This is a genomic window from Acinetobacter sp. Tol 5 (assembly GCF_019702905.1).
Classification (GTDB): Bacteria; Pseudomonadota; Gammaproteobacteria; order Pseudomonadales; family Moraxellaceae; genus Acinetobacter; species Acinetobacter bereziniae.
In genome coordinates, this window is sequence record NZ_AP024708.1 from 3,056,396 (window position 1) to 3,114,066 (window position 57,671).

The 57,671-nt window shown below is 37.6% G+C and carries 44 protein-coding genes and 1 pseudogene (2 of these 45 running past the window's edge); 15 read left to right on the plus strand and 30 right to left on the minus strand.

Annotated features, from left to right (window positions below; all coding sequences use genetic code 11):
* The 9 genes from TOL5_RS14195 to hrpA all read right to left on the minus strand — a co-directional run.
* Positions 1-1,122, minus strand: partial view of a ShlB/FhaC/HecB family hemolysin secretion/activation protein gene (locus TOL5_RS14195; RefSeq protein ID WP_151780795.1) — the 5' portion only. It extends 564 nt beyond the left edge of the window; only the first 1,122 of its 1,686 coding nucleotides appear in the window; the start codon lies at positions 1,120-1,122; the stop codon falls past the left edge of the window.
* Positions 1,123-1,125: 3 nt separating this feature from the next.
* Positions 1,126-8,751, minus strand: coding sequence for an MBG domain-containing protein (locus TOL5_RS14200; protein WP_221260412.1), 7,626 nt, complete (start codon positions 8,749-8,751; stop codon positions 1,126-1,128).
* A 214-nt stretch (positions 8,752-8,965) separates the two neighbouring features.
* Positions 8,966-14,137, minus strand: a complete 5,172-nt coding sequence (locus TOL5_RS14205; RefSeq protein ID WP_171496486.1) for a DUF4011 domain-containing protein — start codon at positions 14,135-14,137, stop codon at positions 8,966-8,968.
* 108 nt (positions 14,138-14,245) lie between these two features.
* Entirely contained in the window at positions 14,246-16,585 is a 2,340-nt protein-coding gene (gene blp2 / locus TOL5_RS14210) for an Ig-like repeat protein Blp2 (protein ID WP_151751251.1), read from the minus strand.
* A 224-nt stretch (positions 16,586-16,809) separates the two neighbouring features.
* On the minus strand, positions 16,810-17,208 hold the full coding sequence (locus TOL5_RS14215) for a GFA family protein (RefSeq protein WP_151751252.1): 399 nt from the start codon (positions 17,206-17,208) through the stop codon (positions 16,810-16,812).
* Between the two features lie 30 nt (positions 17,209-17,238).
* Entirely contained in the window at positions 17,239-17,754 is a 516-nt protein-coding gene (locus tag TOL5_RS14220; RefSeq protein ID WP_151751253.1) for a hypothetical protein, read from the minus strand.
* 9 nt (positions 17,755-17,763) lie between these two features.
* Positions 17,764-18,567 (minus strand): lysophospholipid acyltransferase family protein, encoded by an 804-nt coding sequence (locus TOL5_RS14225; RefSeq protein ID WP_042090258.1) that lies wholly within the window; start codon positions 18,565-18,567, stop codon positions 17,764-17,766.
* A 156-nt stretch (positions 18,568-18,723) separates the two neighbouring features.
* Complete coding sequence (locus TOL5_RS14230; RefSeq protein ID WP_221260413.1) at positions 18,724-19,839, minus strand: beta-ketoacyl-ACP synthase III; 1,116 nt, start codon at positions 19,837-19,839, stop codon at positions 18,724-18,726.
* A gap of 47 nt (positions 19,840-19,886) precedes the next feature.
* Complete coding sequence (gene hrpA, locus TOL5_RS14235) at positions 19,887-23,783, minus strand: ATP-dependent RNA helicase HrpA (protein WP_199995327.1); 3,897 nt, start codon at positions 23,781-23,783, stop codon at positions 19,887-19,889.
* A gap of 469 nt (positions 23,784-24,252) precedes the next feature.
* Here hrpA and ahpC point away from each other — a divergent pair, with 469 nt between their 5' ends.
* On the plus strand, positions 24,253-24,816 hold the full coding sequence (ahpC, locus tag TOL5_RS14240) for an alkyl hydroperoxide reductase subunit C (RefSeq protein ID WP_004721823.1): 564 nt from the start codon (positions 24,253-24,255) through the stop codon (positions 24,814-24,816).
* Between the two features lie 60 nt (positions 24,817-24,876).
* Here ahpC and TOL5_RS14245 read toward each other — a convergent pair whose 3' ends face one another.
* On the minus strand, positions 24,877-25,233 hold the full coding sequence (locus TOL5_RS14245) for a VOC family protein (protein ID WP_004831496.1): 357 nt from the start codon (positions 25,231-25,233) through the stop codon (positions 24,877-24,879).
* Between the two features lie 96 nt (positions 25,234-25,329).
* Positions 25,330-25,827: an endonuclease V gene (locus TOL5_RS14250; protein WP_042090260.1), complete on the minus strand. Its 498-nt coding sequence runs from the start codon at positions 25,825-25,827 to the stop codon at positions 25,330-25,332.
* A gap of 227 nt (positions 25,828-26,054) precedes the next feature.
* Between TOL5_RS14250 and TOL5_RS14255 the strand changes: the two genes are divergently transcribed.
* Positions 26,055-26,261, plus strand: a complete 207-nt coding sequence (locus TOL5_RS14255) for a KTSC domain-containing protein (RefSeq protein ID WP_004831498.1) — start codon at positions 26,055-26,057, stop codon at positions 26,259-26,261.
* Between the two features lie 62 nt (positions 26,262-26,323).
* Here TOL5_RS14255 and TOL5_RS14260 read toward each other — a convergent pair whose 3' ends face one another.
* The 4 genes from TOL5_RS14260 to TOL5_RS14275 form a co-directional block, all read right to left on the minus strand.
* The gene (locus TOL5_RS14260) at positions 26,324-26,917 is read right to left on the minus strand and encodes an O-methyltransferase (RefSeq protein ID WP_151780799.1); all 594 of its coding nucleotides are present in this window, start codon (positions 26,915-26,917) and stop codon (positions 26,324-26,326) included.
* A 142-nt stretch (positions 26,918-27,059) separates the two neighbouring features.
* Positions 27,060-27,275: a DUF1653 domain-containing protein gene (locus TOL5_RS14265; RefSeq protein ID WP_004831501.1), complete on the minus strand. Its 216-nt coding sequence runs from the start codon at positions 27,273-27,275 to the stop codon at positions 27,060-27,062.
* Positions 27,276-27,371: 96 nt separating this feature from the next.
* The gene (locus tag TOL5_RS14270; RefSeq protein WP_004721834.1) at positions 27,372-27,728 is read right to left on the minus strand and encodes a hypothetical protein; all 357 of its coding nucleotides are present in this window, start codon (positions 27,726-27,728) and stop codon (positions 27,372-27,374) included.
* Positions 27,729-28,097: 369 nt separating this feature from the next.
* The gene (locus TOL5_RS14275; protein ID WP_009585049.1) at positions 28,098-28,508 is read right to left on the minus strand and encodes a roadblock/LC7 domain-containing protein; all 411 of its coding nucleotides are present in this window, start codon (positions 28,506-28,508) and stop codon (positions 28,098-28,100) included.
* Between the two features lie 549 nt (positions 28,509-29,057).
* On the opposite strand from TOL5_RS14275, the gene TOL5_RS14280 reads away from it, so the two are divergent.
* The 3 genes from TOL5_RS14280 to TOL5_RS14290 all read left to right on the plus strand — a co-directional run bounded on the left by TOL5_RS14280 (position 29,058) and on the right by TOL5_RS14290 (position 31,376).
* A complete protein-coding gene (locus TOL5_RS14280) occupies positions 29,058-29,402 on the plus strand; it encodes a hypothetical protein (RefSeq protein WP_004831503.1) in 345 nt (114 codons plus the stop codon).
* Between the two features lie 100 nt (positions 29,403-29,502).
* Positions 29,503-30,204 carry a VIT1/CCC1 transporter family protein gene (locus tag TOL5_RS14285; protein ID WP_004831504.1) on the plus strand — a complete coding sequence of 234 codons (702 nt, stop codon included), beginning with the start codon at positions 29,503-29,505 and terminating at the stop codon, positions 30,202-30,204.
* Positions 30,205-30,332: 128 nt separating this feature from the next.
* Positions 30,333-31,376 (plus strand): NAD(P)H-dependent flavin oxidoreductase, encoded by a 1,044-nt coding sequence (locus TOL5_RS14290; protein WP_151781050.1) that lies wholly within the window; start codon positions 30,333-30,335, stop codon positions 31,374-31,376.
* A gap of 52 nt (positions 31,377-31,428) precedes the next feature.
* On the opposite strand, the gene TOL5_RS14295 is transcribed toward TOL5_RS14290, so the two are convergent.
* Positions 31,429-31,938: a DinB family protein gene (locus tag TOL5_RS14295; protein ID WP_151781051.1), complete on the minus strand. Its 510-nt coding sequence runs from the start codon at positions 31,936-31,938 to the stop codon at positions 31,429-31,431.
* Positions 31,939-32,144: 206 nt separating this feature from the next.
* Between TOL5_RS14295 and TOL5_RS14300 the strand changes: the two are divergent.
* Positions 32,145-32,416 (plus strand): annotated as a pseudogene (locus tag TOL5_RS14300) (DUF4291 family protein).
* A gap of 326 nt (positions 32,417-32,742) precedes the next feature.
* On the opposite strand, the gene TOL5_RS14305 reads toward TOL5_RS14300, so the two are convergent.
* Positions 32,743-34,164, minus strand: coding sequence for an aspartate ammonia-lyase (locus TOL5_RS14305; RefSeq protein ID WP_121774051.1), 1,422 nt, complete (start codon positions 34,162-34,164; stop codon positions 32,743-32,745).
* A gap of 142 nt (positions 34,165-34,306) precedes the next feature.
* Between TOL5_RS14305 and TOL5_RS14310 the strand changes: the two genes are divergently transcribed.
* Positions 34,307-35,182, plus strand: a complete 876-nt coding sequence (locus tag TOL5_RS14310; RefSeq protein WP_005030042.1) for a LysR substrate-binding domain-containing protein — start codon at positions 34,307-34,309, stop codon at positions 35,180-35,182.
* Positions 35,183-35,206: 24 nt separating this feature from the next.
* Here the strand turns inward: TOL5_RS14310 and dusB are convergent, their stop codons facing one another.
* Positions 35,207-36,223 (minus strand): tRNA dihydrouridine synthase DusB, encoded by a 1,017-nt coding sequence (dusB, locus tag TOL5_RS14315; RefSeq protein ID WP_265597120.1) that lies wholly within the window; start codon positions 36,221-36,223, stop codon positions 35,207-35,209.
* 130 nt (positions 36,224-36,353) lie between these two features.
* Here dusB and TOL5_RS14320 point away from each other — a divergent pair, with 130 nt between their 5' ends.
* The 8 genes from TOL5_RS14320 to TOL5_RS14355 all read left to right on the plus strand — a co-directional run bounded on the left by TOL5_RS14320 (position 36,354) and on the right by TOL5_RS14355 (position 44,977).
* The gene (locus TOL5_RS14320; RefSeq protein WP_221260414.1) at positions 36,354-37,961 is read left to right on the plus strand and encodes a tyrosine-type recombinase/integrase; all 1,608 of its coding nucleotides are present in this window, start codon (positions 36,354-36,356) and stop codon (positions 37,959-37,961) included.
* A 75-nt stretch (positions 37,962-38,036) separates the two neighbouring features.
* Positions 38,037-39,281, plus strand: coding sequence for a putative phage abortive infection protein (locus TOL5_RS14325; RefSeq protein WP_221260415.1), 1,245 nt, complete (start codon positions 38,037-38,039; stop codon positions 39,279-39,281).
* An 11-nt stretch (positions 39,282-39,292) separates the two neighbouring features.
* Positions 39,293-39,937 carry an SOS response-associated peptidase gene (locus TOL5_RS14330; protein WP_221260416.1) on the plus strand — a complete coding sequence of 215 codons (645 nt, stop codon included), beginning with the start codon at positions 39,293-39,295 and terminating at the stop codon, positions 39,935-39,937.
* A gap of 92 nt (positions 39,938-40,029) precedes the next feature.
* Positions 40,030-40,647: a LexA family protein gene (locus TOL5_RS14335; protein ID WP_221260417.1), complete on the plus strand. Its 618-nt coding sequence runs from the start codon at positions 40,030-40,032 to the stop codon at positions 40,645-40,647.
* Positions 40,644-41,939 carry a Y-family DNA polymerase gene (locus TOL5_RS14340; RefSeq protein WP_221260418.1) on the plus strand — a complete coding sequence of 432 codons (1,296 nt, stop codon included), beginning with the start codon at positions 40,644-40,646 and terminating at the stop codon, positions 41,937-41,939. The genes TOL5_RS14335 and TOL5_RS14340 overlap by 4 nt, the downstream gene beginning before the upstream one ends.
* 75 nt (positions 41,940-42,014) lie before the next feature.
* On the plus strand, positions 42,015-42,737 hold the full coding sequence (locus TOL5_RS14345; protein WP_221260419.1) for a hypothetical protein: 723 nt from the start codon (positions 42,015-42,017) through the stop codon (positions 42,735-42,737).
* 594 nt (positions 42,738-43,331) lie between these two features.
* The gene (locus TOL5_RS14350) at positions 43,332-44,468 is read left to right on the plus strand and encodes an ImmA/IrrE family metallo-endopeptidase (protein WP_221260420.1); all 1,137 of its coding nucleotides are present in this window, start codon (positions 43,332-43,334) and stop codon (positions 44,466-44,468) included.
* Positions 44,469-44,482: 14 nt separating this feature from the next.
* Positions 44,483-44,977, plus strand: coding sequence for a hypothetical protein (locus tag TOL5_RS14355; protein ID WP_221260421.1), 495 nt, complete (start codon positions 44,483-44,485; stop codon positions 44,975-44,977).
* Between the two features lie 421 nt (positions 44,978-45,398).
* Here the strand turns inward: TOL5_RS14355 and TOL5_RS14360 are convergent, their stop codons facing one another.
* The 12 genes from TOL5_RS14360 to TOL5_RS14415 all read right to left on the minus strand — a co-directional run.
* Entirely contained in the window at positions 45,399-45,899 is a 501-nt protein-coding gene (locus TOL5_RS14360) for a hypothetical protein (protein ID WP_221260422.1), read from the minus strand.
* On the minus strand, positions 45,899-46,405 hold the full coding sequence (locus TOL5_RS14365; protein ID WP_221260423.1) for a lysozyme: 507 nt from the start codon (positions 46,403-46,405) through the stop codon (positions 45,899-45,901). Before TOL5_RS14365 ends, TOL5_RS14360 begins: the two co-directional genes overlap by 1 nt.
* On the minus strand, positions 46,389-46,646 hold the full coding sequence (locus TOL5_RS14370) for a holin (protein ID WP_180644914.1): 258 nt from the start codon (positions 46,644-46,646) through the stop codon (positions 46,389-46,391). Before TOL5_RS14370 ends, TOL5_RS14365 begins: the two co-directional genes overlap by 17 nt.
* A 61-nt stretch (positions 46,647-46,707) precedes the next feature.
* Positions 46,708-46,938, minus strand: coding sequence for a hypothetical protein (locus TOL5_RS14375; protein ID WP_221260424.1), 231 nt, complete (start codon positions 46,936-46,938; stop codon positions 46,708-46,710).
* Positions 46,931-48,982: a hypothetical protein gene (locus tag TOL5_RS14380; protein WP_221260425.1), complete on the minus strand. Its 2,052-nt coding sequence runs from the start codon at positions 48,980-48,982 to the stop codon at positions 46,931-46,933. Before TOL5_RS14380 ends, TOL5_RS14375 begins: the two co-directional genes overlap by 8 nt.
* 11 nt (positions 48,983-48,993) lie before the next feature.
* Entirely contained in the window at positions 48,994-49,386 is a 393-nt protein-coding gene (locus TOL5_RS14385; RefSeq protein WP_221260426.1) for a hypothetical protein, read from the minus strand.
* Positions 49,386-49,706, minus strand: a complete 321-nt coding sequence (locus tag TOL5_RS14390; protein WP_221260427.1) for a hypothetical protein — start codon at positions 49,704-49,706, stop codon at positions 49,386-49,388. Before TOL5_RS14390 ends, TOL5_RS14385 begins: the two co-directional genes overlap by 1 nt.
* Positions 49,707-49,709: 3 nt before the next feature.
* The gene (locus tag TOL5_RS14395; protein WP_221260428.1) at positions 49,710-50,927 is read right to left on the minus strand and encodes a hypothetical protein; all 1,218 of its coding nucleotides are present in this window, start codon (positions 50,925-50,927) and stop codon (positions 49,710-49,712) included.
* A 53-nt stretch (positions 50,928-50,980) separates the two neighbouring features.
* Complete coding sequence (locus TOL5_RS14400) at positions 50,981-52,597, minus strand: hypothetical protein (protein ID WP_221260429.1); 1,617 nt, start codon at positions 52,595-52,597, stop codon at positions 50,981-50,983.
* Entirely contained in the window at positions 52,597-54,552 is a 1,956-nt protein-coding gene (locus TOL5_RS14405; RefSeq protein WP_221260430.1) for a hypothetical protein, read from the minus strand. Before TOL5_RS14405 ends, TOL5_RS14400 begins: the two co-directional genes overlap by 1 nt.
* Positions 54,545-54,958 (minus strand): hypothetical protein, encoded by a 414-nt coding sequence (locus tag TOL5_RS14410; RefSeq protein ID WP_004824722.1) that lies wholly within the window; start codon positions 54,956-54,958, stop codon positions 54,545-54,547. The genes TOL5_RS14405 and TOL5_RS14410 overlap by 8 nt, the downstream gene beginning before the upstream one ends.
* Positions 54,959-54,961: 3 nt before the next feature.
* On the minus strand, positions 54,962-57,671 hold the 3' portion of the coding sequence (locus tag TOL5_RS14415; protein ID WP_221260431.1) for a tape measure protein. It continues 1,238 nt past the right edge of the window; 2,710 of the gene's 3,948 nt are visible here — the last part of the coding sequence; the start codon falls outside the window, past its right edge — the gene reads right to left on this strand; it ends in the stop codon at positions 54,962-54,964.

The following is a 57,671-nucleotide window of genomic DNA, read 5'->3' on the forward strand; positions in this document are numbered from 1 at the left end:
TTGGGTTAAACCTCCCCCCATGAATTGATCAAACTGAGAGCCATCCAATCGGGCAGTCACCACATCAATATTGCGATGTTTATCGTATTGGTTCAGTTGAATATCATCTTTCAGTTGTTTATGGTCATATTGTAAGCTCAGTAATACTTCTGCTGTATTGGTCAGTAAAGCAGGTTGGCTAATAAATACACTGCTTTGTGCTGCACTTCCTTCTGCCCCAATACTTTTTAAATCTTTACCCAGTTCGTAATCAAGATAGGAATAGCTTGCGCCTGCACGTGTCCCCATTCCTGTAAAGGTAAATGCGTATCCGATACGTCCGTAGTTCATCCGTTTTCCAGCAGTCATCATATCTAAGCTCAGTTCATCCCCTAAACCAGCTAAATTATTGACGGAGACGCCGGCGGTACCTCGTACTCGACTGGTGTATTTATTGCCAAAGTTATCTGCACTGATATAACCATTGATTAAGGATGCATTTTGTACTTCTACATTGAGTTGGCTACTGCCCACTGTAGTTCCTGGACTTAGGACATTGCGGGTGTTCACTCCTTTTAATCGATTGAGCAATTTAAGCTGTTGCTGCATTTGATCGCTGTTGATTCGCTCGCCTTGTTTCAAGGGTGCGACTGTTTGCTCAATAAGCCAGTTTTGAGTTCGGCTTTGATTGTCAATTTGAGTTTTATCGTAATACGCTTCAAGTACATTGATTCGTACAATACCTTGACTTAAGTTTTGTTGTGGAAGATAAGCACGACTATAACCATAACCATGTTGTTGATAGTAAGTGCTAATCTTTTGTGCAACCTGCCAAAGTTGATTTAGTGTCAGTTGCTGACCTTCGGCATCAACAACCAGTTGATGGAGTTGTTGGGTGCTAAAACGGCTATTCCCGATAATTTCAATTTTTCGTACAGGAATTTGTACATCTGTTGCCGTAGGAGCTATTGGATTTGCGGTATTTTCAATCTGCACTGCAGGTTGTGGCTCAAGAGTTTGCCCTTGTTGCTGTTGTTGTAACAGCTGTCCAGCATTCGGGGTAGGTGCTGCATGGTTTGTGTTGCTGAAGAGCATGAAACAAGCACCTACAGATGCTGCCAATATATGTTGTTGTGATTTCATTTTTTAGTGCTCCCCTGCCAAGATTTGAATGCCTGTGGTGTTCACACCACCTTGACGTACGTCAAGATTGACGGTATTTAATGCATTTTGTGTTTCAGGCAAATAGTGCGGTCGTTTGAATTGAATGGCCTGTAAGTAAGCCGTCGGTGTCAACATATAGATATCTGCTGTAGTTTTCGCGGTCGTATCTAACAATGTGTAATTTTGGGCATCTAAACCACCAAGACTTAAACCTGTAATCAATACATTTTTGCTTTGCCCTGTGGTCGCATTGTCAAATTGACCTGTTGCTGTTGCTACATTGAGATTATCCCCTGCATAGATGCCACTGAACTCGGCATGACTAAGATCTAAATCAGCAATTGTTAATCCATTATAGGTGCGATTATTTGCGCGAATGCCTGTAATATATTGAATCTTAGCTTGACTAATATCAGCTGTAGTTTGTGCAGTGTTATTCACTAACTCATAGTTATGTGCATCTGCACCACTTAGGCTAATTCCTTGAATGCTTACTTGTTTGGCATTACCCACATTTTTATCACTGAATTGTCCTGTTGCTAATAGGACTTTCAGTTCATCACCTGCGATCTGACCTGTAAATTGTGCTGCTGCTGTATTCAACGTTGCTTGTGTACTGGCATCATAAACATGATTATTTGCTGTGATTCCTGTGACTTGGTTAATTTTGGCTTTAGCAATATCCAATGCACCATCGACAAAGCTCAGATCATAGTTTTTATCGACACCATTGGCTTTGTTCGTATAACGACCTGCGTCTTTAGCCGTTACAGAGGCAGTGACACCTGTCAATACTGAACTATCTTCACCATTGACCAAACCTGTTGCACTAAAGCCTGATGCTGTTTGGTTTTTGCCGTTATAGGTGGTATTTAAGCTATCCGCTGTCACCGTCGCTTTGGCTTTGGCAATATCTAAAGCCCCATCGACAAAGGTCAAATCGTAGTTTTTATCAACGCCATTGGCTTTATTCGCATAACTACCTGCATCTTTAGCCGTTACAGATGCTGTCACACCAGTAAGTACAGATTCAGTTTCACCATTGACCAAACCTGTTGCACTAAAACCTGATGCTGTTTGATTTTGCCCATTATAAACAGTTGATACGCTATTCGCCGTTACAGTCGCTTTGGCTTTGGCAATATCCAATGCACCATCGACAAAGGTGAGATCGTAGTTTTTATCAACACCATTGGCTTTGTTCGCATAACTACCTGCATCTTTAGCCGTTACAGAGGCTGTCACACCTGTCAATACAGAACTATCTTCGCCATTGACTAACCCTGTTGCACTAAAGCCTGACACTGTTTGATTTTGTCCATTATAAACAGTTGATACGCTATTCGCCGTTACAGTCGCTTCGGCTTTGGCAATATCCAATGCACCATCGACAAAGCTCAGATCGTAGTTTTTATCAACACCATTGGCTTTGTTCGAATAACTGCCTGCATCTTTAGCGGTTACGGATGCTGTGACACCTGTCAATACAGAACTATCTTCGCCATTGACCAAACCTGTTGCACTAAAGCCTGATGTTGTTTGGTTTTTGCCGTTATAGGTCGTATTTAAACTATTCGCCATTACAGTCGCTTTGGCTTTGGCAATATCCAATGCTCCATCAACAAAGGTGAGATCGTAGTTTTTATCAACACCATTGGCTTTATTCGTATAACTACCTGCATCTTTAGCCGTTATGGATGCTGTGACACCTGTCAATACCGAACTATCTTCACCATTCACCAAACCAGTAACACTAAAGCCTGACGCTGTTTGATTCTTACCGTTATAGGTCGTATTTAAACTATTCGCCGTTACAGTCGCTTTGGCTTTGGCGATATTCAATGCACCATCGACAAAGGTCAGATCATAGTTTTTATCAACGCCATTGGCTTTATTCGAATAACTGCCTGCATCTTTAGCCGTTACGGATGCTGTGACACCTGTCAATACCGAGCTATCTTCGCCATTGACCAAACCTGTTGCACTAAAGCCAGTAGCTGTTTGATTTTGTCCATTATAAACAGATGATACGCTATTCGCCGTTACAGTCGCTTTAGCTTTGGCAATATCCAATGCACCATCAACAAAGGTCAGATCATAGTTTTTATCGACACCATTGGCTTTATTCGTATAACTGCCTGCATCTTTAGCGGTTATGGATGCTGTCACACCTGTCAATACAGAACTATCTTCGCCATTGACCAAACCTGTTGCACTAAAGCCTGACGCTGTTTGATTCTTACCGTTATAGGTCGTATTTAAACTATTCGCTTTCACCGTAGCTTTGGCTTTGGCAATATCCAATGCTCCATCAACAAAGGTGAGATCATAGTTTTTATCAACACCATTGGCTTTATTCGCATAACTACCTGCATCTTTAGCCGTTACGGATGCTGTCACACCAGAAAGTACAGATTCAGTTTCACCATTGACCAAACCTGTTGCACTAAAGCCTGATACTGTTTGATTTTTGCCGTTATAAACAGTTGATACGCTATTTGCCGTTACAGTCGCTTTGGCTTTGGCAATATCTAAAGCCCCATCGACAAAGGTCAGATCATAGTTTTTATCAACGCCATTGGCTTTGTTCGTATAACTGCCTGCGTCTTTAGCGGTTATGGATGCTGTTACACCAGATAAGACTGATTCAGTTTCATCATTCACCAAACCAGTAGCACTAAAGCCTGATGCTGTTTGGTTTTGTCCATTATAAACAGTTGATACGCTATTCGCCGTTACAGTCGCTTTGGCTTTGGCAATATCCAATGCACCATCGACAAAGGTTAGATCGTAGTTTTTATCAACACCATTGGCTTTGTTCGTATAACTGCCTGCATCTTTAGCGGTTACAGATGCTGTGACACCAGAAAGTACGGATTCAGTTTCACCATTGACCAAACCTGTTGCACTAAATCCTGATGCTGTTTGATTCTTACCGTTATAGGTCGTATTTAAACTATTCGCCGTTACAGTCGCTTTGGCTTTGGCGATATTCAATGCACCATCGACAAAGGTGAGATCATAGTTTTTATCAACGCCATTGGCTTTATTGGTATAACTACCTGCATCTTTAGCCGTTACAGAGGCTGTGACACCTGTCAATACTGAACTATCTTCGCCATTGACTAACCCTGTTGCACTAAAGCCTGACGCTGTTTGATTCTTACCGTTATAGGTCGTATTTAAACTATTCGCCGTTACAGTCGCTTTGGCTTTGGCGATATTCAATGCACCATCGACAAAGGTCAGATCATAGTTTTTATCAACGCCATTGACTTTATTCGAATAACTGCCTGCATCTTTAGCGGTAACAGATGCTGTGACACCCGTCAATACCGAACTATCTTCACTATTCACCAATCCAGTAGCGCTAAAGCCTGATGCAGTTTGATCTTTACCGTTATAGGTCGTATTTAAACTATTCGCCGTTACAGTCGCTTTAGCTTTGGCAATATCCAAAGCCCCATCGACAAAGCTCAAATCGTAGTTTTTATCAACACCACTGGCTTTGTTTGTATAACTGCCTGCGTCTTTAGCCGTTACAGAGGCTGTGACACCTGTCAATACTGAGCTATCTTCACCATTGACCAAACCTGTTGCACTAAAGCCAGTAGCTGTTTGATTTTGCCCATTATAAACAGTTGATACGCTATTCGCCGTTACAGTCGCTTTGGCTTTAGCAATATCTAAAGCCCCATCGACAAAGGTTAGATCGTAATTTTTATCAACGCCATTGGCTTTATTGGTATAACTACCTGCATCTTTAGCCGTTACAGATGCTGTCACACCTGTCAATACCGAACTATCTTCGCCATTGACCAAACCAGTAACGCTAAAGCCTGATGCTGTTTGGTTTTTGCCGTTATAGGTGGTATTTAAACTATTCGCCGTTACAGTCGCTTTGGCTTTGGCAATATCCAATGCACCATCGACAAAGGTCAGATCATAGTTTTTATCAACACCATTGGCTTTATTGGTATAACTGCCTGCGTCTTTAGCCGTTATGGATGCTGTCACACCTGACAATACCGAACTATCTTCACCATTCACCAAACCAGTAGCACTAAAGCCAGCAGCTGTTTGGTTTTGACCGTTATAGGTCGTATTTAAACTATTCGCTGTCACCGTAGCTTTGGCTTTGACAATATCCAATGCACCATCGACAAAGGTCAGATCATAGTTTTTATCAACACCATTGGCTTTATTCGCATAACTGCCTGCGTCTTTAGCGGTTACGGATGCTGTGACACCTGTCAATACCGAGCTATCTTCTCCATTGACCAAGCCAGTAGCGCTAAAGCCTGATGCTGTTTGGTTTTTACCGTTATAGGTCGTATTTAAACTATTTGCCTTTACAATGGCTTGCGCTTTGTGAATTGTGGCACTTAAACCTATAGGCTGACTAAAAATATAATTTGCAGCATCCAGACCTGTTAAGTTATAGCCTGTTACGATCACAGACCTAATTCCTGCATTCTTATCTGTAAATGTTCCTATACCACTACCACTCAATCCAACAAAATCTCCTGCAATTGGATTGATTGAAGCAGTGCCATTTATGGTTGCATTGGACAAACCATCATAGGTTTTATCTGCAATACTTATTCCATTAATGGTTAAAACTGCAGGCGTTATATTAGCTTTAAGATTTGTCGGCTGTAGCAATGTGTAATTTAAAGCATCTGTTCCCGACAACGTAAAACCTGAAACAGTGACATTTTTATCATTACCGACATTTTTGTCAGAAAATAATCCAATTCCAGTTCCAGACAACGAAATAGAATCACCCGATATTCCACCTACAATACTTGCATTTCCTGTTAATGACGCAGATTTTGATGCGTTATAAACTTTGTTTACTGCACTTAAACCACCGATATTTAAACTCTTTGTTGCTATTGTCAGTGTTCCTGATCCACCATTGTCTTTATATATAACATCATTACCAAATTGTGTTGTATTTGCCCCTGTAGGAACGCCACTGATCAAGATTGAACCATCATTTAAACTATAAACACCTGCATTTTTACCGGTTGTTTTATAATTTAGTCCTGAAGCTAGCGTTCCTGAAGCAATCACCCCATCATAAGTTTTGTTAGCAAAATTAGCGACGACTTCTGTGACCAAAGGTTTTAGGAAATGACGTAGTAAGGGAGCAGATCTACCTTCATAAATACGCCAAATTTTACCAGTGCCTCCGGCATCATCAACATCCCAATTTGCAAAAGTTGAAATTTGTTGAAGTTCTGTTGTGGTTTTTCCTACACCACCAGCACTGCTTGTTCTTCCAGAAGTACTGGTGTTCCAGAAACTATTTGTGGTTATACCATTACCGCCACCAACAAGACCACCAACATACTGATTTCCAATGACATTACCTGAAGAATAAGTCTTATCAACATTTCCTCCATTAAAACCAACTAATCCACCAACATATTGATTTCCAATCACTGTGCCTGTGGCATAAGAATTATTGACTGGTCCTGAAGTTCCTCCAACTAATCCACCAACATAATTATTTCCTGTCACTGGACCTGTTGCAAAAGAAGAACTGATTAGCCCATCGCTATAACCAACCAGACCGCCAATATAGTTATTATTTGAATATTTCCCTTTTACAGTCACATTGGCATATGAGTTTAAAATATTGCCATAATTAAAATTCCAGCCAACCAATCCACCATACTGTTCAGTATTTCCTGTGACCAGCCCTGTATTGACATAGGCATTATTAATTGTGCCCAGATTAAGCCCAACCAAACCACCAGTTTTTCCATAACCCGAAATACCAATATTAGTCAGCCCAACATTTTGTATCAATGCATCCTGATGCGTAATCGCAAACAAGCCGATCCCCTGATACATAGATTCAATACTGAGCCCATTAATCGCATGACCTAATCCATCAAAACGTCCACGAAAAGCCTGTTGTGATAGATCCATTGGGCTTAAATTTGCATTATAAAAGCCAATTGGGTCGAATCCTGTATAACCATTCCATAGCTCCGTACTGCTGGCATCTATGTCTGCACCCAACACATAATTACCACTTAGGTTGCCGTTAATACCTTGTAAATCTTGACTTGTAGTTGAACCTTGTGCACCCAAAGCCGTAATGACTTGATAGTTAATGGTGGCTGCCGTTCCTTTTTGGGTACTAAAGTTCTGCCCTGCCTTTAAGTTTATTTTTGCGCCATTGTTAATATAATAATTTGCGCTGGTATTGGCTGTATTTTGCCCATAAATCAAATTAAGTTTGCCACTATTATTGGTCGCTGTAATGTTGGCATTAATATTAATGTTATTTTGTGCATTTAAAGTCAGGCTAGTCGCACTCCCCCAAGTCACATCAGCATTAACATTGATATCACCCTTTTGATTACCCGTAGTGCTGGTTAGTAATATGACATTACTGGTTGCAAGACTGCTTGCTAAAGTGGTTGCACCAATGCCACTACTACTTGCTGATGCATTACCCGAATTAATACTGAAATCTGTAGGGTCGATTAACCAAGTTCCTGTTTTTCCACTGTCTGATCGAGTGGACACAGCCGTAGTTTGATCGATCTTAACATCAGCTGCCGAGGTTTCAATAAATCCACCATCCTGACCATTTTTTCCTTCAGCTTTCAGTACGCCACTCAAAGTGGTTGTACCAGTTTGCATATCACCCAGTAGAATAATTTCGCCTTTGGCATTTTGACTTAAACGGTTGGCTTCGATAATGCCTGAATGATTCACAACGGCTTTACTTAAACTGTCTTTGGCTTTTGCAGTTAAATAGACTGCGCCATTATCAGCAAGAATTGCTCCTCCATTATCCACCAAACCTTTAAGAACCCCTTGCTCCACTTGGTACTGGGTCAGTGAACCATCCTGTAAAGCAAGCGTGACTTGACTAGCGGATGTTAAATGCGTAGTTCCATTTGGTGTGGTAATAGAACCTGTATTTTTAACATTCGGCGCAATCAGCGCCACTGTTCCACCTTTTAAAGTTTGAATAGTGCCATAATTTTCTATACTTGCATGACTATTGGCATCGCCTTTTAAAGTGAATTGACCATTTTGAATATCATGGTCCGTAAGTGCTAACGTTGAAGCAACCAATCCCCCAACATTCACTTGAGCGGTTTTAGAGAAAACCACACCATTCGGATTGAGCAGAAACACCTGACCATTGGCATTTAAACGCCCCATGATTTGCGAAGCATTACTGTCTAATACATGGTTAATTGCGACTGAAGATGCATTATTTTGGTTAAAATTGACTGTCGCATCTTGACCAATGTTAAAGCTGTTCCAATTGGTGCTCAGTGTTTGACTGCTTTGATTAATATTCAGGGTATGCCCATTTTGAGAAATCGTTGCCGAACCAGAATTAATTTGAGCGCCTGTCGGTAACTCGATATTTGAAATCGCAGCCTGTACAGATAAAGGCAACAGTGCTAATCCAAATAAAATCAAAGCGGATACTTTTTCAACAATCCCCATTGTCTTATTTTGATCAGTGACTGTACTTTGTGAAGGACGATGATTCTTGGCAAGTTCTGAAACGGCTTGCCAACATCCAAGTTGTGCATTCCAGATGACTTTGTAAATTTTATTCATGATATGCCCAAATGTAATAGATTAAATATTAATCATCTAAACATAACTTTACATAACTAGATATACCTGAAATCAGTGATTTTTAAAGATTTTTTAATAAAAACTACATAGTTTATTTAAATAAATTTACACAAAATAAGACTTAATTTACTGTAAAATCACAATACATAAATTAAGTCTCGTTTTTATAAAAATCACAATAAAAAAATTTATTCTATGAAGTTTGCTGAGTTAAATTGACACATTCATTTAATTGATTGTGTAATTTTTCTAGATTTGCTTTTGGATCAAGCCACCATTCCACTGTCCACAATTGAATCACGGTCCAACCTAGCCCGGTTAACACAGAAGGACGCAACTGATCTCGATCTCGTGCAGTTGCGGCTTTGGCATAATCATCCCCGTCTACCAAAATACCTGTTAAATACTGACCAGCAACATAAGGGTTTTGGATAGCAATATCTATACGGCTATCTCCACTGCCTACAGCCAAGTCAACTTTCCAACCTAAATGCTCTAATTGAGCTTGTAAATACAGCATGAGTTCATCTTTAGCCTTTTCTTTTTCAAGTGTTTGCGAGTAATACGCCATTTGCCCGGTTTGTGCAAAACTCAAGAAATCTTTTAAATCTCGCACCCCTTCACTATTGGTTCGAGACAAATCAATCTGGTCTGGACGCAGTGTAGAGAAAACATGTAGTCCTTGACGTGCACGTGTAATCGCAACATTTAAACGGCGTTGTCCGCCCTGACGATTCAATGCACCAAAATTCATCAGTAATTTACCCTGTTGATCGGGCGCATAAGTGATGGAGAAGATAATAATATCTCGTTCATCACCTTGAACATTTTCCAAATTTTTCACAAATAATGGCTCAAAGCCATCTCGGCTAAGTTGCTCTAATTCAGGACGTTGCGCCAATTCGTTATCAAGCAAATCTTCAATTAGTTTTTGTTGAGTAATATTGAATGTCACCACACCAAGCGTTAGTTTAACCTCTGCGGTCAGTTGGTTCGTTAAATGTTGTAGAATAAACTGTACGATTGCCTGAGCCTCAGCTTTGTTGGTTCGTGTATCACCCTTGTCATATACACCTTCAACAGCGTGCAATTGAATTGCCTTATCTTTTGCAACAGGTGCAGGAAATGTCAGCAACTCACCTTTATAATATTTTTGATTACTAAACTGAATTAGGCTTTCATATCGACTACGATAATGCCAATTCAATACCAGTTCTGGTAATTGTGCAGCTAAACACTCATCTAAAATACTTTCCAAATCTTCGGTAACGTCTTCATCGACTTCTTCGGTATCTCCTTTTCCAAAGAAACTGGTGGGCGGCATTTGTTTATTGTCACCAACAACAATCGATTGTTCTCCTCGTGCAAGTGCACCAATGGCATCCCAAACAGGGATTTGCGAAGCTTCATCAAAAATCACCACATCAAATTTAGATTCAGGATCAAGATATTGGGCAACCGACAATGGACTCATTAACATACATGGCTTGAGTCCAGTCATCACATCTGGAATCTGTTTGATAAGTTCTCGTACTGGAATATGTCGACGCTTTTTGCCCAACTCTTTGTTGAGTAATGCCCATTGCTTTTTAAACTCATCAGGGTTCTCAAAAATTTTATGCCAACGTCGGGTAATTTCCTCACTGGCAAATTGTTGATGTTCACGATCCTGTTGGGAAAATTTAAGAATTTTTTGTTGATGTAACTCACCATTAAATTGGTTGAGTTCAGGATGTTTACTAAACTGTTGAACAATCCATTGACGTGCAAGATTGATATCCACCAATAACGCCACATGATCTTGGACTAGTTTTGCATCAAAAGACGAAGAAGTTTGAGCTAAGCAATGTTGTTGTAAGTATGCGCTAAAACGAGCCAAACCTTGTTGTTGAAGTTGTGTTTTTAAACCTTGCCAATTTAACCAATGACGCCATTCATTGATCAAATGTTGCAAGTTTTGTTGACGTAACAGTAATTCTGTAAATGCAATTTGAGGATATGCGTTTAAATTTTCTGTCTGAATTTGCTGATCTGGCAATAACAGTGCATAGCATTGCTGTAATTCTTCAATATGTTGTTCAGCTTCAAAGTGCTTCTGTTGACTTGCGAAATCCAATGCTTGTAATAATACCACTGGACTTGAAATACGATCTGCAAGTTGGTTTTTTAATTGTGTCCAAGCCTGTACCATATTTTCAAACTGTGCCCAATCTGTTTTTTCACCTTGCCAATATGTCTGCAGTTTTGCACCTAAACTATTTTCAAGCGCTTTAAACTGTTGCTGATGATTTTGAATATTGATTAACAGTGGCAAATCATTTTCTACCACCATAGCAGAAGGACGCTGTTTATCAGTGTGATAACTACGCATCAAGTTTCTTAACTGATACTTACCAAACCAAGACCATGGCCAAAACTTAGCAGAAGCTTCTCGCCATTTAAAATCTATCTGTTTTAATTCAGCTTGGTAAATCGATAAATCATATTTAAAAATTAAGCGTGTCTGGCTTTGTACGATTTCTGTTGTTACCGCTTTGGCTTCAGAAATTTGACGTATGTCTAAACCATCAATAATTTTCAGCAGTTTCAAATCATATTGTTGACTGAACGCAAATATTTTTTGGTAGATCTCTACATCAGCTTGAAGCTGCTGTAAATTTTCTGCTTGTTTGAATTGGCAAGCATCTTGCCAAACTTGTAACGAACGATGTATTTGAGGAATTAATTCTGCTATACGTTGTTGGTTGTGCTGATACTGATCTTGCCACAACAGATTCCAGAAATTCGGAGAACTTCCTTCAGCAAATCCATTCAGAGTATCTCGTGCGTTGCTCGAAATTTGCTGATACTGCAACCATGCTTTGACAGCCAAATCTTTCAAGTGTGAACGTGCTTGATGGGTCAATTGTTGAATATTGAGATCAAAACGCAATGTTTCGATCTCTCTATGTAACAACTCTTCACTCATGGCATCAAATAAACTCCATCCTATTGAATGTTGTTGATGCAAGATCTGTACATGCTGATTGAGCACATCACGGCTTTCGACCAAATGTTGTGAAAGTACCTGCCACTCTTGTTGGGTTTCTTTTTGGGCGATTGCGTAGGGATTATTGTTATTTTCTGCACGTTCACGAAGCTGATCAAGCACTTCTATTTTTTGTGCTTTGGCAGAATGAAGCTGTAAACACAGATGTCCTAATCCAATTTGATTCAGTCGTCGATACACCACATCCAATGCTGCCATCTTTTCAGAGACAAATAGTACGGATTTACCATCTGCCAAGCATTGCGCTACCATATTGGTAATGGTTTGTGACTTTCCTGTTCCTGGCGGTCCAGAAAGTACAAATGTTCGCCCTAAAGCCGCAGACATTACGGCTGCAAGCTGTGAAGAATCCGATGACAATGGTGTAAATAGCTGCTTGGGTTGATATTTTTGATCAAGTTCAGCTGGATGTGGAAAAGCATCTTGTTTTTTAAATGGCTCGCGTGGCGTTTCAATCAAATGATGAACCACAGCTTGTTCTTTTAACTGCTGTATACGTAAAGAAAGATCTCGCCACATTAAGTATTTTGAAAATGAAAACTGACCAATCGCGGCTTCAGCAGTCACCTCCCAGCCTCGCATATTGACCACAGCTCGGCGAACAATTTGCAAGACGGCATTAACATCTACCCCTGATCCATCTGTCGGTAGCGGGTCCAATCCACTGATTTCAATTTCAAAGTCCTGTCTTAACAATTGCAACAGGGTTGAATTAAAACGCGGCTCATCATCATACATCCATAAACGATAACCAGACTTTGCCGACTCTCGTGTCATCCTTACGGGAATTAACAAAAGTGGTGCTTTAAACGTTTTCTGAGCTTTCTCTGACTCTTTCCACTCTAGAAAACCAACTGCCAAGAATAAAGTATTTGCCCCACCTTCTTCCAAAGCTGTGCGTGAAGCGCGATATACTTCCACCAAACGCTTATTTAATGTGTCGCTGTCTAAACCACTAAATAACAATTGGCGATGTAGGTTTTCATCAATATAGTTTTGGACGTGTTGGGCTTCATTTTCACGAGTGACTTCTTTAAGAGAAATATAATCCACACTTTGAAAGAAAAACCCTTTATTCTCAGCCAAAGCATCTTCTAAAGAAGCTAAAGTTTTCTCAGAACACTGTAAGGGAATACTTAAACGGTTATCTTTAAAATTTAATAACTTATTTCTTAAACTTAAATCCAGTAAACGTCTTAACCATCGCTGAACACGCGTTGCAACATTTTCATTTGCATCCATAACCGCATATTCAGGTAAAGAAGCTGCTGTCCATGTCATCTCATCCTGATCTAAATTTTGCACGACATCTAGCTGTGTTGAAATAGGACGTACACCACGTAAACGACTTTGGCGAATATCCACAGCAACATAAAACTGTTCGATTTTTTCAGCATCATGTAAATATTGTTGTGCTGAAGTTATGGCTTGTTTCAAACTTGCTTGTGATGTTAATAAGGTGGTTTCAATAAAAGTAATTGCACCAAGCTCCATATACTTACGCAAGTTTTGAAGATCATCAATTAAAACATCAACAACAGGGGTTTCATGTAACCATACCCCGATAAAACTGTGACCTTGGACAATCATCACGATGGGATCAAGCCCAATTTGCTCAATTAAAGAGCTCATCAACATGGTGCTATCCAAACAACATGCCATTTTTTCATCTAAAATTTGTTTGGCAAAACGAATACGCTGTCCATGTTGGATATAACTCGCAGGATTCACAATATAATGTAAATTCTGTTCATTTAATGCCTGCCAGATTGCATTCAGCTGATTTAAAACTTGTTCAGGGCTTTTATCCGAGTAACCATTTAGACTGCCTAAATTCTTTTGCACTAAGTATTCGCTAGCACGTTTAAGAATAGGCGCTAAAGAAGCTGCATTTGGTTGTGAGAAACAGGCTAAAAGTTCAAGTGGCTGTTTTTCTCCACCCCATGTATCAACTGTAAGCACTTCAATATCTTGCTGTTTCACTGCTAACAGCTGATCATCTGAATCCAACCATTTTAAATTTAGATAACCTTTTATATTTTCATTCAGATGTAGTAAAAAATTGAGATCAAAATTAAGTTTAGGATTACTGAGGTAGATGTTTTGATCTTTATCACTTTTACCGATTCGAATCTCAGTGGGTTGAAAAAATGCAGGATGAGATTCAATAATAAGCTTACTTTCAGAAAGCTGCTTACTTCCAGTTAAAGAAATATGACGAATTAAAGGAATTGCGTTTTGCTGAAAAGTAAAATTTAAGCTTGAAGTCGCATCGAGAGAAATTTGAAATTGATCGTATTCCACAACATCTGACATGAAAATTGTAATCCTAGAATTTTTTTGATTATGAACTTAGTGCCTTACTCTATACTAAATCTATCTCAATAAAAAAGCACCCGTAGGTGCTTGTTGCGTATATTTCAATTAAAACAAAACTTGCTGTGAATTTAATAACTCAGCAATCGCATCTATAGGGAATATGGTCGTATTTGGTAAATTATTCATGTATTGATCAACAGTTTCCGAGGTTGAATTCATTATATTTTCACTTGTCGTAGCACTGTGCTTCATTGCACTTTCAATCACATCCTCAATCTGTTGCTCTTTAGGCTCTAAAACAGAAGCATCCAAAAATAAATCATTTACAGAGGTCCTATGATCAGTGTCTGAATGAGTTTGAATAGAACCATCAGTTTCAGAAGCTGTTTGCAAAAGCTTTGCAATATGCTCACTAGTCAAAGCAGTGCTATTCGTTTCTACATGCGCAGTATTCTGCGGCACTCTGTCATTATTCGCATTGGAATTAAGCTCGGAGTTGACCATCTTACTGCTCAAGGTTGAATCGACGTCTGTCAATGGTTGATCATTTACAAACATTTCTTCTGCCAGCGCTACCTTCACGCCCACTTCAACTACCGTAAATGAGCGCGCATCACTCATCAAACTGGTATTTCCAGCCTTATCCGTTTGTACGCTGGTAATGCTATGTACTCCCAGACTTAAATCATAATCGAAACTGAATGACCATTTACTGTCTGCGCCAACCGTAACTTTTCCAACAGCTTTGTTATTGTCATAAATAATCAATGTTGCACCTGCTTCACCCGTCCCCGAAATCACTGGGCGTTTATCATCGGTGTTGCCATTGTCAGCAATTGAACCTTTGCTTTCACCAACATCGTCTTCTACTTTTGTGATTAAAGGTTTTGCTGGTGGCGTGACATCTTTAGTTCCTGTTACAGATGTAACTGCTGATTGATTTCCAGCTGCATCTGTTGCATAAACACTCCCTACTTTTGCCTCAGTCAAAGCGCTTGAAAGCGTGACCGTATAATTTCCATTGGCATCTGTCGTTGCCGTACCCAGCAGTTTATTCGCACTGTCATAGACGGTAATTTTAGAATTCGCTTCTGCTGTTCCTGTAATGATAGTGCCTTCAGCATTTAAACTGGCTACAGGTTTTTCAGGGGCTAAGAGGTCTTGCCCAGGTTTAATTTCAATGGCTTTAGATTGATTTCCGGCTGCATCCTCAATGATAATTTTACCTGTTTGGTTGGTTCCCAAAGCAGGCGAAATTGTGATATTGAATTTCCCCTGTGCATTGACTGTACCTGTTGCAATTACAACACCTGTTGAATCTTGAATGATGACTTTGGCATTGGCTTCTGCAGTACCGAGTATGCTCGTTCCCTCTTTATTGAGTTCATATTTCGGTTGATCTGGCGCAATCGTATCTTTGCCCAATTCTATTTTGTGCTGTTCGGATTTATTCCCTGCTGCATCAACCGCTTCAACAGATCCTATTTGACCTGCGGTTAAAGCAGGTGAAATTGCAACTGAAAACACGCCTTCAGTATTGGCTTTTGCTGTTCCAATCAGTTTACCTGATGCATCATAAACATTGATGATTGCATTGGCCTCAGACTTACCTGTGACAATGTTTCCTTGATCATTTAATTGCGCCTGAGGTTCTACAGGTGCAATGGTGTCCTTTGTTCCAGTGACTTGCGTATAGCCCGATGAATTTCCAGCATCATCTTTGGCTTTAACGTAGTAACTATTATTATTGACCAATGCTTCTGGCAATGTTACTGAATACTGACCATCTTTATCCACTTTGACCGTGACAATAACTTTTTCATTTTTGTCTACCACATAAATTGTGGCGCCCGCTTCAGCTGTACCACTGATTTTCGTCCCCTCTGCATTGATTGTTGCAGTTGGTGTTTTCGGCGCAGTGATGTCTGGTGGTGAACTCGATTTTTTATCCCCATTGTCAATCAGTGCCAAGCCTAATCCGATTGCAGAAAGGACCCCTAAACCTGCTTTAGCAGCACTTGAGGAAAAAAGTTCAGAGATTGAAAAATCTGAAGATGATACGGAAGTTGACTCATAAGCACTCAGTTGTTGCGCAGGAACAGTATTTGCACCTTCGTATAATAGTGAATCTAATTTTTGCAGACCCGTGTAATGAGTGAATTTTCCCGTCTCATCAAATTGTGCAAGGCTAAAAGTTCCATCCGCCTTTGGAAATGCCAAAGAGTGCACTGTGGTTGTATGGGTCTGGAAAAAACCCTCTAAAACAATCTGTTCACCATTTTTCAATGTCACAATGAGCTTATCACCAGATTGTTCTAGCGTTTTAACATCTTGTTGTGTTACCCCAATTTGAATAATTGAGGGTCGATCTAAAATTACCGATTTGGATTGAGTGTCTTGCAATAAAGTTTGATCTTGTTTCGCGGCAACGACTATTCTTGTCATTTATATCCTCAATTCATTTAAAGTTTATTTTTTTGAAATTATACAGAAACCCTATATAGACACCAATGCATTTTAATCACTACTCAACCATTTATAGTGCTCTGATAAATAAATGATAAGTAGATAGAATTCATTTGCTTAAAAAATAAATTTTAACGTTCAATAAAATAACTTGATATTAAATCCAGTGGATGATTATTTTTTAATAAAATGTCAAACTGAACTTAACATACAGCTTGTGCAAATTGGGGTGCATCATCCAAAATTTCATACCATGCTGCTTTATTCTCAGTAAATGCATGTGACATAATTTTTGCCTTAACAGCTTCATTAATGATTCCAACACGTAATCGAACCACATCGGGTAAATCTAAACGCGCACTGAATAAGGGCGAAGCACAGTGTTTACAGAAAACTCTTTTTTTATTAGTCGTTGCATAATACTCCCCCAATAATTCTTTGCCTTGAACAATGTCCAAGTCCTTACTGTAAATTGGAGTAATTGCAACAAATGCAGAGCCTTGTGCTTTCTGACATTGTTGACAATGACAAACAAATATTTCGGCAATTTCACTACGGATTTTAAATTGAATGCCGCCACATAAACATGAAGCTGTATACATATTTTTTTCCTTGATGAATGTTTGTATTATTTATTGGTAATTAAATGGATAGTTTGAAAAAAGTGCACTATCTATTTGCTTAACTGATTGCTCAAATTGAGCAAATTCATTATCAGTGATTGATCTATCGATATATTCTTCACATTCTTGCAACAACAAAGCAAATTGTAAAAATTGAAAAAAATTAATCTGCATTGACTGAAGTGAATGGAAATTTAAAGCATCCGTAAAGCCTAAATCATGATCATAAAAGAGTATCTCAAAACTTTGCCGATCCATAAACCATTCATCACCTTGTCCAGTTCTTCCAATCATCCATACTTGTCTTGAAAGTATTGGAAAATTTTGTGCTAAGTATTGATTTTCCTTGAGTGCTTTTTCATATCCAAACAGATGAATATCCGCTGTGATTTCAGTATCAGCACATGTTTTTAGAAATTCGACATAGTTTAGATCTTGAGGAAAAGAACTGACCTCTGAAATTATTTGCCGACAAGGGTTCAAGTGTTTAAAAATATCATCTAAATTATTTTGAAGTTCAAACATAGGGCAAACTCAACCTGAATATTTAGAGTTTGTATCTTTCAAGCTGGCATCTTGTGCCCGATACGACTTTAATGCTTCGATTTCTGTATAAATAAGCTGTTGTAATTGATCTCTAAATAGAATCATATCATCCATGGTTTCAATCTGATCAATCGCTAAACGTGGCATAAATTTAAAATAAAAAGGAATGCGTTTCGGGATAATATGTTTTGGAATTGAAGGAATTACTTCACCATGTCGAAGAAAACGGTCAATTTTGGGATTGGATAATATTTTGTTAAACCATTTCTGTTGAAGTAAGACATTGACATCAAATGCTAAATCAAAAACCTCATCTCCGCCTAAAGCCACAAAAGGTGCAATTTCATAGTCAAACTCTTGTGCCAACTTTAAAAAACCGAAACGCTGTTTCCAAATCAATTGATAAGCTTCACCTTTGCGTTTAATGACCTCTCGCCCACCGCCTGGAAAAACCAGAATTGAATAGCCCTGACGCATTGCTGCTTTAGCATATTCTTGAACACCATCGATGCCCCCAACACGCTTTACCACCTCTTTCCAAACTGGGATATGAAAGTGCATATGATCAGCTAGACTCACCACAGCAATCTTATGTTCAGTAAATAAATAGTCGATCAAAATCGGAGAATCAAGTACGCCATAAATAGTGTGATTCCCAACATACATGGCTGGTTTATGGGGTACAAGGTTTTCTGTGCCTAAAAATGTTGGACGAAAATAAAAGCGTTGTAAACTACTGATCAATCGGATCAGTTTAGCATTGTGTCGTATTTTTAAAGTTTTATCGGTCATGTTGTATCTCTACAAACTGATTTTCAACATTTTTAATCTGCCCATTATTCAATTTAGAAGCTTTTTATGGAAGATTAACAATAAATTGCTTTAGACTTCAGGCAATCACTCCCCCTTTATTAAAGACGGAGTGAACAGCTATTTTACGAGGTTGATTTAAGCAACATGCTTTTGTACAAGGATTGAACCAACAGAATAGCCAGCCCCAAATGAACAAAGTACGCCATACTCACCATCATTGACCTGATCAGCAGTACGATGCAATGCGATAATCACACCCGCAGAAGAGGTATTGGCAAACTCGTCCAAAATAATGGGTACTAATTCTGGATCAGCTTCTGCAACCTCACGCCCGACAATCAGTTTTAGAATTAATTCATTCATATTGGCATTGGCTTGATGCAACCAGAAACGTTTAACGTTTTCAGGTTGAATACTGTTTTTTTCCAATTGCGTAGAAATGATTTTTGCAACCAATGGGCAAACTTCTTTAAAAACTTTACGACCATCCTGACGAAATTGTTTATCGTCGCGAGACGTTAATTCAGAGCCATTTAAAAATCCAAAGTTATTACGAATATTATTCGAGAACTGGGTAAATAAATGGATATCTACGATTTCAAAACCTGTTTTGGTTTCAGTTTCTTCGATAATCGAAGCTGTAGCCACATCACCAAAAATAAAATGACAGTCACGTGAACGGTAATCCGTGTGCCCAGAGGTAATTTCAACATTGACCAATAACACACGGCGAGCACCCGTTTTCACAGCATCATAAGCTTGTTTTAAACCGAAAGTCGCCGCTGAACATGCTACATTCATATCATAGGCATAGCCTTGAATACCAAGTGCAGTTTGAATTTCAATCGCAACAGCAGGGTAAGCACGCTGTAAATTTGAACAAGCAAGAATCACAACATCAATATCTTCTGCTGTAACACCAGCATTTTCCATCGCTTGTTTTGCTGCGATTACGCCCCACTCTGCCTGAATAGAAAGCTCTTCATCAGAACGCTCTTCAAGACGTGGTCTTAAACGGTTAATGTCCAATACACCTGATTTCTCAATCACATAGCGGCGCTTCACACCTGATGCTTTTTCAATAAAATCTGCACTTGAACCACGACGCGCAACAACTTCACCAGCTTCAATTTTTTCAGCATTTTCAGTGTTAAATTGTTCCACATAAGCATTTAAACAGTCCACCAACTCTTCATTGGTAATCACTTCTTCAGGATGGTACAAACCTGTACCAGTAATACGGATGCCCATGTAAAACTCCTTTTCTCAATTCACAAATATTTCAAATTATTTCTATTCTAACCGATTCCTAGCTTTTCCCATACCTTTTGTATTCGAGTCGAAGATATCGGCATTTTGGTTTTCATCGGTTGTGAGAATAATGAGATCCGTAGTTCCTCAACCATGAAATACACTTCTTTTACACGAACATCGGATTTAAACTTAAACAGTTTATCCATCCAAGGATCAACTTCTTTTATTGCAGCATCATCTCGATTTAGATTATTCGGCAAACGATCTAAACGCAATAACAATGCTTTTAAATAACGTGGATATTCCTGCCAAATATCGGAAGATTTTGAATAAACAAAATTGGAAAGATTCATTAAATCCAGTTGGTCTTCAATATCATCTATATTTTTTCCAAATACATCTTGATCCAACATCAGTAAATTTTGACGAATTTCTTGCCATTGAATATAGATTTCACTGATCAGTTTTAATGCTTCCTGACCATGCATTAAAAAGCTTTTCTTGACCTCGGCAGTTAATTGAGCAAACTCCTCAGCATTGATCGGTAAGTCTTGAATTGCGATTTGCAAAGTTGCATAAACCAACATTTGTTCCAGCTGAGCTTTATCTCCCAATGGTGAATAAGCCAAAGCTAATGGTTTTGAAATTTGCTTTTTCAGTTGGCGGATTGAGTCACCTAACTGCATATGAATCAACCGAATTACACCTTCACGATGCTGCTTAATGGCTTCATTTTGGTCATTAAAGGTCTGGATCACAATTCCAGATTCATCTTTGGTGTCTAATTGGGCAAAGTCTTTCGTCGGCACCAAGGCTTGATATTGTTTAACAACAACACCTGTGACTTTTTGCGATGCCTCAAAAACAAAATTTTCAGGGAAAACCGTAAATTCACCTTTTAACTGTTTCACAGGACTATGTGTTTCGGTACGACAACGTGCTTTGAGTTCAGCAAGATCTCGCCCTTGTTCCAACACACGACCTTTTTCATCCATAACCTTAATAAATGGAATCAGATAAGGTTCAACACGTTCAAAAGAAAAATCTTTCGCGCTAATTTGTTCGCCTCTTAACTGAAATGCCAAGAAATCGAATATATGTCCATGCAAATGTTGGGCATCCACAGCTTTCATCAACTTTTGCGCTGTGTCAGGAATCGGTACCAAATTACGACGTTTATCTTTGGGTAGTGCTTTAAGTAATGCTTCAATCAACTCTAAGCGCCAGCCAGGGATTCCCCACGACCACATATTTTCATCGACTTGCGCTAAAGCCTGCACTGGAATTTTAACGGTAGCACCATCTTGATCATGGCTTGGATCAAAGCGATAACTCGCCGCCAATCGCAATTGCCCATTGTGTAAATAATCTGGGAATTGCTGAGTGGTTGGACGATCTGTCATCCATAAATCATCGTCATCTACAAATAGATAACGTGGGTTTTTAGGCTCTACAGTTGCTCGCCAATCTTCGAAACTACGGCGACTTGCAATTTCAGCAGGGACTTTGGCTGCATAAAACTGATAAATTGTTTCTTCGTCCACCACCAAATCACGACGACGCAACTTATCTTCAACTCGTTCAACTTCCTCAAGTTTTAATAGGTTGTGTTTTAAAAATGGTGGCGTAATCCCCAAGTTTCCTGTTGTCAGTGCATCTCTCAAAAAGATTTCATGCGCAGCAGGCTGATCCACCTTTTCGTAATTGGTTGCACGCTTCGGTTCGATGATCAAACCAAATAATGAAATCTGATCATAGGCATTGACCACACCTGGTTTTTTCGCCCAATGTGGCTCGAAATAATGATGTTTTAATAAATTTGGCGCTGCCAAAAGAATCCATTCAGGCTCAATTTTTGCCAAAGTTCGCAGATAAACTTGAGAGGTTTCCACCATTTCAAATGCCATCACCCAAGGTGTATTGGTTTTATGCAATGTCGATGCAGGAAAAATTCGAGCTTTTTGCTGACGTACTGCCATGAATGTATTGCGCTCATCTGTTTTATTGGCAATAAAGGACAATAAACCTGTTAATAGCGCACGGTGCAAATTCTCATAACTGGCTTTTTTCTCATTAAAAGACAGCTTTAAGCCTTGCGCCAAATCGAGCAATTGTTCATGGGTTTTTTTCCACTCACGCAAACGCAACCAACTGAGAAAATGCTGCTTGGCAAAATTACGACGTTTGTTCTCGCTTAAAGTCTCACGATTTTCACTCAAGGTATTCCATAATTTCAGATAAAATAAAAAGTCTGAATCAGCTTCTTTAAACAATGCATGCTTTTGATCGGCTTGCATCTGTTTATCCGCAGGACGTTCACGAGGGTCTTGTACAGCAAGAGCTGCAACGATGATTAACACTTCACGAAGTACACCAAAGTGAGCCCCACCCAAAATCATTCTCGCCAAACGTGGATCAATCGGCATTTTCGCCATTTGCAGACCAATTTTGGTCAGCTCACTGCGAGCAGAATTACCAGCTTGCTTCGCGCTCATTGATGAATTTTGCTGTTCTTGAATAGCACCTAATTCAATCAATAGCTTTCGACCATCATTGACCAAACGATGATCGGGTGGCTCAATAAAATCAAAATCTTCAACAGCCCCCAAGCCCAAACTTTGCATCTGCAAAATAACCGAGGCTAAATTTGTTCGCTTGATCTCAGGTTCTGTAAATTCAGGGCGACTTTGAAAATCATCTTCACTATAAAGACGAATACACACACCGGGCGCGATACGACCACAACGCCCTTTTCGCTGATTTGCAGCTGCTTGTGAAATCGCTTCAATCGGTAAGCGTTGTACCCGAGAACGATAGTTATACCGTGAAATACGTGCAAAACCACTATCAATCACATAACGGATATTTGGAACCGTCAAAGCCGTTTCCGCCACATTGGTCGCAATAATAATTCTTCGTCCGCCACCCGATGGATTATAGATTTTCTGCTGTTCGGCTAAAGCGAGTCGAGCATATAACGGTAAAATTTGCGTATGTTTTGGACCAAACTTTTGCAAGGTTTCCTGTAGTTCACGAATCTCTTGTTCAGTACTGGAAAAAATCAGAATATCAGCATGTTCTGGATGCCCTTTAGCTTCAGCATCTTTTAAACACTCTTCAACAGCTTGTACAACCGCACGTGGTAAGTTTTCTTCGAAATCATCAAAATCATCGTCATCACTACCGCCAATCGTCATTTCTGAAATCGGACGATAACGTAATTCTACAGGGAAGCTACGCCCTTCTACTTCAAAGATAGGCGCGCCATTGAAGTAGTCACTAAATCGATTAACGTCTAAAGTTGCCGAAGTAATGATGATTTTTAAATCAGGGCGCTTTTTCACCAACTGTTTTAAATAACCCATGATGAAATCAATATTCAATGAACGCTCGTGCGCTTCATCGATAATGATCGTGTCATATTTATTTAAGTAACGATCATTTGACAGTTCAGCCAGCAAAATACCATCCGTCATCAAACGAACAATGGAATCATTGGAACCTTGTTCATTAAAACGGACTTTAAAGCTGATGGACTCACCCAGTTTTTCGCCGACTTCTTCTGCAATACGTTGAGATACACTTCGTGCTGCAAGACGTCGAGGCTGGGTATGACCAATCATCCCTGTTAAACCACGACCTGCAAGCATTGCTATTTGTGGTAACTGAGTAGTCTTACCAGAACCCGTTTCCCCCGCAACAATAATCACCTGATGTTTTTGAATCGCATCTATCAATTGATCAGCATATTGAGTGACAGGTAAGTCTTGATTAAGTTTAATCGTGGGTAGACTGGCAAATCTTTTTTTTACTTGCTGATTCGATTTTTCAAAAAGTTCTTTAAATTTTTCTGGATCGGCATCTTTTCCTTTTTTCAGTCGGCTTAAACGATGGCGATCGCGTACCATAACCCATTGATCGACATTTAACTGATTTGGCACAGATGCTTTATCCTAATATTTAAAATTGAACAAAATATTTTACGCTGTAAAGCGCAACAGAGATAGTGTCTTGAAAATGAAATCATAATTGTCTGATCTAAATCAGACTGAAAATAAAAAATATTGAATTAAAAATGTGACGTATTTAAGCTTCAAAGGATATTAGCAGAACAATTTCTATACATTGAAATATTTTTTATATCTTTTTTAAAAATTCACCCTTGAAATATAAGCTCAGAAGCATCATGTTTGTTACAGATTTAAAAAGGATGGTTTTGTCATTCAAACATCATCTTTATTTGCTTTAGTTGATGCAACAATGACGGACACTTGCCTTTGGTGAAAAGTATCTGGAGCTTGCTAATTTGATTTTCCGATCTTAGCTATAAAAAAATACTATTTCACCAATAACCTAAAATTCATTATTCTAGTTATATATTAGATAAACACCTCAATCATGGAGATAATGATGAGCTTAATTAATACTGAAGTTAAACCTTTTAAAGCACAAGCTTTCCAAAACGGTCAATTCATCGAAGTTACAGAAGCTGATCTTAAAGGTAAATGGTCTGTAGTTTTCTTCTATCCAGCTGACTTCACTTTTGTTTGCCCAACTGAACTTGGTGATCTTGCTGATAACTATGCTGAATTCAAAAAATTAGGTGTTGAAATCTATTCTGTGTCTACAGACACTCACTTCACACACAAAGCTTGGCACGATTCTTCTGAAGAAATCAAAAAAATTGAATATGTAATGGTTGGCGACCCAACTTGGGTACTTGCTAAAAACTTTGAAGTTTTAATCGAATCTGCTGGTCTTGCTGACCGTGGTACTTTCGTTATCGATCCTGAAGGTAAAATCCAAATCATCGAAATCAATGCGGGTGGTATTGGTCGTGATGCTTCTGAACTTCTTCGTAAAGTTAAAGCAGCTCAATATGTTCACGGTCATCCTGGCGAAGTTTGCCCTGCTAAATGGAAAGAAGGTGATGCAACACTTGCTCCTTCTATCGACTTAGTGGGTAAAATCTAATATCAAATTAGATTAGATTTTAAAAACCACGCTTTATTAGCGTGGTTTTTTATTTATTTTCTAATGCGACCATATGGCGAGTTCATAGCCATCTAAATCTCTAAAGTGAAAACGGCGCCCGCCTGGAAAACTAAAAATCTCTTGTACGATGGTCGCACCTGCATCTGTTACACGCTGCAAACTCTGTTCAAGATTATCACTGTACAAAATAATCAACGCGCCACCTGCACTTTGAACGTGGTCAGCTTGGGCAAAACCACCTTTAATCAAGCCAGAATCAAATTCACAATAAGCTGGACCAAAGTCAGTAAAAGTCCAACCCAAATGTTGATAAAATGCTTTGGATTGCTGAATATCCTTGACATTAAATTCAATATAATTAATTGCAATTTTTTGCTCACCTGATGGCTGGTTCATTTTTATTTCTCCTGTTTTTTCATCATACTACATCTAACTTTATGTCAAAATTCTACAAATAAAGCTGTAATGATTTATAAAATAATTCAATTATTGCTACGGCATTTTGCTTAAACGATCAACATCTTTTAACAACTTAGGGATTCGATATTTCCCATACATTCTTTTCACATATTGCTTGGCAAGCTCAAGCTCAATACCGACCGCAGAAATATAAAGCGGTTGGAGGCTTTGTCCTCGCAAAATTTCGCAATCTTTTGGTGTGCCTGTAAACTGATTTTTCGCCACCCCAATCACAGGAACTTTAAGCATTAACGCTTCATACAAATACTGTCCCAAACCCGCTTTCTGCTCATTCCCAAGATGCACATAGCCATCGATAATAATCATATCGATATGTTCTGTAATTTGTGCCAATAAAGCCTGAATACAAGGCAATTCACGCTTATAAAATTGCCCAGATTCATAGTCCATGATGTGATCTAGAGAAATCCTGTATTGCTTGAATAAATCAGTTGCTTCCCACGCATCAAATATGCCTCCAGCAACTTGCGCACTCGTCCCACTATAGGCAACATCTATCGCAAGTATCATTGCATCCCCTTTGTTTCCAAGATAAAACAAACATTCTTTTTGAGTCTTTTATTCATGATATTTGCTCTGTTTTAAAATTTTAGATTTTCATATGTGGTATAAGCTTATCAGAAAAATCCTCAGCATTTTTACAAAACCACAATACTTTTCTAAAGATGAATGGACTAATTTCAAATCATACAGAACACTTTTTTCTGTAGAACAATCAGAAGTTTAAGGGGTTGCTTATGGGATCAATGATTACCGTGACTTCTTGGAAGTACAATGCTTCTTCACGGTATTTAAAAATTTTTTATAACAATGGTTCTGGAGAACTTTATCATCCTGTACCAGAATTTATATATGATAATTTATTGCGATGTAGTGATAAAACGGCTTTTGTGCACAAGTATTTAGAATATGACGTACATTTTAAACGACTTTCAATTTTATAATTTACAAAACTTCCTTCTCAGCACAAAGTCAGGGAGAAATCTCCCTGATACAACACTGAAAATTAATTTTTGAATGTCACAATAAAAAGCCCAGCGCCCACAGATAGTGTCGTTGTCATAAATCGAGTATCTCGCTTGACTTCATCAGTAAAACTTTTAACCTCAGCAGCATGCGAAATCACATTATCAACCACCAATACCCCCCCTTGATTCTCAATCATATTTTGTAAGAAAACCCAGTAATTCAAATAGGCATCACGCTCTGCATCAAGTAATATAAAATCGTATTTTTCATGACATTTTTCTAAATAATGTTGTGCATCACCTACCCAAAAATCAATAACATGATCCAGTTGCAACTCTTTGGCATAATGCTTTGCTTGTAGTGTTCGCTGTTCATCAATCTCAAGTGTTGTAACCCGCGCACCGGTGACTTGGGCGGCATCAGCCAGCCATAAAGTGGAATAGCCCGTAGAGGTTCCAATTTCCAAAATCGTTTTTGCCTGCTGAATTCTTACTTGCATAGCCAGAAATAATGCGGATTCAGGTTCGATGTTACGATATCGTTTGATTCGATCACATTGTGTCGCATCAAACTTGATAAAAGACTGATATAGTTCATTCAATCGTTGCAAAAATGGGTGACTTAAACTCATATTCAGCACTTCCTCTTTACTATCATTGTTATTATTTCAATTATTTACGTCATTCCAATGACAATCTATCAGCTTTGTAGCACAAATTCTTATCATACAAATCATGTTTAGCCATACACTGTAAATCAATGAGTAGGCTAAATTAGATGGTGTGTAAAAACTCAAATCTTGCTCGTGATTGACCATCTTCCAAACTGACATGTTCTATAAACATTTCATATGGGCGAACCCAAATTGAATAATCACCATATAAACATTGATAGACCACCAATTTTTCTCGTGTTTCACTATGCGTTGCAATATGTAAAACTTGATACAAATTACCTTTATAATGTTTATAAATTCCGACTTTCAACATAAGTATAAAACCACCAATACGATTATTATGTTATACATGATCTTAATGTAAAAAACTCGTCCGAAGACGAGCTTTTATTTACTTTTCAATGATAAATCAAGAAAAGTCTAAACCTTTTTCAAATGCTTTTAACTCGTGACGAGCCATAGCCAAGTTTGATTTAGAGCGATCTAAAACAAGATAAAGGAATAAATTTTCATTTGAATCTAATGGACGGATCAAATGATATTGCTTACCTAAAGTAATCAAAATATCTTCAATTACATCATCAAGTTTTAATGCTTTGGCAACTTTACGCTTAGCACGAACAACTTCAGTATTACCTGCTGCTGCCAATTCCAAGTCCAAACCTGCGCCTGCTGTCGCTAATGAAAGACCGCTTTCGCTGTCTACTAAAGCAGCGCAGACGAAACCATCGATATCTGTTAATTGATCTAGTGTGATACGAGCCATGAGCATCCCCGTTTCTATTTGACATTGTTGTTTGCTTTAGTAATTCAATTTTTATTTTGCTTTACTAAAACACTTTACTATTTAACTAAAGATTAATACCCCTAGCTAACATGGATAAAATTAGTATTCTTCTTGAATACCTATTTTAATTTTATTCGATAATCAATTTTAATTAATTATTTCCTATGCTTATTTTAATAGCATAAAAAATATTAATTATTCAAGCGTAATTTAAAAAATAAATTAGGCTTTTAATCATTTAAAACTTGCTACAACTTTCAACAATTATCAATAGATTATTTCAGTTATTGATAAACATCTCGTTTTATATAAAAAATATAAGCCGCTTAACAATTTTCATGAGCGACCTTAGATATTTTTCATCAGCAATTCTGTAGTCGACTTTAGCTCATATAGCATTTGACCTAACAAAATATCTTTATTGGTCATGGCAACCAAAACTAAAGGATGCGTCGGATGCGGAATTGCTGTAAGCAATGCCTTTCCATTCTCTGCATCTAAAGTAATTGTTTGACATCCAACAAGATTAATCTCTGATACAAAAGCAGTCACCATCGCTAAAATTGAGCTACTTACAGCAGCAATTTTTCCTGAATTATTAATGTTTTTCTTATTGACCAGCGCAATTTCAAAACCATCTGAAGTACATAACATCACAAACTCAACACCACTCACAGCGTTCAGTAAATGCCTTATTTGTTTTTCAGCATATTCCACAAAATCATCTGGCACTTTTCGAGATTTGTTTAAATCCAACATATTTAAGAAAACCCCATAAATTTCCATTTTACCCGCGTTTAAAGCACCATTTTGGGGCTTTTTGGGGCGAGTGAATTATTTGATATATTTCACACTTTCTTCTTAATTCTATCTTTTTTTATTTGCTTGTAAATATGTTTTTTTACTTTAACTCAGTTTTATTTTAAGAACTGTTTAAATAGTATTCTAAACATATAAATGTCAGATTTCCCTCAATAATGTCATTCTTGCTCATATATGGTGCATCGGCACAAAATACCCATTTTGCACATTACATTTTACTTTACATCTCCACTATGTTGTTGCACGACTATATTTTCTTGTTGCTTATAATTTTTGAATAAAAAAAGACCACACATATACTATTTTATGAATAATATATTAAGATTTGATGAAAATAATTTTGTTTGAAGGATTCGAGTTGTTAATTCAAAGCATAAGGCTTATAAAAACGTTACATTTTATTTTTTGATTTGGTTTTTTTTTGTGTTTATATTTATTTCATCCAGCTGCTGGATGCCAAATATTAATTTAAAAAAGGTATACAAGATGAATAAAATTTTACTCGCTTTGGGTCTGATTGCTACGATTGCACTCGTAGGCTGTAATAAGGATAAAGCACCTGAGACAGGAGCGACTACGGGTGAACATGTTGAAAATGCTGTTGATCAAGCTAAACATGATGTAGAAAATGCCACTAAAGATGCTGCGAGTGCAACAGCACAAGCAGCTGATCATGCTGCCAATGCAACGGCTACAGCTGTAGATCATGCCGCTGATGCAACCGCTCATGCCGCTGACGCAACTGTAGATGCGGCTAAAAATGCAACCGCAACTGCAGCGGGCGCCGTTGAAAAAGGTGCAGCCGATGTCAAAGAAAAAGCTCAACAATAATTTGAATTGAAATAAAAGCTCCTGACATAGGAGCTTTTTTATATTTGTCATATACTTAAATTATAAGTGATTTAACTTTCCTGAATATGGAGTCACCTTTATGTCTCATTCACATCACCCAGAACAACATTTTATACAACGTACAGGCTGGTTAAGAGCAGCTGTTCTGGGTGCCAATGACGGTATTATTTCAGTGACCAGTTTAGTGATGGGGATGGCAGCAAGTGGAGCATCGAGTCACACACTACTTATTACCTGTATTGCTGGCTTAATTTCAGGTGCAACTTCAATGGCAGCAGGTGAATATATTTCTGTCAAATCACAATCGGATATAGAAGAGGCGGATTTAAAAGTTGAAGCACGCGAATTAGAAAAAAATCCGCATTTAGAACTTAAAGAACTAACACATATTTATATACAGCGTGGACTAGACCCTGAGCTAGCCCATCAGGTTGCTATTCAACTGACTGAAAAAGATGCATTGGAAGCCCATGCCCGTGATGAAATTGGAATCAATGACATAACTGCTGCCAAACCGATTCAAGCTGCTGGTTCTTCTGCGTTATCTTTCTCGATCGGGGCGTTATTGCCTACGCTATCAATTCTATTCAGCCCTGAAATTTATTTAGAAAAAGTGGTTTTGGTGGTCGGTATTTTATCTTTGGTCATTTTAGGTGCGTTATCAAGCTATTTTGCCGGAACCTCTATGCTTAAAGGCAGCCTTCGAGTTGCCATTTGGGGCATTATCGCGATGGCTTTCTCCAGTTGGATTGGCTCTCTTTTCCATGTCGCTCCGATTTAATATCAACATGTTTCACCTCAGCTCCACATAAACATGTATTTAAATTATATTTTTAAAATAAATACTGAACATAATTTGCTTATTGCCCTCAGCTTGGGCAAAGTAAATGAAAATTGAGGAGCTAGGAAATGTCTTTATTAGAACAGTTAGGAATAAAACTTCCAATATTGCTTGCACCTATGGCAGGAGTTTCAACTCCCCTATTAGCAGCTGAAGTATCTAATCAAGGTGCTCTTGGGTCATTGGGGCTTGGGGCAAATACTGTTGAAACTGCACGTCAACAAATCAAAGAAACGCAAAACTTAACACCATATCCTTTTCAACTTAACTTTTTTTGTCATGAATCATCAAGCACAAATATAGATTCCAATACGCTTTGGATAGCACATTTAGCCACTGAATTTGAAAAATTTGGTGCAGTTCCACCCACTGAATTAAAATGTATTTATCCAAGCTTTAAAGACAACGATGATTTTTTAGATCTATGCTTAGAAACACAGCCCAAAGCGGTGAGTTTTCACTTTGGTATTCCACATGAATATCAAATCCAAAAACTAAAAGATGCTGGTATTTTAACGCTTGTTTCAGCAACCAATCTGACTGAAGCCCTTGCGATCGAAGCAGCAGGGATTGATATTATCATTGCTCAAGGAATTGAAGCAGGTGGACATCGTGGTATTTTTAATGCACAGATCGATGGTGCAATTAAAACCTCCGACCTTGTTCAACTGATCAAAAAACACTGTTCACTCCCTGTGGTTGCAGCTGGAGGAATTATGAATGGTCAACAGGCAAAAGCCATGCTCAATCTCGGTGCAGATGCAGTGCAAATGGGAACCGCCTTTGTACAATGTAAATCGTCAAATGCCAATACTGCTTACCGCAAAGCTTTATTTGATCATCCTTTGACCCAAATTACCTCAAGTATTTCAGGTCGCCCAGCACGTGGCATCATCAATCATTGGCAAACTCGAATTGATCAAGCTGATCGTCCAGATGTTGCAGCCTATCCATACGCATATGATTTGGCAAAACAGCTCAATGCAGTGGCAATACAAAATGGCGATGTTGGCTTTGGTGCATTTTGGGCAGGTAGTAATGTTGCTCAAATTCGTGAACTCGAGGCTCAAGATCTACTGAATCAATTGGTTGTAGAAATGAATCACGCTTGATTTAAAAGCAATTACAGAAGTGACGATGTGTCATTTCTGTAATTTATTCTGGTCAATCTTGTAAATTTTCTTCAACCAACATATATACCCAATCAAGCTCAGGGCATTGATAACCCAATATCGTCATAGCAGCAGTTACTTGCCCTCGATGATGTGTACCATGATTAAAAACGTGAATCAGCGTATCTGCATAAGGCAAGCTTTGCGCTTCCCCATTCGATCTAAAATAGTTCAAATTTCCCGTTAAAAGTATTTCATCTAAATCATCAATAAAGCTCAACCAATTTAGGCTCTTATGGCTTAATTCATTCAAAAGCTGAGTTTTATCCTGATGAATGATGGTGTTTAATGCCATAGTTGGAGAGTGATTTTCTTTAAAACGTGAATACCAGAGATAATGTTCGCCCAGCAGTAAATGGTTAAGCGTTCCTGCAATACTCTTAAAATACAGTCCAATATCTTGATTAAAATCTGCATCAGATACGGCTTTTAAACATTCACAAAGATGTTGTGTCGCCCAAATATTATATTGAGCAAATCGTCTTAAATTATCCTTATTCATTTACTCAACGACCTATGCATAGCGTGTACAGTGATCAACTTAATCAGCTTAATAAAAATTCTATTTTGAATAAAATGACAACAAAATCAATATAAATTGCTTTTATCATGATCAATCACTTTGTTGCCAATCGGTCGATCATTTTCCACTTGTTTAGATAAGTTTTCTTTTCTTTTACTTATTCAAAAATACAAGTGAGATTTATCATGCATGCATATCACCAAATCCATGCTGTATATGACCGTGACAGCATTACGGTTTATAAAGCTTATAACCCACATATTGCACAGCTCGCTATACAACATCAAAAGTTTGTCTCCCCTTCTCTTTTCAAAGAATGACATGGATCAAACCGTCTTTTTTATGGTTGATGGGGCGTAGTCATTGGGCAAGCAAACCCAATCAAAATCATATTTTAGCGATCTGTATACAGCGTGATTTTTTGGGAATATTGATTGCAATAAAGCACTCATACTGACCCAACACTTGCTACTCATCAAAATGCCACAATTTTGATGCTCAGGAGAGTATAAATATGCTGAAAAATTATTTTCGAAAAGAGCGGATCTACCCTTGAAATGATCTGCTAAAACAACATTTGCGGATTGCCTAATTGAATGGGTGTTTTAATTTTTTAAGGTTCGATTACGCTTAGAACTTAATGAGTGATGTCTCAAATAACCCAAACCTAGAAATAATCTAACTATCTACAAATAACACAGCCTCCATTTGGAGGCTGTGTTATTTTAATCAGAAAAGAAACGGAACGTATTTCCCTGAGAATCAACTAAATTTACAAGGCAATTAAGCTGCATCTTTCTGCTTTGGGTGAACCATATTTTGCACAGCAAGCACAGAAGCTAAAACTTCATCAGAAAGCAATTGTTCTGCTCGAATCAACTCTAAAATACTTGCCCCAGTTTCATTGGCTTGCTTAGCGATACGCGTTGTCGTTTCATAACCTAAGTAAGGATTCAACACCGTAATAATACCAATCGAGTTGTCTACCAAAGCTTGGCAATGTTCTGCATTTGCACGAATATTTTGAATACATTTCTGCTCAAACATACGCATTGCTCTGCCTAACAAATCAATTGATTCAAACAATTTGAAAGCAATCAAAGGTTCCATCGCATTGAGCTGCAATTGACCTGCTTCAGCAGCGAGTGTAATTGCCAAATCATTTGCCATAATTTGATAACAAGCAAGATTCATTGCTTCTGGTATTACAGGGTTCACTTTACCTGGCATAATTGAACTGCCCGGTTGACGTGGCTCTAAATGAATTTCATTTAAACCAGCACGTGGACCACTCGACAACAAACGCAAATCATTTGAGATTTTTGAAAGTTTCGTAGCGGTACGTTTTAATAAGCTTGATAACAGAACAAAATCGCCCATATCCGAAGTCGCTTCAATTAAATCAGGCGCACTTGAAATGGTTTTATTGGTAATTTTAGATAAAGCTTGAATAGCAAGAATACGGTACTCAACTTCAGTATTAATACCAGTACCAATCGCAGTTCCGCCAAGATTCACCACACTTAAAGCGTCTGGCATAATTTGATTGATTTTTTTCAAATCATTTTGCAAAGTATGCGCAAATGCTGCAAATTCTTGACCTAAAGTCATCGGTACTGCATCTTGTAACTGAGTACGTCCCATTTTTAAAATATGAGAAAACTCATTTGATTTATTTTCAAAGCATTGAATTAAACTTTGGAAAGGCAGATTAAGTTGGTCTAAAGCAAACAATAAACCGATTTTTATTGCACTAGGGTAAACATCATTGGTTGATTGAGACATATTTACATCATTATTTGGATGCAAATATTGATATTCCCCTTTTGCATGCCCTAAATACTCTAATCCAATGTTCGCGACCACTTCATTGACATTCATATTGGTTGATGTACCCGCACCGCCTTGAATCATATCAATCGGAAACTGTTCATGATACAGGTCATTGTTCAGTTGCTGGCAAGCATGCTGAATTGCATTATATTTATTTTCTTCGAGCTTATTGAGTTTGAAATTGGCATCTGCACACGCAGCCTTAACCATTGCAAGTGCTTTAATAAAAACAGGAAAGTGACTTAATTTAGTTGAACTTAAGTTAAAGTTTTCTAATGCTCTTAGGGTTTGTACGCCATAATAACAATGAAATGGCACTTCTTTAAGTCCTAATAAATCCTTCTCAACTCGCGTTTTAATTTCAATGTTCATGTGCATTACAGCTCAATATAAGAATAAATTTATCTTAGGAAATGCTTTGAAAATTGGCTAATGTAAAAAAATATTTATGTATGCATTTTTTGCATATCACTTGTTATAATGCTGAGAGTGCAATGTAGAACGGCTAATCAATATGACCCTAGAAATTCGATGGATAGAAGATCTTTTGGCTTTAGATCAAGAAAAATCAATCTCTAAAGCTGCTGCGCTACGTCATGTTACCCAATCCGCTTTCACACGCAGAATACAGAATATTGAAGAAGCGCTTGGCTTTCAGATTTTAAAACGCTATAGCAAAAGCATTGATTTCACCGATGCAGGGCAAGTTTTACTCTCAACATCTAAAAACATTAAAAATCAAATGAATACCACCATCAACTATTTAGAAAAAAATATTAAAGACAATGAGTTATCGATTAAGTTTGCAGTATCCCACTCACTCATTACTCAATTTTTCCCTAAGTTTATTCAAAAACTATATAGCAATTATGATGATTTAAAATTAGAAATTATCGCCTCCAATTTACAGCAAGGGCTTTATTTATTAAAAGAAGGCTCTTGTGACTTTTTAATTTGTTATTGTGATCAAATCACTTTACAACAGTTGGACCCCAGTATTTTTAAATATCATAAAATTGTCAAAATGGAAGTCTTACCTGTCACAGCAACAATCAATCACCAACCCAAGTATTCATTTAGCCAAAACTTCCCTCTTTTGGCTTACAGCAAAAAAGCCTATTTGGGTAAATGTGTCGATAAAGTGATCGAAGGTAAATTAAATTACCGTACCTTGTATGAAACAGACAACGCCAGTGACTTAAAAGCTTTGGCTTTACAAGGCTTAGGTGTCGCATGGCTGCCAAGATTATTGATTGAAGAAGAGTTGAATGACAATAAGTTAAAGGTTTTGGAGGGTTATAGCTTCTTTCAGGATGTGTATATCGTCCGTAGCCATTTGATTTACTCAGAAAAAGTAAATTTTGTTTGGAATGCCTTGGTCTTAAATTAAGGCTTTTATTGTAAAGCCGTTAACTTATACATCCAATAAATTAACGGACTCCACTTGTACATCACTCATCAGGTTGCCTTGATCCAATAAGTGGTCAAAATACTGTTCTACAACTTTGGCTTGCTCAAGTGTACTTTCCACCTTATACATATTTTGACGAAACTCATTGCTTGAATGTAAGCCTTTGGTGTACCAAGCAATATGTTTTCGTGCGATACGGCAACCTGAATATTCCCCATAAAACTGATAAAGCTCAGACAAGTGACCAAGTAAAACATCTTTCACTTCTTGGATATTGGGAGCAGGCAAATGTTCACCCGTTTTTAAGTAATGGGCAATTTCACGAAAAATCCAAGGTCTTCCCTGTGCCGCACGACCAATCATCACCGCATCCGCACTGGTATAGTCCAACACATATTTGGCTTTTTCAGGGCTATCAATATCACCATTGGCAATCACGGGTATTGAAATCAACTGTTTAACTTCTTTGATCAAGTGATATCGTGCGGTATTTAAATACATATCTTCACGGGTACGACCATGCAAGGCTAAGGCAGCTATCCCTGCTTCTTCAGCACGTTTTGCCACACGGAGGATATTCTCTTGACCATTTAAATAGCCCAAACGGGTCTTTAAAGTGACAGGAACATCCACAGCATTGACCACTGCATCTAAAATTCGGGCAACTAAATCTTCATCTTGTAACAGTGCTGAGCCTGCTAACTTATTGCAGACTTTTTTCGCAGGACAGCCCATATTGATATCGACAATCTGAGCGCCATTTGAAACTTGGTAACGTGCAGCTTCAGCCAATTGTTCAGGTTCAGAACCTGCAATTTGGGCGGAAATGGGTGCTAATTCCCCATCAAAATTAGCACGATATAAACTTTTTTTGGTCATCCTTAAAGTCTGATCAGATGTCATCATTTCGCTGACCGCATGCCCGGCACCAAAGTACTTACATAGTGTTCTAAACGGACGATCAGTCACCCCTGCCATAGGGGCGACCCAAAGTTTCTTATCTATTGATTTATCAAACAATTCTTTAATGACGTTGTTTTGACTCAATTCTTATAACCTCTTTAAACTTCTTTGAATCGCCTCTTATTGACTTCTAGCAACCTTTTGTTGCACCCTATTTGCACCTTATAAAAATCATGGTGCAAATTACATGGGTACGGTCACTAAACGTCAATTAAAAGATGGCACTTTTCGCTACCGCGCTCAAGTTCGTGTTCAACGTGAAAATTATCCTACCTATGCAGCATCAAAAACATTCAGCAAAAAATCTTTAGCAGATGAATGGATAAAAAGAACTGAAGCTGAAATTGAATTAAACCCAGATAAAATGCTCAATCCTAAAGAAGAGTTGAAGCAGAAAACCTTAGCAGATTTAATTCTAAAATATTTAGAGGAAGCAGATAGTTTTGCGAGGACCAAGACTGGAGCACTTAACCACATTGCTAGTTTAGAGATTTCTGAGAAAAATATCTATTCATTAACACGGCAAGATTTTTCAGAACATGCAATTTCACGGCGTAAAGGAGATCCATTAAAAGGAATCGATGGAGTTGCACCAGCAACAGCCTTAAAAGATCTAAGCCATATTAAAGCTGTTTTAGTGCATGCGGAATATGTGTGGGGCGAACCACTTGAAAATGTCATTTCTGAATTTGATAAAGCTTTAATAGGACTTCGAAAATCAAGGATTGTCACTAAATCAAAAACTCGTGATCGTTTGCCTACAAGTGACGAGCTTCAAGCTCTTACCACTCATTTTTATAGAAATTGGAAGCGAAAGCGAAGATCTGTACCAATGCATTTAATTATGTGGTTTGCAATTTATTCAGGACGTCGAGAAGATGAAATTTGTTCTTTAAGACTTTCTGATTATGACCGTCATAATACTCAGTGGCTAGTAAGAGATGCCAAGCATCCTGACGGATCTGAGGGAAACCATAAGTATGCACATTTAGAACCCAAGGCAATTGAACTTGTTAATAAATTTTTAGATAAAGATACACGCACTAGGATGCTTGAACTAGGCGGTAATGAGCTTTTATTAATTCCTATGAATTCTGCAACTGTATCCACTTACTTTACTCGAGCTTGCTCACATTTGGGTATCGAAGATTTGCGTTTTCATGATATGCGTCATGAAGCTGCCACAAGGTATGCTGAAGAGGGTTTTTCAATTCCTAAGCTTCAAACTATTACATTGCATGAATCATGGAATACATTAAAGAGATATGTAAATTTTAAAAAACGTGGTGAGCATCGCTTAGATTATGCTGAAGCTATAAGCAACGCAGAGTCAGACTACAATAATCACTTTAAAGAATGGAATAAAAAACAGCGCAACATTGCTGAAATGGATACTTTCGAAGCGCATGACTTAAGCCAGAATAGTGAAATTGAAGTAAATTTTGAGTTCATTCATAATCAATTAATTGAGTTTATAGAGCATCATAAACAAAGCAAGTATTTCATCCGAAAACACGTGAAGAAATTACAGACTCAGCATCCTTTTTCTTGGAATAAAGAAAAGCAGGAGTTCTTCATTTCTGAAATTCAAATTGCATGGGAAGATTGGTTTGCAGAATATGGGAAAGTTAATTGGGATGAATTACCAAATGAAGCATCACATTTCAGCTTTAAAAATAATCGTGTTATCAGACTGTTTAAAAATCGTGTCTTAGAATTCGATTTTGAATTAAACGCTTGGTTAGATGTTTCGAATAACTATTATTTTGATGAGCACTATCATATAGAAAAATAGATAAAAAACTAAAACCATTATTTCTTTCTACTGCAATTAAGCTTATTGAATAATATTTATATTCAGGACATATTCATGGAACTTAAACAATTTATAAAAATTTTAGTTGGCTTGTTAATTTTTATAATCCTCATAGTTATATCTATTTTCTATATGCATTATCGCATTTACAACTGGGTTGAAAGTGCAGAAGCTTGGGGGCAATTTGGTGATTATATTGGTGGAACATTAAACCCAATTTTAACTTTTTGTAGTTTTTTAGCTTTACTTATAACTATCATCCTACAAAATAAACAACTTGATGTATCAACAAGAGAATTGCATAACACTAACATCACTCTTAATGATAGTAAAAGAGTGATGAGTGAACAACTTTTAACACAAAGTTTACAACAGTTTGATAGTATTTTCTTTGCAATGTTAAAAGATTTAAATACTGTTTTACTTGAGCTCGAAAACAAAGGTAATAATAATAAATCAATCTTAAGATCATTCCATGATGAAGTATTTGATACAGATACAATTAGTGACAGTTCAATTGAAAATGTGAATAAAAAAATTCTTTTGCAGCGAAATATTTCAAGATACTTTATGTTTTTATATCAGATACTTAAAATAGTTGACAATAGGCTAAATGAAAATAAAAATATCCCTAAGGAAAATAAGAAAAATTTGATAAAAATGTATAATAATATTCTTAGAGCTTCAGTATCAGAAGAGGCTATGCAATTGCTTATGATTAACTGCTTAAATGAGAGTTTTGAAGGTTTTAAAATTTTAATTGAGGAATCCAACTTTTTTGAACATACTTCTTTTAAAAAAGATAACAATTATATTCTAATACTGATTCATGCATCCCTATTGTATAAAAGTGAAGCATTCGATAAAAGTATATTTTTAAAAGAATTAGAATTATCTAACACATATAGAAAATATATTGTTAAACATAATATCACAACCAAAAAGGGATTATTAAATAATCTTTTTACGAATATAAGTACCAGTAGAAAACTACCACACACAGTAATCTCTAATAATCCAAAAATTGAGGGTTATTTTTGTTCATTAAAATTAGATAAATCTGATGTTCCAGTTGGATTACTTTTAGATTTAAATTTCAATCCTGATTCTTTTGGAAGATACAACAATCACATTAACTGGTTTACTAAAGGTCATGAATTTAGCAACCTAAAAACTATTTTTGGCTCAAACAAAATATATATTATAGATAATAATTCAAATAAAATAGTTATTAGTATTATTTTCCAAGAGGATTATGAATTATCTGTTGAGTTCAATGAAATTATCAACGAGCTATAGGATATTGATAAATGTGCTCAAACTATGAAATTCCCACCCGACAAGCTCTCAGCCTACTTGATGTCGAAGCTGATCAGTTAGATCTTGAATTAAATACGCATATTTATCCCGGTTACCATGCGCCTATCATTATAAAAAACTTTGATTTAGATTTCGGCAAGTTTGGGCTTTTGCCTGCTTGGGCAAAAGACTTTAAATTCAGCTCACATACTTATAATGCAAGAACTGAAACGGTTGCAGAGAAACCTAGCTTTCGCCACGCTTGGAAGTACAGTAAATTTTGCTTGGTACCCGTCCAAGAATTTTATGAACCTAAGTACATAGATGGCAAAGCACACTGGTACACAATCAAGCGCGAAGATGATCAGCCATTTACCGTCGCAGCAATTTATGATGATGCTGTAATTAAAGACTCAAAAGTCAGATCGTTTTCAATGCTTACAATTAATGCCGATGATCACCCTTTTATGAAACAGTTTCACGCACCAACCGACGAGAAAAGATCAATCATTGTAGTACCTGAAAAATATCGTAATGACTGGCTTAATGCTGATCACGAACATGCTCATGAATATTTCTTTGAACTCACAGACGAATATGTGACATTTTCACGTGACCATTCATCGGATGAGGCAAAACAAAGTGATCTTTTTTAAATCGGCTATGATTATCCACAACTTTTAAATTTGAAATTTTAAAACATACAAACTAAAATCTTGAATATGTAACGTAATCAAGTGGTGTTTCTATGAATATTAAATTGGATGATAGCTCATCAAAAGCTAAGTTGTTAAAGCTAAATGAAGCAAGTCTAGCCCACTTGAAGAACTCTAAAGTTATTAATATCAGACAACATTCTCTTAAACGTAAATGTTTATCTGATATATCTAGAGTTTCCTCGTTTCAAGCAATAACTAATGTTTCGATTCCACTAGTTTTAAATAAAATTGCTGCTGGTTTCCCTTCTCCTGCAGAGGACTATATAGACAAAACTGTCGATATGAATGATCTTCTGATCTCTAACAGAGATGCTACTTTTATTGTTCAAGTCGAATCGTTATCAATGAAAGATGTAGGAATTGAAGTTAACGATTACTTAATTGTTGATAGAAGCATTCGCTCTCAACATTATGATGTTGTTGTTGCATTCATTGATAATGAATTTACTGTCAAAAGAATGATGATTACGCAACGAATGTCTCATCAAGAATTGCTTGATATTTTTCAGAAGCAATATGATTTTAAAGATTTACCAGCAGTCTGGTTAAAACCTGAAAACATTGAGTATCAACCAATCCTCCCCAGATCAGAACAAGAACTTGTAATTTGGGGCGTTGTCACCAAAGTTATTAAGAACTTCAAATGAAGCATGAAGAAAAGATATTTGCACTTATTGATATTAATAATTGCTATGTCTCATGTGAACGTTTCTTTAATCCAAAACTGAATAATGTCCCAGTTATCGTGCTTTCAAACAATGACGGTTGCGCTGTTGCCCGAAGCAATGAAGCCAAGCAAATGGGTATTAAGATGGGGGTTCCTCTTTTTCAGATCAAAGATGTCGTAGAGAAAAACCATGTTCAAGTGCTTTCAAGCAATTACGCGATATATGCGGAAATGTCACGCCGATTTCACTCAATCTTAGCTGGGTATGTTGCTCCGCATGAGCAGGAAATCTATTCAATTGATGAATGCTTTCTGGACCTGACAAGCTTTAAACACAACTATGATTTGGTGGAATATTGCCAAGGTATGCGCGAACGTATTCAGGAGTGGATCGGTTTGCCTGTTTCTATTGGAATCGGTCGCAGTAAGACTGAAGCAAAAATCGCTAATCACATGGCTAAGAATGGAAAAAGATTTAATGGGGTGTGCAATCTTGCAACCATGGACCCGAAACACAGAGACTACTTCTGGTCATTAGTAGAGGTCGGTGAAGTATGGGGTGTGGGCAGAAAGCAAAATAAAAAGCTCAATGATATGGGGATTAAAACTGTTCTAGATCTATCGAAATCTAATCCCCCAATCATGGGTAAAATGTTCACTGTCTGCATGCAGAGAACAGTGTTAGAACTGCAAGGCATTTCATGTATGCCTATTGATGACCAACCGAAGCCTAAACAGCAAATAGTTGCCAGTCGTTCTTTTGGTGTAAAAATCACTGAGCTGCAGGACTTAAAAGAAGCGATGTCCAAGTATGTGCAAGATGCTGTTGGACGTTTGAGAAAAGAAAAACTATTGTGCGGTGTGATTACTGCTTTTGTTCAATCAAACCCTTTTGACGCTTCTGTGCCCTATTACAGCAAAGCTCAAACATACAAATTTGCAGAACCTACTGATTGTGTTTTAGATCTGGTTGAAGTCGCTTACTTGTTATTAGAGAGAATTTATAAGCCTGGTATCAAGTATAAGAAATGCGGTGTGTTTTATTCAGAGTTAATTCTGAAATCAAATCATATCTCTGACTTGCTTTCAGACCATCAAACTAGTATTAAGAATGAAAGCTTGATGCAGGTCTATGAAGAAATACAAACTAAGTTTGGTAAGGCTAAGATATCTGTAGGTCCATGTTATTTCAAAGATCGCAAGTGGTCCATGAGTCGGGATATGCTATCTAAGAATTATTTTACAAAGAGTGGGATGATAAAAGTTAAATGATGTTGAGTGTGGATGGGTTGTTGACTGTGGGTGATTAGCAAAACAAAATATATAAAATCATACTGAAATCGACTTATGAAATTTAGAATAGTAATTTTTCAAATATTAATTGCTAATATTTTAATAGCAATATTATTTACCTTTTTTTCTTGGATTTTAATTCACTTTCAGAATCCTACAGATTCTGTGAAAGAAGCACTAACCATATCAGTCTCATTTATGGGTGTGCTTGGGACTGTTTTTGCAGCTTTAGTTGCAATCCTATTATTTAATGACTGGAAAGAACCTGCAAAATATCAGACAGATAAAGAACAAGTAGAACCAGTCAAAAAACTTTTAGCTAAACTCAGGTTCGACCTGTCTCAGAAATTCGATATATTTAACTTTATTAAAAAAGTTGATGATTCAATGTACCGTAGTGAAGCATATTTTAACTTAAATATGAACGATTTCAGATCGGAAATTTTTGAAGTAATTTCAAATATTAAACACACTGAGGTTGATGAAATTTATAATATTTTTACAAACATTGATACTCATTACACTTTTATAAATATTCATTTCAAAATAATTCTTCAAAATTATAAAAAATTCTATGAAACCAATTCAGAAGAAGATCTTAATAATATTGTAAAAAGTACAAGTAGAGCAGTTGGTTTTTATAAAGATATTAAAAACTTAGGTAAAACAAACGATAATTTAATTAAATATGATGATTTATCAGAAATGATAGAATCATGTATTAAGGAAATTAATAAACTTGATGAAAAAATAATTAAATATCTTAAAGTTGGATAATTAAATTTTGTTAAGCCCTCACTGAGAGGGCTTTACTTTTCCCATCATTCAAAGCGAAAAATAAATTCATCATAAATATTGACTTTCTTTAATTTTTTTATATATTTAATTTAAAACAAATGATTAGCACTACACAATTCAAGTTTTCTTTTTTGTTTAGCCCAAATTACTCATCAAAGAAATGTGTTTAAATAGTATAATTGTGCTAATCAGTTCTTACGGTTTCAGGCAATTCCCTAAGTTTCAACAACATTAATTTGTTATTGGAGCTTTTTCTAATGAGAAAAGAAACCACTCAAGCTAAAAATTTATCTAGAAAATTCTTTAAATTCCTTTTTAAAGAGATCTTGCGAACAATTGTCATATATCTACTAAGGTTTTTATTTGAATGACCTTATTAATGCATCATTCAAAGCGCTACACTCATTGTATTTTGCAACTGTATCAATGATCCATAGCGTGATTTCTTTGCCCTGCCCTGACTCAAGTTTTAAGAGTTTGGGGCAAGGTATCAACTCAAACAAAGATAAAATAAACCCAATAAAAGTATTTCATAACTTGCGAAATTGTGCAAACTGATGTATTTTGCATATTATGAATACACTCATTGATACTTATCGTACGCCTGGACAAGCTATTTCTGCACTTTTGAATGAAAAGGGGTGGAATGGAAGGGTTTTATCTGGAATTTTACAGATTGATGAATCTGGTGTTAATCGCTTATTACAGGATAAAAAAGCGATTTCACCTGATTTAGCTCTTACGCTTGAAGATATTTTTAAAGTTCCTGCTGAGGAGTTTTTAATATTACAATCCAAATATGAAATTGCAAAAGCACGTATTAAACAAGTCCCTGACCCTCAACGAGAATACAGAGCTAAGCTTTTTGGTAGCCTACCTATTGCAGAAATGATTAATAGATCATGGTTGGATGTGGAAAACAAAAAAGACTTCACCAAAATTGAAGCTGAATTATTAAAACTTTTCAAAGCTTCATCTCTAGAAGAGATCCTAAAGCCTGTAACCCATAGTGCAAAAAAATCTTCTGAATATGATCAGACCACACCCGTTCAATCAGCATGGATTAATCATGTCCAGCGTATTGCTTTAGAAATGATTGTGCCTACTTATACTCAGAAAAAAGGTGAGGCTGCAGTTGAAAAACTTAAAACGTTACTTTTCTCACCAGAAGAAATAAGAAAAGTACCAGGTATTCTTGCTGAACACGGTATTCGATTAGTCATTGTTGAATCATTAAAAGGTTCAAAAATGGATGGTGTTTGTTTTTGGATTAATGATGGTTTATCCCCAGTTATTGGTATGTCTTTGAGATTTGATCGCATTGATAACTTTTGGTTTGTATTGCGTCATGAACTTGAACACGTGTTGCAAGGTCACGGTAAAGATTCTCCTAAGATTGATGTTGATTTAAAAGATGAACCTGATGCAGACATTGAAGAAACAATTGCTAATGAAGCGGCAGCGTATTTCGCGATATCTGAACAAAAGATGAAAAGTTTTATCGCTAGAAAACATCCATTTTTTAGCGAACTAGATATCATAGGTTTAGCTAATACAGTTAAAGTACATCCAGGTATCATCGCAGGAAAACTACAACATCATACTCAAAAATTCAATTTATTCAGAAAGCATCTGGTTCCTATTCGCTCAATAATTCTCCCTTACGCAACTAAAGATGGTTGGGGTGATGTATATCCACTTGAAAACTAGAGAGGTAAAACCAAGTGAATCAAAATCAAGCCTTCCAAGAAGCTATACGGCTTTATAAGAAGAAAACAGGAGTAACTGAAGTAGACCTAAAAGAAGTTGCAAAATTTGCAGTTACTAATTTAGGGATAAAGCTTCCAGAACCAGTTGATCCGTTCGATTTATTAGCAAAGAAAATTGCTGTGGCAGCTAGAGAAGAAACTAGGACTGACAAAGCAACTGGACGCCCTTATCGTGCAAATCATGCTGTGCCTAAACTTGGCTCACAACAATCTTTATGGATTGATATTGATGAAGCACCTAGACCATTAATGCAAAAATCTCTTATAAAACGAAGAGATGGGATTATTGGTGATGCTTTGCAGTTATCTTTAGATGCTGACCACTGGAACAGTATTAATTCATCAGAAGAGCCAATCAATATACCTTTAGATTTTGAGGAAGACGTTGAGGAAAGAAAGAACGCGACTAATCCTATATCAGCTGATACTGAGAATAAGACTTCTATATGAAAATGGTTTGGATTAGCTACCAACTAAACCAAACCATTAGGAATATAAAGTACTACCAATACTTTATATTGAATAGTCCTCTATCCGCTATTCACATATGAACAACTAAATAGAATCTTACTCTTAACAAGTTAATTCTATAGTAAGTTGGATTACGTTGTCCACACTCGCTGAAGTGATAGCCACCCTTATTTTTATGAGGTGCACTATGTACTCAGATGAAAAAGGCACGTTTATTTTACGATGGGCAATCACTAAAAATGGTCGTCGTATTGTAGCTAAAGTTAAGCCGTTCAAGATCTACATCACTAAAAATAAATAATTTTTTAACCAACCTAAGTTAGCTTGGGTTGGTTTTATTTTCTAGAAATTTAGTAAAATTTAAAACAAATTCACCTTACAAAAGAATGTATTTATTACATTAATTATCAGGCCATGACTCACTCAATTTTTCTGCATCAGCTGCGTGTCCATCAGCTTTTTCTGCCACTGCTCTATATTCAATGATGCAGCTTTCGAGTATGTCACCACTGGTATTGGTGTACTCAATAACGGTTTCTTTGGAGGCACTGGACAAGCGACTGCTTGCAATTTTGAGTTGCTTTGACATGCTGTTAGCATTGGACTGAGCAAGATCAACATCAGACTCAATTTGCTTAATTTTGGCATTGTAGTTTTGCTCCGCTTTTAACTGTTGTTCAGACCATTGTTTTTCTTTAAGTGCCGCTGAAGCTTTGGCTTGTTCAGCAAGTGCTTTAGCTTCAGCAACTTCTGTTTTGTATTTCGCATTCAATAACGTGTATTCACTTTTAAAGTGATTTACACGCCATGATTGAACACCTGCAGTTGTTATGGCTAACAATAAAAAAACCGCCATAACAATGATGACGGTTTCATAGAATTTCGATAAGAATGCTTGCATTACTGCACCCCCATACACTTGTTGTATCTTTCAAGTTGCCTTGTCCAAACACCATAGCAACCATTAGATCGGATCGAGCAATCACGCTTTGCAACGTATTTGTATTTCAGTAATGAAGCACAAGCTTGTTTGTATTGCCCTGCTTTAAGATTTCTGAGCATCGATGAGCCGTTCCAGTTGGATTGGCCAAAGTTGTATACAAAGTCCAAATAGACATCATATTCTGCCTGAGTAATCTTCACACCCTGCAATGATTTACGAAAAGCTACTTCATCTTTAGCGATATGAGCTTTGGCAATTTGCACAGCTCGTTCTTTGGTAATCGGTTTGTCTGTCATTTTGACTTTTGTGCCGTTTTCGTACTGAGTTGAACCTATACCGATTGTTGCTACTTTTGCACTATCTAAATAAGGCTTTGGCTCATAGCCCTCATACTTAATCAATGACGTAAAAAAAGCAGCCGAAGCTGCTAAACCAATTGCTATATATTTAATCTTGTTTGACATTGCATTTATCCTTTAAGCTTTCCAAATATGCTTTATGTTCAAGTTCATCACGTTTGTCTTTCTTACGCGCGTAATACCAGTTCATGATTAAGCCTGCAATCGCAATCAAAATACTGAACCAAAATGCTATATCCAATGAAGCGAACCAAGCCAAAGCACCGCCTGCACTGCCGCTATATGTAATAACTTTTCCAGCAACAACACCTGTTGAAGCTTCTACAATTTGTTGATTATCTGCCATTGATACCCCCGATATTTGGCAATAAAAAAGCACCCAATTGGGTGCCTGTATTTGGTTAATTTCATACTTCTATCTGAACCACAGTGCCCTGCGGTGCAGATCTTTTGATTTCATTATTTGAGATAAAAACCTTTGTGCCGACTGTGTAACGTGTATTACTCGTGCACAGAACTAAACCACTGCCATCGATCACTAAAACTTTGTACTTGGGATGAACTTCATGTGTGATGGTCCCAATAAATTCTGGTGATTTAGGTAGTAAATTTAGTAAACGTTTTAATGCATTACTCATCTCGATTCACCCTTTCCACCTTAATTGCTTGATTTGTAACTGCATGAGTGAATGAGACAGAAACAGCATCAACAATGCCCCACCAACTGCCATTAAAACCAATCAATTCACCTGGTGAACATTCACCAATTTCGGCACTATTTGGCATCGCAATACTATGTGTTTCAACCATACCTGCTTTTGCTAACTCAGCTTTACCAAATGCCCCCATGCTATCCACTGTAAACAATGGGTTATTCACTGTTTCAAGCAAAATATCTGCTGCGGTACCTGAACGTTTAACTTGACCAGTGTTACCATTTCGATCATTACTTAATGTGATACCGTTATAGTCTGGATAGAGCTCATAGTCAGTCGATAAATCCGTGACAATACTTTCGGGAATTAAGCGATCGTAATCATTTAAAATCACGTTATCCCAAAAAGTTTTTTTGTACTTCGGTTTGATTGTGAGCTTATTACCGGCTTTCTCACTGTAAACAAAACCGCCTGCACTCTCTGCCAACATTTTAATGACGGCGATCGGGGTTTGATTGGAATAGCTTAAGCTGTTGATTGGAACAATCCAGCCCAACGCATCAATCAGTTTCCAATTCAATTCGGCTTGATTATTCACACGATCTAACTCAGCTTGTGCTAACTGTACCGAGGTTCTTTCATTCTCCTGTAAATAAGTTCTTGTGGGGGCGTATGGCGCATCAAGTAATGCGGATTGACTACGCCCGGATAGGGTATAGGTGATATATCCAAACTTTTGAGATCTACTGCGGTTTTCAAGTAGCATGTGATGCTCATGACCATTCACCATAATTTTTAAAATCACAGGTTGTGCATTGATTGGCTCAAGTTTACTGATTTCACTATTTGGAACGGTCAAACTATACGACCAACACCATCGACTGCGATCGCTACTATAATTGCCATCCAGTACATTGATATTTTCACCATTATCCAACCGTGTTACAGATAATTCATTCACGATATACCACCAATTCTTATTGCTGATTTCAGGAATTTTGGGTTTCTGAGGATCAGGTAAACATTTATCAGTTTCAAAATTTAAATGAGCGTTTAAGCGATCAACTTCATCAGTGGTGCAACAGAAATTGAGCCTTATACTTTTCTTATTCCATCCCTCTGGTGTAATTTCTTCAGGTTTTGGCCATGGCTGAATTGCATGTTTTCGATAATGAATTGATTTCGCTTTTTCCCAAGGAATTGCGTCTTTTGTTATGAACTCCAAGGCTTGATCAGCAATGAATTGATAACGCTTTTCAAATACATGAGCGACTTCATGTGAGTATCGAATAATCTTGTTCTTTCGAACCAATTCAACCCAATCAAAAATTGCATGGATCTTGAGTTTTTTGGATTCTTCAAAAACTATATTTTGAGTAATGAAAGCTAATTTATTTTCTTGCCAAATAAAGCCTGTAATACCTCTTAAAGTCACAGCCTGTTCATGTACAGCACTTACAGCTCTATGTAGATTCAAGCCTTTGTCAAAACGATTGAACGGCTGAATACTTCGAGTTGTACCAAATTCAAACTGAAGCCCATTTTGATGGGCGCGTATATAAGGATCTGACCAGACTAAACCAATTGAATTGCTTAAGACCCTTGCCCGGCTCTGAAATGGATATAGGCTCTCACCAAATACGCCTCGATTAAAATTAATATCAAAACGTGCATTTGATTCAGATTTAAAATTGGTTTGGATGGTGCTTTCTAGACTGCAAAAGCGATCAATGACGACCGCGTTAATTGCAGCATTGAATGCAGTGTTTACATTACTATCAATTGTTGAAGCATTACCCACCACACCTGTTATATAACTTTCAAAGCGTGTCGATATAACTGAAGATAGCGCATTATAGTCATAGGTCTGAGCTTGCATTTTGGCAATGAAAGCTGTGTTTATAACGGCATCTAATGATGCTGTTTCTGCATTCTCAGCCCCGAAATTTAATGCTGTAGATCCTGTCGCAATATCTTTAAATTTCAGGTCGACATGGTGAATCTTGGGAGGTGTATAGTTAGACACATGCTCACCTCTTAAACGTTCGGCTTAAACACAATCGAGTTCAACATTAATGTGCTACCCTGTATTAGTCCCGGATTATTCAAGCTAATATCTGATCCCACTTCAAAATCAGCAACCGCTTTCCCTGCCCCATTAAATAAACGTGCCCAGATTGCTGTGCCATTTTTAACGACCACTGAAGCATCAGTTTGATGAAGCTCAATGCTGTCTGCATTCATTTTCTTAAAGCAAGGCTTAGGCAAAGTGAGGATCACCAAACGAGTTGTATTATCCGCAGCAATCTCTAAAGATTCAGGTTTTGCACTACTATAAAAAACAAAGGTAGCATTTGCGCTACCTTGATCAATGTAAGTTGCCAATGCTTGCAATTGTGCAAGACTCGCTGCTATAGATGGGATAATCATCAGCTCACCTTATCCTGTACTGCAATGTTATATTCGCCTGCTGGATCTACAGCCAAGACATAACTTTTAGAATCACTTTGACCAAAGAGCAAATAAGTACCGTCACTTTTAGAATGCGCTCGACTTAACAACTCACCCGTAATTCGATTATAAGCACGTACTGGACAAGCAATTGGAACGTTTAATTTCGTGGTTATCCCTTTAATTAAAATGTTCGCCTTATGCGCCAATGCTTTAGGTGAAAACTCACCATTCAAAATTTTAAAAGCTGGTCTAGACCCGACTTGGCTAAACTCACTTTCTCCAAACAGGATTTTCATGCTTTATTCTCCATCGTAGATCGTGAAAAATAACATCCCTAGAGTTCCACCAGTGTCTGAACGCATTCGGCAACCGATATATGCTTTGTTTGGTTCAGAGAAAATTGCGTAATTTGCTGTTGCAGTCGCATCATTCACACAAGCTTGTACCAAGGGTAATGCATCCATAATGTAACCATCTGGATCAGCAAAATATATTGGAGAGAGTATATAGCCTTCAGTTGGATCTGATTTGATTGAGTTGGCAGCTGCACCAGAAATAACATTACCAAAACCGCTAATCAAACGGCTGTAACGAGTGTTTATCAGAGCGCCTGAATATCCTGTCATTGCTGCAACTTCAGTCCTGCCAGTATTAGATAGAGGTGTTCCAATACCGATGTAATCATTAAATGTTGCCGCATGATTGGAAGCACAGAGAAAAGGTTTAGCCAATCCCTTATGTTGTACCACACCAAAACAATATGGGGATTCATAAATTTGCCCCATAGTTAAACTGTTAATTAAATAAAAACTGTCCTTTGTTCCTATCAGCACCCAAGGTCGATTGCCATTTTGTGGTGGTTGATTGTCCATTACATAGGTAGTAACAGCTACACTATCAATGGCTGCATAACGCCATTTATACCATCCATTACTACTTCCTTCACCTACCCAGTTTCGACTGGGTTTTGTTGGATCGAATGGCGCCTGATTTCCAGTCAAATCATCAATGCCTGAGCAAGAATCTAAAATCCCAACTTTGGCATATTTTGAATAATTGGTGTTATATACAGGATCTAGACTGTTATCCACTCTTAAAAAATAAGGGTTTGCTGTTCTATCTTTAGCACTGTAGACCGCTTTTTGTGTGCCTGAAAATGCCTTTGTCCATCCCAAAGATGCTAATTTGCAAGAGATCGTACCTGTAGCAATCGTATCGGGTGAATTAACAACAAATTCAATCGTGTTAGAGGTCACACCTAAAACTTTATGCTCACCGTTAAAAATCTGTTGATCTGCATTGGAAATCTCAACAACTTGGAATTGCTGCAGGTTATGACTTGTTCCAAAAGTTGCCGTTGCTACTCCATCTTTTACCACCAGTGTTGAAACCAATTGAGAGCCCATGCCTGTGACCAGACAAGCATCGAGCACATCAATCATACACCCCCATGAGTTTGAGAGTTGAGGCGCATTTGTATTTCCAAAACTAAACCACTTAATATCTGTATTCGACATTTCTTTTACTCATAAAAAAACCGCCTTAGGCGGTTATCAATAATTAATAGGATTTATAGAATTCGGTCTATATCACCGCGTAGCATGATTTGAAATTGATCTGTAAGCTCCGTGGGTTCAGATTGTTTAACTGTGCGAATTACCCAAACTGGATGCATGGCTGCATGGGTATCAAAAAAGATTACATTGCCATTCACCCAACCAGTTCCCCAACCTTCTTTTTTAATCTTGAAGTAAGGTACACCTGTAACCGGGTTAATCGGTGCATTGTCACTGTTGATGTTGCCTGTTCCGATTTGACCTGAATACTGACCAATAATTCTAAAGTTTGTATTATCGGTGAAAACAAGTGCCCAACGTTCTTGAATTGCGCCCTTATTGGTCATCACAATTGGATATAGCGCATCGTTATAGCGTGCTGAAATTGTTGCGCCTGTAGGCTCATCAACCCACACATTGCTCCACGTACCTTGTGAGAACATATTTGAATATCGTGCATACATATCACCCACAACCAATGCCGATCCCACAATTGTATTTTCAGCTTCATAATTGTGTGTCAAAGGTTTGGTAAACGTGACTTGTCCACTGATTTGAACATCACGAATTAACCCCATATCCTGATAACGATATTCAATGCTCAAAGGTGGAGTTAAAGCATTGATTGCGAAATCTCCATTAAGCGTGACTTCCCCATAATCGTAGTCCACAACATACATATCGAAAGGAACTTTCACGCCTTTACTGTCTTGAAGCTCACACCAGGAAATACGCTTATCATCTAAAATATAGGTTTTACCCGCAATATGATCAGGCATCACCATAGATTTAGCAGCGCTGACAATACCAATATCACCCACACGGAAGATCGGTACACGACCATTCGGGGGTAAACGTGTTGCAGATAGACCTAAAATCGAAGCATCAAGCGGAATATAGGTATAAGCCACGGCATTGTATTTCACTGAGTCAGGAACAACCCACACAGGTACATTGATATACTTCTTGTTCAGCTCTTCGTATTCTAAAAGTACGTTGTACCAGTCTTTTTCTTCAATTTGTGGTCTATTTGCTTCAGTAATTTCTGTCTTGGTATAAAAATCAATATCTACAAAACCAGTTTCATAATTCACTGAACCATGTGCTTTCGCTGTATCCACTTTGCCCAATTCATCAAACTGGATAGTTAAAGCGCCAAATTCAACCGTACTCAATACCACTGTCACTGACGAAGGGCGAATCGGAATGACTGGAATTCTAAAACTGATATGGTTTAATTCAATCGCATCAGTAGTCGTGGTCAATGACTGTAATGAAATAGCGTTACCGCTAGATGGCGTCCAAGAATCAATTTCAACTTCACCGGTACCATAATTCACAGATCCCGAACTGATACCAATATTTGTAGTGCTGTTTATGTTTCTAAACATCACGCCATTTCGATCTACATAAACATCATTACCCAATTTAAAACGCACTGAGTTGGTCAATACCTGTTCGCTATACTGTGGTGTTAAATCAATTTTCAGCTTATCCGCTACAACCTGCTTTTCATTGGGGCTTAACTCTGGTGTATCTCGATATTTAATGTTGATATTGGTCGGATAATATGATTTTAATACCATTTTTTCCGATTGAATGGATTCTGTTTGTGGAGAATAGTAGCCCATTATTTACTCCATGACTCAAAGACTTGATAGGTTTTTTGATAAACCAATACTTCTAAAAATGGCTTAATCACTACAGCGCCAGTTATATAGTTGATGGTCCCGTGGGTGTTGCCTAACTTATCGTTTAAATTTCCCTTTGTATCATCAATTTTTGAATCAGTTAAAACCAATTCCCCCCAACGTTGATTAAGTTGGTCTTGTAATTCCATTTTTAACTCGATACTGCCTGCCTGAAGCGCATTGCCAGTACCCACATTAAAACTTAACTCTTGGTCCGTTGAAGGCGTTGTAATTAAGTTTTGATTTAGAGGGAAACCACTATTGTAATTGATAGTGAAAACTGTGCCTTTTTGCGGTAATTGATTTGGAATGAATCTGCCCACACCAGTTGCATAATTGATCTGTCCAGTCGCATCGCCTGTAAACTTGCCTTGTGCATTACTCGTCGCAACTTTTTCAACATCCTCAAGTTTCCACTTCACCATTACACTATTTGCCGCCACCGCCTCACCGAGTTGAAGCTCAAAGCTTGGACTCTCAAGGGTTAAATTTGAGCGTACAAAGGTTGAAATTGGTGTGCACCACAACACCAGAATATTGCTCCCGACATCTGCAAGTTCACCCGTAGTCAGAAGCCACGAACCTGTTTCATAATTGATTGAGCCAGATCCAATAGATGTGGCACCTGCCTTAAGCTGACCAGAGCCATCATCTTTAAGTTCATAAAACTTACCTTTCACCATGAAAGACACGGAAACGCTACCCGGTGCAGGTGGGGGAACTAAAACCCCTGTCCAGTTTGAACCTTGATTTGCTTGTGTGACTTTAATCGATTGGCTCTGTGTATTTTGCGTGGGTGCAGAAGCAGGTTTAAAAGATACATTTAAATTCAATGATCCTGTACCTGCAGCACTGGTCCATTGAATTAAACCTTTTTGATAATCAATTGTGCCGACTTGTGTGCCTGAGGTCGTTTTAAGTAAGCCACCTATATCATTCACTTGAAGATTAAATAAAGTGAAGCTTACACTTGAAGGCATAATACTTGAGCCCAAATAAAGATTTTGAGCTTCAGCGACATAAGTTGGATAACTCGCTGTGACCACCCCATCATTACCAGGTACCAAAGCAACTTTTTCACCTGCAGCATTTACATCGATGATTGCAGTTTCACTTTGAGCGCTTGGGATAATCTGAGTGAATACATCCTGAACATTGACTGTAAACTCACCCACTTGAATTTTTTCAGTGGCTTTGGTCGAAGAATAGTATTTACCAGTATCAGCTACCAATGTCTCACGTATAATCGTTGTGGGTTTTTCACCGCCATACCAACTTTTTGCAGACAAGCCCACAAAGTCAGTTTCAAGCGGATCGCTAATACTATAAGTCGCAATCTTATATTCGATTTCCTTTAACTCAATGACAATTTTTGAAATACGAGTTTCAACTTTTAAGATACGAACATATTGCTCATGACTATTTACTTTGCCCTCATTTGAAACTAATACAATCGCATCACCGACATTACTTTCAGTTTCAGTCGTAAACATACAGACTTGAATCTGTTTCATGCCCTGCCAAAGTGTATCGAGTGGTGTACCTGCTATTTGTCCACCTTTAGCAAGATAGGATTCGACTCGGTTTTGTGCTGATTTACGCTCATCCGTATAGCTTCCTGTACTAAATAGCAAAGCCGACACTGCAGGATCTTTGGGTGTTTCAGAAATAAAAACTGTAGAGCCCATCAATAGATCAGTATCATTGGTCGATACTGCTGGAAAAACTTTGCGCATCGAGACGTCACCAAGGGTACGGTCCAATTCAGATACATCATTGAAGAGGTTATTACTTTGGCCATCAATAATAACTTGACCAGAGTATTTTCCGCCCCCATTGTCTGTATCGGTCAAACGTTCCGACTTATAAATTACAATGTCTTTGGTTTCAATCATCGTTTAGCTCCAAAAATCGCATTGTGACGTTGTAATAATCATCTTCAGAAACCGTAGGAATTCCCTTTACTGGCTTGGCTTCAATTGCCCCTGCTTCATGATTAAACATAACTTTGAATTTTCGCTTGTCATGTGGGTAATCAAACTCAAGATAAAAATGCTCTTGAAGTGCTGACCAGTCCATTATTTTGCTGAGTTCACGGCGTTTCACCCATCCCATACTGGATTCAGAGGGTATTAATGTGATTAGACGCCCTGCTTTTTTCTTACCCTCTTGAACAATAAGCGCACCATCAATGGCTCTATCTTGTTTCTGTTCAATCGGCTTCCAGTCAAATTCGTCAGACCACAAAAAACCGTTCTCTAAAAGAACGGTTTGATTGGTCGCTTTGCGTATTAATTTCATCAATTAACTACTCTTATTGATGGTTTCAAGTTGTCTCAAGAGATCATTAAACATCGCCTCTTGACTAGCATCTCCTGACAAACTCAGCGTTTTACCATTAAAATTAAGATTGTATTGGACGGTTTTCCCTGTACCTGAACCACTCGCCAAAGCTTTAGAAGTCTCATTACTTGAATCTGCATAAACTTTAGGTTTAATCGTATTCAAAGTTGCTTGAGCTGATCCATCTCTAAACTGTTGTAAAGCTTGTTCGATATAACGAGAACCGTCATAACCAGTAAGACCTTTCTTTCTCAGCTCTGCATAAAGCATATTGGTTACATTGGTTAAGCCACCTGCCCCCATATTTTTTTGCATTGCTGTCTGGTCTCTAGCCAATGCAGAACCAAAAATACCTTGAGCAATTTTTTCGGCTTGCGCATCGTCATAGCCCATATTTTTAAGCTCATCACGTACATTACTTTTTGTGTAATGTGTACTTGTGGTGGCTTGAGATGTTTTATTACGTTCAGAACGTTCTTTACTTTCAGCTGTCGATTTAGCCTCTAAAGCTTGATTCCATGCATCAATAGAATTTTGAGCCTCTTCTCTTGCTACAGCTCCCATTTCACGATAAGCACTTGTAACACTGCTCGAAACAGTGGAAGCATGAGAATGAGCCGCTCGATCCATTTCCTCGTAGGATTGAACCGTTGCCTTTCCAGTATCTTCAATTTGAACAGACAATCCCAATGATGCAGCTTTGGCTTTTGTTTGAGCGATAACAGCTTGATCACCAGAAGCAACCGCAGCCTGAATAGTTCGCTCATATGCTTGTCGTAAACCTTCTGCTGTTGCTTGTCCACTGCTTTGAATAGTATTGAAGTTAGCTAAAGCTGATTGAGCAGCAAGTTTTAATTGTTCTTTGGTTTTAATGCCTAAACTTTCAAATGCTTGCTCTACAGGACTAATATCATCAGGAAGCTTTTGCATCACTTGACGAATCGCCTGAGTACCCATTTCAACCTGTTTCGTTGAAAATACGCCTTGTGCTTCAAACTCCTTTAACTTAGACATTGCAAAGTCTATTTCAACTTGCGATTTAGCTGTTTCTAACCATTCTTTCCACGCTAAATATATTGCATTTGTTGCATTGGTTCCTGTGATACCAGCAAGCTCAAGTTTTTTACCAAATCCGTCCACATCCCTTCCAGAAGATGAGAAAGATTCAGATATACGCCCAGTTACTTTATCTAGGTTAATTCCAAGTCTGGTAGCTACTTCTGAAGCTTCTGTATAAGCTCTTTTTGTTGCCCCACTTTCTTCGTCAAGATTTTGTTTTAAACCCAAGCTACGTTTTTGACGCTCAAGATTTAATTCTTCTTCTTTAGCATTGATTTGCGTAAGAGAATCTTGAGCAGATTTTAGAGCAGTCAAATCGCCATTGACTTTCGATTGAGCAATCTGTTGTTCTAACTGGATTTTTTTAGCAGCATTTTGACTAACAAAATCTTGATAGTCTTTTTCAGCTTGCTTTGCTCTTTCTTTTGCCAACTCAGTAGCTTTTGCATTATCTTCTACAGCTTTTCGTGCATCTCCTAATGCTGTAACAGTAATTTTTCCTGATTCATCCATAGCAATGCCAAAACCTTTGGCAGCCACTTCATTTTTGATTTGTTCAGATAAAACACCATTATTTGCTTGTATCAAACCTTCAGCCCAAATTTGAGCTGAATTGATACGTTCCTTATCATATTGGACACGATTAACAGCAATTGCTTTATCAGACTCATCAAGTTTACTGAGTTCTTCAGTAATTCTGCGAATTTCATTAACTTCATTATTTGTACGGGCAATCGCAAGATCAGATTGAAGTTGATTTCTTTGTTCAGCATTTAATCTGCTCTGAGTAGCTGCTTCCTTTTCTAAAATATTAATTCTATCTAAGGATTCTTTTGCAGAATTAACCTTATCTTGATCTCGTTGAGCTTGGGTTTTGGCAGCCTCATCCATTTGCTTCAAGCCTTGAGACTGGAAATCCATCGCATCTTTATCAGCTTGAGCATAATACTCTTTTGATTTTTTGAGCATTGCATCAGCATTGACTGAAAACTGCTTACTTACATCCCCCCAAGTTATAGCGGCTAAAACTGAATTTGCTGCGCTTGCAACAGCATAAAAATTACCTGCAAGTAAATTAAGAACAATTCGAATTGCAGCAATGCCATCTTGTAAAAAACCAAATGTAATACTTAAACCTTGACCAACTCGAGTCAGAAAACTTACTTGTTCTCCTGCCTCAGAAACCTCGCCTGTAAACGATGAAAAAACTGAGAGCGTATTATTAATCGATGTACTTAGAATATCCCAAATGACTTTAGCTAAATCCATTCCACCTTGGGCAAGCTCTTTAACTGCGCTATAAGCCGACTCAATAGCATCTTTAAAACTATTAATTGTGCTCGGATCTAACTCATCAAATTGCGCTGAAACCGCTTCTACAGCACTCATAACGTCATCAAACAGCACAGCAATCCAATCTAAGTTATTACCAAGATTTCCAATCATCTCAGCCAAGCGACTTGATATGTTGTACTGTTCATTCATTGAACCAATTAATGCAGTTAAGTTATTTCTCACTTTTTGCATTGCATCAGCAGTGGAGTTTTCCATTGCATTTGCCAGTTCAAGATTATGATCTCTGGATTGAATCAATGCGTTCACTAAATCACTT

Bases quoted from the DNA above. Each gene is read 5' to 3' on its own strand.
- TOL5_RS14200 (WP_221260412.1), bottom strand. From the start codon at position 8,751: ATGAATAAAATTTACAAAGTCATCTGGAATGCACAACTTGGATGTTGG.
- TOL5_RS14205 (WP_171496486.1), bottom strand. From the start codon at position 14,137: ATGTCAGATGTTGTGGAATACGATCAATTTCAAATTTCTCTCGATGCG.
- blp2 (WP_151751251.1), bottom strand. From the start codon at position 16,585: ATGACAAGAATAGTCGTTGCCGCGAAACAAGATCAAACTTTATTGCAA.
- TOL5_RS14215 (WP_151751252.1), bottom strand. From the start codon at position 17,208: ATGTATACAGCTTCATGTTTATGTGGCGGCATTCAATTTAAAATCCGT.
- TOL5_RS14220 (WP_151751253.1), bottom strand. From the start codon at position 17,754: ATGTTTGAACTTCAAAATAATTTAGATGATATTTTTAAACACTTGAAC.
- TOL5_RS14225 (WP_042090258.1), bottom strand. From the start codon at position 18,567: ATGACCGATAAAACTTTAAAAATACGACACAATGCTAAACTGATCCGA.
- TOL5_RS14230 (WP_221260413.1), bottom strand. From the start codon at position 19,839: ATGGGCATCCGTATTACTGGTACAGGTTTGTACCATCCTGAAGAAGTG.
- ahpC (WP_004721823.1), top strand. From the start codon at position 24,253: ATGAGCTTAATTAATACTGAAGTTAAACCTTTTAAAGCACAAGCTTTC.
- TOL5_RS14245 (WP_004831496.1), bottom strand. From the start codon at position 25,233: ATGAACCAGCCATCAGGTGAGCAAAAAATTGCAATTAATTATATTGAA.
- TOL5_RS14250 (WP_042090260.1), bottom strand. From the start codon at position 25,827: ATGATACTTGCGATAGATGTTGCCTATAGTGGGACGAGTGCGCAAGTT.
- TOL5_RS14255 (WP_004831498.1), top strand. From the start codon at position 26,055: ATGGGATCAATGATTACCGTGACTTCTTGGAAGTACAATGCTTCTTCA.
- TOL5_RS14260 (WP_151780799.1), bottom strand. From the start codon at position 26,917: ATGAGTTTAAGTCACCCATTTTTGCAACGATTGAATGAACTATATCAG.
- TOL5_RS14265 (WP_004831501.1), bottom strand. From the start codon at position 27,275: ATGTTGAAAGTCGGAATTTATAAACATTATAAAGGTAATTTGTATCAA.
- TOL5_RS14270 (WP_004721834.1), bottom strand. From the start codon at position 27,728: ATGGCTCGTATCACACTAGATCAATTAACAGATATCGATGGTTTCGTC.
- TOL5_RS14275 (WP_009585049.1), bottom strand. From the start codon at position 28,508: ATGTTGGATTTAAACAAATCTCGAAAAGTGCCAGATGATTTTGTGGAA.
- TOL5_RS14280 (WP_004831503.1), top strand. From the start codon at position 29,058: ATGAATAAAATTTTACTCGCTTTGGGTCTGATTGCTACGATTGCACTC.
- TOL5_RS14285 (WP_004831504.1), top strand. From the start codon at position 29,503: ATGTCTCATTCACATCACCCAGAACAACATTTTATACAACGTACAGGC.
- TOL5_RS14290 (WP_151781050.1), top strand. From the start codon at position 30,333: ATGTCTTTATTAGAACAGTTAGGAATAAAACTTCCAATATTGCTTGCA.
- TOL5_RS14295 (WP_151781051.1), bottom strand. From the start codon at position 31,938: ATGAATAAGGATAATTTAAGACGATTTGCTCAATATAATATTTGGGCG.
- TOL5_RS14305 (WP_121774051.1), bottom strand. From the start codon at position 34,164: ATGAACATTGAAATTAAAACGCGAGTTGAGAAGGATTTATTAGGACTT.
- TOL5_RS14310 (WP_005030042.1), top strand. From the start codon at position 34,307: ATGACCCTAGAAATTCGATGGATAGAAGATCTTTTGGCTTTAGATCAA.
- TOL5_RS14320 (WP_221260414.1), top strand. From the start codon at position 36,354: ATGGGTACGGTCACTAAACGTCAATTAAAAGATGGCACTTTTCGCTAC.
- TOL5_RS14325 (WP_221260415.1), top strand. From the start codon at position 38,037: ATGGAACTTAAACAATTTATAAAAATTTTAGTTGGCTTGTTAATTTTT.
- TOL5_RS14330 (WP_221260416.1), top strand. From the start codon at position 39,293: ATGTGCTCAAACTATGAAATTCCCACCCGACAAGCTCTCAGCCTACTT.
- TOL5_RS14335 (WP_221260417.1), top strand. From the start codon at position 40,030: ATGAATATTAAATTGGATGATAGCTCATCAAAAGCTAAGTTGTTAAAG.
- TOL5_RS14340 (WP_221260418.1), top strand. From the start codon at position 40,644: ATGAAGCATGAAGAAAAGATATTTGCACTTATTGATATTAATAATTGC.
- TOL5_RS14345 (WP_221260419.1), top strand. From the start codon at position 42,015: ATGAAATTTAGAATAGTAATTTTTCAAATATTAATTGCTAATATTTTA.
- TOL5_RS14350 (WP_221260420.1), top strand. From the start codon at position 43,332: ATGAATACACTCATTGATACTTATCGTACGCCTGGACAAGCTATTTCT.
- TOL5_RS14360 (WP_221260422.1), bottom strand. From the start codon at position 45,899: ATGCAAGCATTCTTATCGAAATTCTATGAAACCGTCATCATTGTTATG.
- TOL5_RS14365 (WP_221260423.1), bottom strand. From the start codon at position 46,405: ATGTCAAACAAGATTAAATATATAGCAATTGGTTTAGCAGCTTCGGCT.
- TOL5_RS14370 (WP_180644914.1), bottom strand. From the start codon at position 46,646: ATGGCAGATAATCAACAAATTGTAGAAGCTTCAACAGGTGTTGTTGCT.
- TOL5_RS14375 (WP_221260424.1), bottom strand. From the start codon at position 46,938: ATGAGTAATGCATTAAAACGTTTACTAAATTTACTACCTAAATCACCA.
- TOL5_RS14385 (WP_221260426.1), bottom strand. From the start codon at position 49,386: ATGATTATCCCATCTATAGCAGCGAGTCTTGCACAATTGCAAGCATTG.
- TOL5_RS14390 (WP_221260427.1), bottom strand. From the start codon at position 49,706: ATGAAAATCCTGTTTGGAGAAAGTGAGTTTAGCCAAGTCGGGTCTAGA.
- TOL5_RS14395 (WP_221260428.1), bottom strand. From the start codon at position 50,927: ATGTCGAATACAGATATTAAGTGGTTTAGTTTTGGAAATACAAATGCG.
- TOL5_RS14400 (WP_221260429.1), bottom strand. From the start codon at position 52,597: ATGGGCTACTATTCTCCACAAACAGAATCCATTCAATCGGAAAAAATG.
- TOL5_RS14405 (WP_221260430.1), bottom strand. From the start codon at position 54,552: ATGATTGAAACCAAAGACATTGTAATTTATAAGTCGGAACGTTTGACC.
- TOL5_RS14410 (WP_004824722.1), bottom strand. From the start codon at position 54,958: ATGAAATTAATACGCAAAGCGACCAATCAAACCGTTCTTTTAGAGAAC.